Source organism: Gilliamella sp. Pra-s60, from assembly GCF_009795755.1.
Classification (GTDB): Bacteria; Pseudomonadota; Gammaproteobacteria; order Enterobacterales; family Orbaceae; genus Gilliamella.
On the sequence record NZ_WTFA01000001.1, the window covers coordinates 228564 to 286234 of the forward strand.

General features: G+C 32.2%; 43 protein-coding genes, 2 tRNA genes, 1 other RNA gene and 1 pseudogene (2 of these 47 cut by a window edge). 26 read left to right on the top strand and 21 right to left on the bottom strand.

Going from position 1 to position 57671, the window contains the following annotated elements; all coding sequences use genetic code 11:
* Positions 1–1411, bottom strand: partial view of a Na+/H+ antiporter gene (locus tag GQ596_RS01245; RefSeq protein WP_160399873.1) — the 5' portion only. 218 nt of this gene lie to the left of the window's left edge; only the first 1411 of its 1629 coding nucleotides appear in the window; it begins with the start codon at positions 1409–1411; its stop codon lies off the left edge, out of view.
* A 154-nt stretch (positions 1412–1565) separates the two neighbouring features.
* Here GQ596_RS01245 and recO point away from each other — a divergent pair, with 154 nt between their 5' ends.
* Positions 1566–2258: a DNA repair protein RecO gene (gene recO, locus GQ596_RS01250; RefSeq protein WP_160399874.1), complete on the top strand. Its 693-nt coding sequence runs from the start codon at positions 1566–1568 to the stop codon at positions 2256–2258.
* Positions 2259–2294: 36 nt separating this feature from the next.
* Here recO and GQ596_RS01255 read toward each other — a convergent pair whose 3' ends face one another.
* The gene (locus GQ596_RS01255; RefSeq protein ID WP_160399875.1) at positions 2295–2750 is read right to left on the bottom strand and encodes a YaiI/YqxD family protein; all 456 of its coding nucleotides are present in this window, start codon (positions 2748–2750) and stop codon (positions 2295–2297) included.
* Between the two features lie 580 nt (positions 2751–3330).
* Here GQ596_RS01255 and thrS point away from each other — a divergent pair.
* The 12 genes from thrS (at position 3331) to GQ596_RS01315 (ending at position 15919) form a co-directional block, all read left to right on the top strand.
* On the top strand, positions 3331–5256 hold the full coding sequence (gene thrS / locus GQ596_RS01260; protein ID WP_160399876.1) for a threonine--tRNA ligase: 1926 nt from the start codon (positions 3331–3333) through the stop codon (positions 5254–5256).
* 27 nt (positions 5257–5283) lie between these two features.
* Entirely contained in the window at positions 5284–5823 is a 540-nt protein-coding gene (gene infC / locus GQ596_RS01265; protein WP_065587350.1) for a translation initiation factor IF-3, read from the top strand.
* A gap of 84 nt (positions 5824–5907) precedes the next feature.
* A complete protein-coding gene (gene rpmI / locus GQ596_RS01270; RefSeq protein WP_025315575.1) occupies positions 5908–6105 on the top strand; it encodes a 50S ribosomal protein L35 in 198 nt (65 codons plus the stop codon).
* Between the two features lie 33 nt (positions 6106–6138).
* On the top strand, positions 6139–6492 hold the full coding sequence (rplT, locus tag GQ596_RS01275; RefSeq protein WP_024496189.1) for a 50S ribosomal protein L20: 354 nt from the start codon (positions 6139–6141) through the stop codon (positions 6490–6492).
* Positions 6493–6709: 217 nt separating this feature from the next.
* The gene (gene pheS / locus GQ596_RS01280; protein ID WP_160399877.1) at positions 6710–7693 is read left to right on the top strand and encodes a phenylalanine--tRNA ligase subunit alpha; all 984 of its coding nucleotides are present in this window, start codon (positions 6710–6712) and stop codon (positions 7691–7693) included.
* A gap of 16 nt (positions 7694–7709) precedes the next feature.
* Positions 7710–10097 carry a phenylalanine--tRNA ligase subunit beta gene (gene pheT, locus GQ596_RS01285; protein ID WP_160399878.1) on the top strand — a complete coding sequence of 796 codons (2388 nt, stop codon included), beginning with the start codon at positions 7710–7712 and terminating at the stop codon, positions 10095–10097.
* A gap of 4 nt (positions 10098–10101) precedes the next feature.
* Entirely contained in the window at positions 10102–10395 is a 294-nt protein-coding gene (locus GQ596_RS01290) for an integration host factor subunit alpha (protein ID WP_065637551.1), read from the top strand.
* A gap of 138 nt (positions 10396–10533) precedes the next feature.
* Positions 10534–10629: signal recognition particle sRNA small type (gene ffs, locus GQ596_RS01295), an RNA gene on the top strand.
* 198 nt (positions 10630–10827) lie between these two features.
* Positions 10828–11697 (top strand): protease HtpX, encoded by an 870-nt coding sequence (gene htpX / locus GQ596_RS01300; protein ID WP_160399879.1) that lies wholly within the window; start codon positions 10828–10830, stop codon positions 11695–11697.
* Positions 11698–11785: 88 nt separating this feature from the next.
* Positions 11786–13723: a U32 family peptidase gene (locus tag GQ596_RS01305; protein ID WP_160399880.1), complete on the top strand. Its 1938-nt coding sequence runs from the start codon at positions 11786–11788 to the stop codon at positions 13721–13723.
* A gap of 391 nt (positions 13724–14114) precedes the next feature.
* Positions 14115–14828, top strand: coding sequence for a helix-turn-helix domain-containing protein (locus tag GQ596_RS01310; protein WP_160399881.1), 714 nt, complete (start codon positions 14115–14117; stop codon positions 14826–14828).
* A 50-nt stretch (positions 14829–14878) separates the two neighbouring features.
* Positions 14879–15919: a YdgH/BhsA/McbA-like domain containing protein gene (locus GQ596_RS01315; protein WP_160399882.1), complete on the top strand. Its 1041-nt coding sequence runs from the start codon at positions 14879–14881 to the stop codon at positions 15917–15919.
* Positions 15920–15981: 62 nt separating this feature from the next.
* Here GQ596_RS01315 and hrpA read toward each other — a convergent pair whose 3' ends face one another.
* A complete protein-coding gene (gene hrpA / locus GQ596_RS01320; protein ID WP_160399883.1) occupies positions 15982–19860 on the bottom strand; it encodes an ATP-dependent RNA helicase HrpA in 3879 nt (1292 codons plus the stop codon).
* 81 nt (positions 19861–19941) lie between these two features.
* Here hrpA and GQ596_RS01325 point away from each other — a divergent pair, with 81 nt between their 5' ends.
* The 4 genes from GQ596_RS01325 to GQ596_RS01340 all read left to right on the top strand — a co-directional run bounded on the left by GQ596_RS01325 (position 19942) and on the right by GQ596_RS01340 (position 25819).
* Positions 19942–20361 carry an META domain-containing protein gene (locus tag GQ596_RS01325; protein WP_160399884.1) on the top strand — a complete coding sequence of 140 codons (420 nt, stop codon included), beginning with the start codon at positions 19942–19944 and terminating at the stop codon, positions 20359–20361.
* A gap of 344 nt (positions 20362–20705) precedes the next feature.
* Positions 20706–22118, top strand: a complete 1413-nt coding sequence (pykF, locus tag GQ596_RS01330; protein ID WP_160399885.1) for a pyruvate kinase PykF — start codon at positions 20706–20708, stop codon at positions 22116–22118.
* A 108-nt stretch (positions 22119–22226) separates the two neighbouring features.
* Entirely contained in the window at positions 22227–24284 is a 2058-nt protein-coding gene (gene ppk1, locus GQ596_RS01335) for a polyphosphate kinase 1 (RefSeq protein WP_160399886.1), read from the top strand.
* An 11-nt stretch (positions 24285–24295) separates the two neighbouring features.
* Positions 24296–25819 (top strand): exopolyphosphatase, encoded by a 1524-nt coding sequence (locus GQ596_RS01340; RefSeq protein ID WP_160399887.1) that lies wholly within the window; start codon positions 24296–24298, stop codon positions 25817–25819.
* Positions 25820–25905: 86 nt separating this feature from the next.
* On the opposite strand, the gene GQ596_RS01345 is transcribed toward GQ596_RS01340, so the two are convergent.
* The 3 genes from GQ596_RS01345 to GQ596_RS01355 all read right to left on the bottom strand — a co-directional run bounded on the left by GQ596_RS01345 (position 25906) and on the right by GQ596_RS01355 (position 31370).
* Complete coding sequence (locus GQ596_RS01345; protein ID WP_160399888.1) at positions 25906–27366, bottom strand: DASS family sodium-coupled anion symporter; 1461 nt, start codon at positions 27364–27366, stop codon at positions 25906–25908.
* 240 nt (positions 27367–27606) lie between these two features.
* Positions 27607–28569 carry an FAD:protein FMN transferase gene (locus GQ596_RS01350; protein ID WP_202113709.1) on the bottom strand — a complete coding sequence of 321 codons (963 nt, stop codon included), beginning with the start codon at positions 28567–28569 and terminating at the stop codon, positions 27607–27609.
* A 29-nt stretch (positions 28570–28598) separates the two neighbouring features.
* Entirely contained in the window at positions 28599–31370 is a 2772-nt protein-coding gene (locus GQ596_RS01355; protein ID WP_160399889.1) for a flavocytochrome c, read from the bottom strand.
* A 550-nt stretch (positions 31371–31920) separates the two neighbouring features.
* Between GQ596_RS01355 and GQ596_RS01360 the strand changes: the two genes are divergently transcribed.
* On the top strand, positions 31921–32970 hold the full coding sequence (locus GQ596_RS01360; RefSeq protein WP_160399890.1) for a dihydroorotate oxidase: 1050 nt from the start codon (positions 31921–31923) through the stop codon (positions 32968–32970).
* Between the two features lie 73 nt (positions 32971–33043).
* On the opposite strand, the gene GQ596_RS01365 is transcribed toward GQ596_RS01360, so the two are convergent.
* From GQ596_RS01365 to dnaQ, 4 genes are all read right to left on the bottom strand, one after another.
* The gene (locus GQ596_RS01365) at positions 33044–33439 is read right to left on the bottom strand and encodes a YbaN family protein (protein WP_160399891.1); all 396 of its coding nucleotides are present in this window, start codon (positions 33437–33439) and stop codon (positions 33044–33046) included.
* 22 nt (positions 33440–33461) lie between these two features.
* Positions 33462–33764: a DUF2645 family protein gene (locus GQ596_RS11220; RefSeq protein ID WP_160399892.1), complete on the bottom strand. Its 303-nt coding sequence runs from the start codon at positions 33762–33764 to the stop codon at positions 33462–33464.
* Positions 33765–33881: 117 nt separating this feature from the next.
* Positions 33882–33958: transfer RNA gene (locus GQ596_RS01375), tRNA-Asp, on the bottom strand.
* A 116-nt stretch (positions 33959–34074) separates the two neighbouring features.
* Complete coding sequence (gene dnaQ, locus GQ596_RS01380; RefSeq protein WP_160399893.1) at positions 34075–34809, bottom strand: DNA polymerase III subunit epsilon; 735 nt, start codon at positions 34807–34809, stop codon at positions 34075–34077.
* A 210-nt stretch (positions 34810–35019) separates the two neighbouring features.
* Between dnaQ and rnhA the strand changes: the two genes are divergently transcribed.
* The 3 genes from rnhA to GQ596_RS01395 all read left to right on the top strand — a co-directional run bounded on the left by rnhA (position 35020) and on the right by GQ596_RS01395 (position 37633).
* Entirely contained in the window at positions 35020–35496 is a 477-nt protein-coding gene (gene rnhA / locus GQ596_RS01385) for a ribonuclease HI (protein ID WP_160399894.1), read from the top strand.
* A gap of 95 nt (positions 35497–35591) precedes the next feature.
* Positions 35592–36320, top strand: a complete 729-nt coding sequence (gene gloB / locus GQ596_RS01390; RefSeq protein WP_160399895.1) for a hydroxyacylglutathione hydrolase — start codon at positions 35592–35594, stop codon at positions 36318–36320.
* Between the two features lie 41 nt (positions 36321–36361).
* Positions 36362–37633 carry a transglycosylase SLT domain-containing protein gene (locus tag GQ596_RS01395; RefSeq protein WP_160399896.1) on the top strand — a complete coding sequence of 424 codons (1272 nt, stop codon included), beginning with the start codon at positions 36362–36364 and terminating at the stop codon, positions 37631–37633.
* Here the strand turns inward: GQ596_RS01395 and GQ596_RS01400 are convergent.
* The 3 genes from GQ596_RS01400 to rlmC form a co-directional block, all read right to left on the bottom strand.
* Positions 37605–38399 (bottom strand): endonuclease/exonuclease/phosphatase family protein, encoded by a 795-nt coding sequence (locus GQ596_RS01400; RefSeq protein WP_160399897.1) that lies wholly within the window; start codon positions 38397–38399, stop codon positions 37605–37607. The two genes, GQ596_RS01395 and GQ596_RS01400, sit on opposite strands and share 29 nt — an antisense overlap.
* Positions 38392–39963, bottom strand: coding sequence for a glutamate--cysteine ligase (gshA, locus tag GQ596_RS01405; RefSeq protein ID WP_160399898.1), 1572 nt, complete (start codon positions 39961–39963; stop codon positions 38392–38394). The genes GQ596_RS01400 and gshA overlap by 8 nt, the downstream gene beginning before the upstream one ends.
* A 233-nt stretch (positions 39964–40196) precedes the next feature.
* Complete coding sequence (rlmC, locus tag GQ596_RS01410) at positions 40197–41345, bottom strand: 23S rRNA (uracil(747)-C(5))-methyltransferase RlmC (RefSeq protein ID WP_160399899.1); 1149 nt, start codon at positions 41343–41345, stop codon at positions 40197–40199.
* Positions 41346–41564: 219 nt separating this feature from the next.
* Between rlmC and map the strand changes: the two genes are divergently transcribed.
* A complete protein-coding gene (map, locus tag GQ596_RS01415) occupies positions 41565–42353 on the top strand; it encodes a type I methionyl aminopeptidase (RefSeq protein ID WP_160399900.1) in 789 nt (262 codons plus the stop codon).
* A gap of 53 nt (positions 42354–42406) precedes the next feature.
* Here map and GQ596_RS01420 read toward each other — a convergent pair whose 3' ends face one another.
* Positions 42407–43276, bottom strand: a complete 870-nt coding sequence (locus GQ596_RS01420) for a co-chaperone YbbN (RefSeq protein ID WP_160399901.1) — start codon at positions 43274–43276, stop codon at positions 42407–42409.
* Between the two features lie 20 nt (positions 43277–43296).
* Positions 43297–44067: an SDR family oxidoreductase gene (locus tag GQ596_RS01425; protein ID WP_160399902.1), complete on the bottom strand. Its 771-nt coding sequence runs from the start codon at positions 44065–44067 to the stop codon at positions 43297–43299.
* A gap of 98 nt (positions 44068–44165) precedes the next feature.
* On the opposite strand from GQ596_RS01425, the gene GQ596_RS01430 reads away from it, so the two are divergent.
* The gene (locus tag GQ596_RS01430; protein ID WP_160399903.1) at positions 44166–44858 is read left to right on the top strand and encodes a 5'-methylthioadenosine/adenosylhomocysteine nucleosidase; all 693 of its coding nucleotides are present in this window, start codon (positions 44166–44168) and stop codon (positions 44856–44858) included.
* 76 nt (positions 44859–44934) lie between these two features.
* Here the strand turns inward: GQ596_RS01430 and rnd are convergent, their stop codons facing one another.
* Complete coding sequence (gene rnd / locus GQ596_RS01435; protein ID WP_160399904.1) at positions 44935–46032, bottom strand: ribonuclease D; 1098 nt, start codon at positions 46030–46032, stop codon at positions 44935–44937.
* A 39-nt stretch (positions 46033–46071) separates the two neighbouring features.
* On the bottom strand, positions 46072–47217 hold the full coding sequence (locus GQ596_RS01440; protein ID WP_160399905.1) for a metallophosphoesterase: 1146 nt from the start codon (positions 47215–47217) through the stop codon (positions 46072–46074).
* An 80-nt stretch (positions 47218–47297) separates the two neighbouring features.
* On the opposite strand from GQ596_RS01440, the pseudogene cmoA reads away from it, so the two are divergent.
* From cmoA to GQ596_RS01455, 3 genes and pseudogenes are all read left to right on the top strand, one after another.
* Positions 47298–48020, top strand: a pseudogene (cmoA, locus tag GQ596_RS01445) (carboxy-S-adenosyl-L-methionine synthase CmoA); the annotation flags it as partial.
* A 36-nt stretch (positions 48021–48056) separates the two neighbouring features.
* Positions 48057–49025 (top strand): tRNA 5-methoxyuridine(34)/uridine 5-oxyacetic acid(34) synthase CmoB, encoded by a 969-nt coding sequence (gene cmoB, locus GQ596_RS01450; RefSeq protein ID WP_160399906.1) that lies wholly within the window; start codon positions 48057–48059, stop codon positions 49023–49025.
* 180 nt (positions 49026–49205) lie between these two features.
* Positions 49206–55220 (top strand): alpha-2-macroglobulin, encoded by a 6015-nt coding sequence (locus tag GQ596_RS01455; protein WP_160399907.1) that lies wholly within the window; start codon positions 49206–49208, stop codon positions 55218–55220.
* A gap of 482 nt (positions 55221–55702) precedes the next feature.
* Here the strand turns inward: GQ596_RS01455 and GQ596_RS01460 are convergent, their stop codons facing one another.
* The 4 genes from GQ596_RS01460 to GQ596_RS01475 form a co-directional block, all read right to left on the bottom strand.
* Positions 55703–56638 (bottom strand): hypothetical protein, encoded by a 936-nt coding sequence (locus tag GQ596_RS01460; RefSeq protein WP_160399908.1) that lies wholly within the window; start codon positions 56636–56638, stop codon positions 55703–55705.
* A 406-nt stretch (positions 56639–57044) separates the two neighbouring features.
* Positions 57045–57131: transfer RNA gene (locus GQ596_RS01465), tRNA-Leu, on the bottom strand.
* Positions 57132–57230: 99 nt separating this feature from the next.
* Positions 57231–57473 (bottom strand): zinc ribbon domain-containing protein, encoded by a 243-nt coding sequence (locus tag GQ596_RS01470; RefSeq protein ID WP_160399909.1) that lies wholly within the window; start codon positions 57471–57473, stop codon positions 57231–57233.
* 120 nt (positions 57474–57593) lie between these two features.
* Positions 57594–57671 carry the final stretch of a DUF1289 domain-containing protein gene (locus tag GQ596_RS01475; RefSeq protein WP_160399910.1) on the bottom strand. It continues 174 nt past the right edge of the window, so only the last 78 of its 252 coding nucleotides appear in the window; its start codon lies off the right edge, out of view; it ends in the stop codon at positions 57594–57596.

A 57671-nucleotide genomic window follows, 5' to 3' on the forward strand; every position in this document is an offset into this window, starting at 1 on the left:
CACGTGATCCAACTTCATGAATAATTTCTTGATCCATTCTGTCTTCAGCTGTTTCTTGGAGTAAATTATTTTGCATTTTTTCTAGGCTAATAATTGCCTCTTCGGCCATATGACCTTTCACTGTCAAAATTTCATTATCTTGTTCTGAGTTATCTAAAATAACACTACCTCGTAATAAAATAGGTAAGACGATTACTGCTACAATTAACGAAATTAGAATGATTCCTGTTGCAATAAAAACAAGTTGATATCGACCGGCAATTGTCATTGGAATAGATAATACACCAGCTAAAGTAATAGCACCTCGAACCCCAGCAAATGTTGAAATAAGTAGATCTCGATTGGAATATGATCTAAATGCAAGAGGTCGTTTTGTTCCAAATGGCATTGTTGGCATATGTTTCATCGCCCATAACCAAGCAAAGCGTGTTCCCATTAATACTGCAAAAACAAATATAACAATTAAACATAATTGCCATACTTCAATTGATGTATCGGTTTGGTTTTCGGTAAAGGTATTACTCAAAATTTTTGGTAACTGAATACCTAATAAGACAAAGACAAATCCATTAAACACAAAAGTTAACATTGACCAAGTGCTATCTGATTGTAAACGTGTAGTTAATGGTGCATTTCGCATCATACCAGAATGATTTACGGTCATACCTGCACTTACTGCAGCTAAAATACCTGAGCAATGACATTCTTCTGCAATAATATAAGCTGCGAAAGGAAGTAGGAATAATAGTACAATTTGAATTGCAGGATCATTGTGGGTCAATTGATTTATTTTACGTAAGATACGAGCATATAACCAAGTAAATATAACACCAATCGCTAAACCACCAATCGCAACAACAAAAAATGTAACACTAATTTGTAATAGATCAAACTGCAATAATCCGGCTGCGATTGCAATGGCAAAATTTAATGAAACAAGGCCAGAAGCATCGTTCATTAAAGCCTCTCCTTCAATGATTTCCATCTTTTCTTTTTCAATACGGCCTTTACCGACAATACCACTTAATGCTACGGCATCAGTTGGAGATAGTACAGCCGCTAGAGCTAATCCTGCTGCTAATTCAACTTTTGGCAATATCCAATGAAGAATATAACCTAATGCAATAATGGAGATAACAACTAATACTAGAGCTAGTCCAACAATTTCTCTACCATTATAGATGAAGTCCTTTACCGATGTTTTGCGTCCATCAGCAAAAAGTAAAGGAGGAATAAATAAAACAAGAAATAATTTAGGATCAAATTCCACATAAACGTTAAATGCAGCCAATATGCAACCTAATAATATTTGCATCAGAGGCAGTGGAATTTGAATTGGTAACATTTTAACAACGACACCAGAAAGTGATACAATTAATACTAGAAGTAAAATTATTGAAAAAAGTTCCATAGCTTGTCTTTTATTTATCCTATAATCCTATTGTTTGCATTGATTATATCGGATCTTTCGGTAAATTTCAGGTGAAAATTTCATAGAATGATTTAAATTTTGGTCAAATACAATTATTAATAAAAAAACGTGATGTAATTAAAAGGCATTATGAATGGAAAATTGGCAAAGAGCATTTATACTACATACTCGTTCTTATACAGAAAGTAGTTTATTAGCCGATCTGTTTGTTGAAAATATAGGTAAAGTCACTGTTTTGGCAAAAGGTGCTAGACGTAAGAGTTCTTCATTGAAAGGGATACTGCAACCTTTTACGCCATTAATTGTTCAATATTCAGGGCAAGGAAACATCAAAACGTTGAGGAAAGTTGAAGCTATATCTCTTGCATTGCCGTTGGTTTCTGTTTTCTTATATAGTGCATTTTATTTAAATGAGTTATTACATCGAGTTTTAGTTGCGGAAACTGAAATTCCTACTCTTTTTGATGACTATTTAAAAAGTTTACAGCAATTAGCTCAACAAATACCTGCAGAAAATGTATTGCGAGCATTTGAATTATCATTGTTAGAAAACTTAGGTTATCATGTTGATTTTTTTCATTGTTATGTTACTGGTGATGATGTTTTTGAATCTATGCATTATCAATATCAATTTGAAAAAGGTTTTATGAGTAGTTTATTACAAAATAGTACTAGTTTTACTGGTGAACAGGTTCTGGCTTTAGGAAAACGTCAATTTAATAATGAAGATACACTAAAAGCCGCTAAGCGTTTTACCCGAATGGCGTTGAAACCTTATGTTGGCACAAAACCTTTTAAAAGCAGAGAACTATTTTTAAAACTTTAGTTTTGTCAATTTTTAAAAAATTGTGTAATAAAATAGTTAAATTTTTTTGGATATTTGATTAAGTAATATATCAAGCTGATTTGCAAATTTTTGTCGGTCTCTGCTGGCAAACGTAGTTGGCCCTTTAGACTGTATTCCACTGGCACGCATGGTTTCCATAAAATCGCGTATGGTTAATCGTTCTTTTATTGTATCAAGCGTATATTTTTCCCCTCGAGGCGTAAGCACAAAAGCACCTTTATTTAAAACATCTGCAGCAAGTGGAATGTCAGATGTAATAACTAAATCGTTTATTTTAACTAATTCAATAATTTTATTATCAGCAATATCGAATCCTTTTTCTACTTGTAAAGCTCTAATGTAAGGTGAAAAAGGGATAGTTAACCGCTGGTTAGCAACTAATGTTGTATTAACCGCTTTGCGATTAGCTACTCGATATAAAATTTCTTTAATTGGGGCAGGGCATGCATCTGCATCAATCCAAATATTCATAGTAATTATGTATCATTAATATGTATAAAAAACACTCTACTCATATTCCATTCATGGTTAAAATAATCCACTAAAAACGCATAAAATATTATTCCAAAAACGGATTTATATGGTTTACCAGTATTATAAAAGTGAATAAATTTTTTGTGTTTTTGCTTTCTATTTTTTGAGTTACTAAATATCTTTTGATTATGCCATATCTCAATTAAAAGTACATATCACTCTTTTCTGTTTCTTAATTGCCAAACGGTATGGATTTCTGAATATTTTTTACAAGAAAAACAATCATAAAAAATGAACGGTTGCGTAAATATTTCATTAGGAGCATAAAAATCAAGTATAGAATTACGTTACCAACTTAGCCATTTCTTAAATAAATATAAGCAACGTGAGTAATTTCTATATTTGTAAAATGTTTCAAGTAACTATATATTTTACTTTACGTTTCTAAATTTATTTAGAACGGTATTGAAATGATTTTTTTATTTAAAATCTTGATGATAAGTGATAATATACTCGATCTATTTTTTATGTATGCAAGTGCGCTTTCGTGTGGCGCACCACTGTTTAAGGATTTATTATGCCAATAATTACTCTTCCTGACGGAAGTCAACGTCAATTTGATAAACCTGTTACCATTTTAGAAGTCGCACAAAGTATAGGTGCGGGGCTAGCAAAAGCTTGTATAGCTGGACGTGTAAATGGTGAACGTAAAGATGCTTGTGATGTCATTACTGAAGATGCATCTTTAGCTATTATTACAGCTAAAGATGATGATGGGCTTGAAATTATTCGTCATTCTTGTGCGCATTTACTAGGGCATGCTATTAAACAATTATGGCCTGATGTACAAATGGCAATTGGTCCAACTATTGACAATGGTTTTTATTATGATGTCGATTTAGAACATTCATTAACGCAGGAAGATATTGATGCATTAGAAAGGCGTATGCTTGAGCTTGCAAAGAAAAACTACGATGTAAAAAAAGAAATTGTTAGTTGGGAACAAGCAAGAGAAATTTTTTGGAATCGTCATGAACCTTATAAAATTGCAATTTTAGATGAAAATATCCCTAAGGATGCAACGCCAGCACTTTATCATCATGAAGAGTATATTGATATGTGTCGTGGACCGCATGTACCAAATATGCGTTTTTGCCATCATTTTAAATTACAAAAAGTCGCTGGTGCTTATTGGCGTGGTGACAGTGATAATAAAATGTTACAACGCATTTATGGAACTGCATGGGCAGACAAAAAACAACTGGATAGTTATTTACAATTTCTTGAAGAAGCCGCTAAACGAGATCATCGTAAAATAGGTAAACAGCTTGATCTTTATCATATGCAAGAAGAAGCACCTGGCATGGTGTTTTGGCATAATGATGGTTGGATAATTTTCCGTGAACTAGAGGTTTTTGTTCGTACAAAGTTAAAGGAATATGATTATCAAGAAGTGAAAGGTCCATTTATGATGGATCGTATTTTGTGGGAAAAAACAGGACATTGGGGTAACTACAAAGAATTAATGTTTGTAACATCTTCAGAAAACCGCGAATATTGCATTAAACCAATGAACTGCCCAGGACATGTACAGATTTTTAATCAAGGGTTAAAATCTTATCGTGATTTACCATTACGTATGGCAGAATTTGGTAGTTGTCATCGAAATGAGCCTTCAGGATCTTTACATGGCCTAATGCGGGTTCGTGGTTTTACTCAAGATGATGCCCATATTTTTTGTACTGAAAGTCAAATTCGCAGTGAAGTGAATAGTTGTATCAAAATGGTTTATGATACTTATAGTACTTTTGGTTTTACCGATATTACGGTCAAACTGTCGACTCGCCCTGAAAAGAGAATTGGTAAAGATGAAACATGGGATTTAGCAGAAAAAGATTTAGCTGAATGTTTAACTGAAAATGGTATCAAATTTGAATATCTACCAGGTGAAGGGGCTTTTTATGGGCCAAAAATTGAGTTTACATTACACGACTGTTTAGGTCGTGCATGGCAGTGTGGTACAGTTCAGCTTGATTTTATGTTACCTGAACGTTTGGATGCGACTTATGTTGGTGAGGATAATGAACGTCATACCCCTGTTATGATTCATAGAGCTATTTTAGGATCAATGGAACGTTTTATGGGTATATTGACTGAAAACTGTGCTGGTTTTTTCCCTACATGGCTTTCTCCACTACAAGTTGTTGTGATCAATATTACTGATAATCAAGCCGAATATGCCAAACAATTATCCGAACAATTACAAAAAGTTGGTATTAGAGCAAAAGCGGACTTGAGAAATGAGAAAATTGGGTTTAAAATTCGCGAGCATACATTGAAACGAGTTCCATATATGTTTGTCTGTGGAGATAAAGAAATGGAATCGGGTACTATTTCAGTTCGAACGCGCCAAGGTAAAGATCTTGGTAGCTTTGAAGTGAAACATGTTATAGAATTGTTGCTTAACGAAATTCATAGTCGTTCATTAGAACAAATGAATTAATGATAAATTAATTTGGAGGAATGAGATATTAAAGTCAGTAAACGAATTCAGTCAACACGCGCGCATAAAATTAACGATGAAATTACTGCTCGCGAGGTGAGGTTAACCGGCGTCGATGGTGAGCAGCTCGGTATTGTAAGCTTAGACGAAGCTTTAAAACAAGCGGAAGAAGCAACTCTTGATTTAGTTGAAATAAGCCCTAATGCAGAGCCACCTGTTTGTCGAATTATGGATTATGGCAAATTCCTCTATGAAAAGAGTAAAGCAACAAAAGAGCAAAAGAAAAAGCAAAAGGTTGTTCAGGTTAAGGAAATTAAATTCCGACCTGGTACAGATGAAGGCGATTATCAGGTAAAACTCCGCAGCCTGATTCGCTTTCTTGAAGATGGCGATAAAGCTAAAGTCACGTTACGTTTTCGTGGTCGTGAAATGGCTCACCAACAGTTGGGTTCTGAAATGCTAGATCGCATTAAAGAGGACCTAGCTGATTTGGCTATCATTGAATCTTATCCAACTAAGATCGAAGGTCGTCAAATGATAATGGTACTTGCGCCAAAGAAAAAATAATGGTTTTACAAGCTAACTTTTAATTTATTAAAACTTACACCATTATTTTATTTTTATTAACAATGCGAAGTGGAAATTAATAAAATGCCTAAAATTAAAACTGTAAGAGGCGCAGCAAAGCGCTTTAAAAAAACAGCTTCTGGTGGCTTTAAGCATAAGCAAGCTAATAAAAGTCATATCTTAACTAAGAAATCAACCAAACGTAAACGTCATTTACGTGGTTTGACAACTGTGTCAAAAGGCGATTTAGGTTTAGTTACTGCGTGTGTTCCATACGCTTAATTCATTGGTTAATTTATTTAGAGGATATAGTTTATGGCTCGTGTTAAACGTGGTGTTATTGCTCGTGCACGTCACAAGAAAATTTTAAAACAAGCAAAAGGTTATTATGGTGCTCGTTCACGTGTATATCGTGTTGCTTTCCAAGCTGTAATCAAAGCAGGACAATATGCTTACCGTGACCGTCGTCAACGTAAACGTCAATTCCGTCAATTATGGATTGTTCGTATCAATGCTGCAGCACGCCAATGTGGTCTTTCATATAGCCGTTTTATTAATGGTTTAAAGAAAGCTTCTATTGAGATTGATCGTAAGATCCTTGCTGATATTGCGGTATTTGATAAAAATGCGTTTGCTGCATTAGTTGAAAAAGCAAAAGCAGCACTGTAATAGCGTCATAAGAGCCGAGTTATCTCGGCTTTTATAATTTTAAAATTTTGATTTTTATTATAAAGAGTTATTCAATTATGAACTTAGTTATTTTTTATTTCTTTTTTGGCTTTTTTAGTAATGCTAATTAACGAGGCAAAAAAAAAGTAAAAGATGATTATAAAAGCCTCAAAAAGAGGCTTTTTTTATATAATGAACAAATAAGCAGGAGAACTGTATGTCTCAATTAGTTGAACTGGTAAATAAAGCCAAATCCGCTATTGAAAGTGCTAATGACATTAATACGATCGAACAAATTCGGGTAGAGTTTTTTGGTAAAAAAGGCCATTTTACAATACAAATGGCTTCATTGCGTGATGTTCCTGCCGATGAACGTCCAGCTGTAGGACAAAAAATAAATGATGCAAAACAAAAAGTTGTTGAAATATTAAATCAAAAACGCAATCTTTTAGAGCGTCAAGCTCTCGATGCAAAGTTGGCAAATGAAACGATAGATATTACTTTACCAGGAAAAACGCTTGAATTAGGTGGATTACATCCCGTTACCAAAACAATTAATCGCTTAGTCGATTTTTTTGGTGAATTAGGTTTTATTGTTGAAACTGGGCCAGAAATTGAAGATGACTACCATAATTTTGATGCACTAAATATTCCTGCTCATCATCCTGCTCGTGCTGATCACGATACATTTTGGTTTGATGCAAAACGATTATTAAGAACACAAACTTCAACCGTACAAATTCGTACAATGGAAAATCAAAAACCACCAATTCGAATCATTGCTCCAGGGCGAACTTATCGTAATGATTATGATCAAACTCACACGCCAATGTTCCATCAAATGGAAGGTTTGCTTGTTGATAAAGATATCAGTTTTACTCATTTAAAAGGACTATTGCACGATTTTCTGCATTGTTTTTTTGAAGATGACATGGAAATACGTTTTAGACCTGGTTATTTCCCATTTACCGAACCTTCCGCCGAAGTTGACATAAAGGCTAAAAATGGTAAATGGCTAGAAGTATTAGGTTGTGGAATGGTTCACCCCAATGTATTACGTAATGTTGGTATTGATCCGGAAGTATATAGCGGTTTTGCGTTTGGTATGGGAATAGAGCGGTTAACCATGTTACGTTACGGTGTCACTGATTTACGTTCTTTCTTTGAAAATGATTTACGCTTTTTAAAACAATTTAATTAATTCTGGAGATCAAAACATGAAATTTAGTGAAAGTTGGCTACGTGAATGGATCAATCCAGAAATTAGTAGCGAAACGCTAGCCGAACAATTAACAATGGCTGGTTTAGAAGTTGATGATATTGAAAAGGTTGCTGGTGATTTTTCAGGAGTGGTTGTTGGCAAAGTCGTTGAATGTATGCAGCATCCTAATGCAGATAAATTACGTGTTACGAAAGTTGATATAGGTAAATCAGAATTACTTGATATTGTCTGTGGAGCGCCAAATTGCCGTCAAGGATTAACTGTTGCTTGTGCCACAGTCGGAGCTATATTACCTGGTGATTTTAAAATTAAAGCAGCCAAACTGCGAGGAGAACCTTCAGAAGGGATGCTTTGTTCTTATTCCGAGTTGGGTATTTCTGATGATCATAATGGAATTATTGAATTACCTGATGATGCGCCTTTAGGTATGGATATTCGCGAATATTTAAATCTTAATGATGTAATAATTGATATTAGTGTAACTCCAAACCGTTCAGATTGTTTTGGTATTATTGGTATTGCTAGAGATATTTCTGCAGTTAACAATATAGTTATGAAAGAACTAAAAGTAGACAATGTACCTGCAACGATTACCAATATTTTACCAATTGAGGTCAATGCCCCCAAAGCCGCACCACGTTATTTAGGTAGAGTTATAAAAAATATTAATGTTAATGCAACAACACCTCTTTGGATGAAAGAAAAATTGCGTAGAGGCGGAATTCGTTCAATTGATGCCGTTGTTGATATTACTAACTATGTGTTATTAGAACTAGGTCATCCAATGCATGCTTTCGATTTGGATCAAATAGAAAAAGGTATCATTGTTCGTTATGCTAAAGAAAATGAAAAACTAGTTTTACTCAATGGTAATGAAGTTAAACTTAATGATAAAACCTTAGTTATTGCTGATCACCAAAAAATCTTAGCATTAGCAGGAATTATGGGAGGAGAAAAATCAGGTGTAACTCAATCTACTAAAGATGTATTTCTTGAATCAGCATTTTTTAATCCATTAGCAATAATAGGAAAAGCTCGTGAGTATGGTTTACATACGGATGCTTCACACCGTTATGAACGAGGTGTTGATCCTGCTTTACAATTTGCTGCAATGGAAAGAGCTAGCCAATTATTAATTGAGATTTGTGGTGGTGAAGTAGGTCCAATTATTGATGTCACAAATCAAAATGAGCTTCCTACACAAGCAACTATTGAGTTACACCGCAATAAAATTGATCGTATCATTGGTTATCAAATCGAAACGCAAAAAATTAGTGATATTTTAAACAGACTTGGTTGTCAAGTTGAATATAATAATAATGTTTGGATTGTTAAATCACCAAGTTGGCGGTTTGATTTACAAATTGAAGAGGATTTAGTTGAGGAGATTGCACGTATTTATGGATATAACAATATTCCAAATGCCAATCTAAAGATTGAATCAGTGATGAAACCTAAACCAGAAAACAAAATATCACTACGAAGAATAAAAGATCTATTGGTTGATAGGGGATATCAAGAAGCAGTAACATACAGCTTTGTTGATCCCAAAATTCAACAAATTCTTCACCCAGAACAAGCTGAAATAACATTACCGAATCCTATTTCAAGTGAAATGTCGGTTATGCGGTTGTCGCTATGGTCTGGATTATTGGATGCAGTTTTATATAATCAAAACCGTCAGCAAACACGTATCCGATTATTTGAGACTGGCTTACGTTTTATACCTGATGAAAAATGTGAATTTGGTGTACGTCAAGAATTAATGTTATCTGGCATTGTTTCAGGAAATTTATACGAAGAACATTGGGGACTTCCAAAAAAGAACGTGGATTTTTACGATCTCAAAGGTGATATTGAGTTAATTTTGTCTCTTTTGGGATGTGCTGATAATGTATTGTTTAAAAAATCTCAATTATCAACCTTACACCCAGGACAAAGTGCTGTAATTTATTTAAATGGGGAGTTAATAGGTTATTTTGGTGTCTTACATCCAGAAATTGAAAAAAAATTATCTTTAAATAGTAAAACGCTTGTTTTTGAAATAAATTTAGCTAAAATTAGTGAAAAAAAGATACCTGTTGCTCAGGACTTATCCAAATATCCGTCGAATAAACGAGATATTGCAATTATTGTTTCGAATACGGTACCAGCAGCAGACATTATTTCAGAATGTAAAAAGGCTGGTGGTGAGCAACTTGTTAAAGTTAATCTTTTTGATGTGTATCAAGGTGAAAATATCAAACAAGATCAAAAAAGCCTTGCTATTAGTTTGATTTTGCAAGATAAATCTCGTACACTTGAAGAAGAAGATATAACAAACATTGTAAGCAAGTGCGTTATTGCTTTACAAAATCGTTTTAAAGCCCTATTAAGAGAATAATAATATGACATTAACTAAAGCAGATATAGCAGATCGTCTTGCCGAAAAATTTAACATTGATCGCCAAGAAGCTAAAGTCCTTGTTGAACTCTTTTTTGAAGAGATTCGTGTGGCTTTAGAAAAAGGAGAGCCAGTAAAATTATCTGGATTTGGTAATTTTGCTGTGCGCGATAAAAATTCACGTCCTGGACGTAATCCTAAAACAGGTGAAAGTGTAGATATTTCAGCTCGTCGCGTTGTCACATTTAGACCTGGAATCAAGTTTAGAGAACGTGTAGAAAAAAATCTAGTTATCTAGGTTTATAAATTTTTTTATACTCTCAATGTAATTGCCTTTCTTTTGTTAAAACAACAATAGAAAGGCTAGTTTTTTTATAAAAAATGTTGTATTAATTTTTAAATTAAAGCATAATATCGACTCTCTCTATGGAGACTCTATGGGTCCTCTTGCAACATTTTTTTGCTCATCAGGTCAGGTCCGGAAGGAAGCAGCCAAAGTAAAAAATATGTGTGTGGGATGTGGCTGATAGAGTTTCCTCCATATCATTATTTAATTTTTATCTAACTATTTATATTGTATTTAGTACGTAAATATTAATTCATCATAAAATATACCTACATTGATAGTTGTATCTGGAATTTATTTTTGAGATCATATATAAAATATATTTTATATCGTAGTATTACGATTTAATTATTTTAAATTACTATACCAAAAGAGAGAAAAATTATGATGCGAGTTGGATTATTTATTCTAACTAACTTAGCAGTTATGTTTGTATTTGGAATCATTCTAAGTATCTTAGGCGTTGATTCACATAGTACTCTAGGTTTACTTATTTTTGCAGCAATATTTGGTTTTGGAGGTTCTTTCATATCTCTTCTGTTATCTAAGCGAATGGCTTTACGGTCAGTAGGGGGAGAGATCATTACTCAACCGAGTAATAGTCAAGAACAGTGGTTGCTTGACATTGTCCGTCGCTTATCAACAGAACTTAATATAAAAATACCAGATGTAGCTATCTATCACGCCCACGATGTTAATGCTTTTGCTACAGGTGCAACTAAAAATAGCTCACTTGTTGCCGTTAGTTCTGGCTTATTAAATACTATGACCCAAGATGAGGCTGAAGCAGTAATTGGTCATGAAATGAGTCATATAGCTAATGGTGATATGGTCACAATGACTTTATTACAAGGTGTACTTAATACTTTTGTTATTTTTATTTCACGAATTTTAGCCTCTGTTGTAGCTCAAGCATTAGATGACCGTAATCGTGGTTTATCACAACTAGCGTATTTCGTGATAGTCATGGTGTTTGAAACAGTATTTGGTATTTTAGCTAGTTTAATAGCCATGTGGTTTTCTCGTTATCGAGAATTTCACGCCGATGCTGGTTCGGCTAAATTAGTAGGCAGCACAAAGATGATTGCTGCGTTAGAAAAACTAAAAACTAGCCATGAACCAATTGAAGATACTTCAATTTTAGCATTCTGTATTAATGGTGCGAAAAAAGCAAAATTTTCTGAATTGTTTATGTCTCATCCACCATTAGAAAAACGTATAGAAGCTTTACGAAACCAAACTTACCAAAGTTAATGATTAGAAAATACAAGCATTATTGAATAAATAATGCTTGTAAAATAAAGAACAAGCTACCAATTAGTTATATTTCAAAGAGTTCATAATGTCATATCGTATCACCAATAATAAATTAGAATTACTTAGCCCTGCCAAAAATATCGAAATAGCAAAGCAAGCTATATTACATGGTGCTGATGCTGTATACATTGGTGGACCAAACTTTGGTGCTAGACATAATGCTAGTAATTCAGTATGTGATATTGCCCAGTTAGTTGAGTTTGCTCATCGTTATTATGCAAAAGTTTTTGTAACCTTAAATACCATACTTCACGATAATGAACTTGAACTGGCAAGACAATTGATATGGCAATTTTATGATGCGGGTGTGGATGCATTAATTGTACAAGATATGGGAATTTTAAGTATGGATATTCCCCCTATTGATTTACATGCTAGCACTCAAATGGATATCAGAACCCTCGAAAAAGCCAAGTTTTTATCTGATGTGGGATTTTCACAAATTGTATTAGCGCGTGAACTAAATTTAAATGAAATAGCCCAAATTAATAAACAAATTGATGCAAAAATAGAGTTTTTTATTCATGGAGCACTTTGTGTTGCTTTTTCAGGACAATGCTATATTTCTCATGCACAAACAGGACGTAGTGCAAATCGAGGAGATTGTTCCCAAGCTTGTCGTCTTCCTTTTACTTTAAAAGATGATCAAGGGCGAATTGTTGCTTATGAAAAACATTTGTTATCAATGAAAGATAATAATCAATCTGACAATCTGCAAAAATTAATTCAAGTAGGTGTAAGATCGTTCAAAATAGAAGGGCGTTATAAAGATATAACTTATGTTAAAAATATAACTGCATTTTATCGTCAAAAGTTAGACAAGATTTTATCTGAATCACCAGAGCTATTTCCATCTTCAAGCGGTAAAACGGAACATTTTTTTACGCCAGATCCTAATCGAACATTTCATCGAGGCAGTACAGATTATTTTATTAATGGTAGAAAGCCTAATATTGGTGCATTTGATTCGCCTAAATTTATTGGTTTGCAAGTTGGTGAAATTACCAAGGTTACACCTAAATCTATTGAAATCAAATCAGGAAATACATTATCTAATGGTGATGGTTTGAATGTACTTATAAAACGGGAAATTTTTGGTTTTAGAGCTGATAAAGTTGAAAAACTTTCAGTCAATCAATATCGAATTTATCCAAATGAACTTCCTGAACCACTTTTATCTGTTAAATTACCTTATTTGGTAAATCGAAACCTTGATCATATCTGGCAACAAAATTTATTAAAAGAATCAAGTATTCGTCGTATTGGTGTATCATTTATATTAAATAATACTGAAAGCGGTATTGAATTAATAGCCAAAAGTGAAGAGGGTATTTGCGTTAATGTAGAACTAAATGGTTTGTTTGAACTTGCAGAACAACCAGATAAATCACTAAAAAACATTAAAGATAGTTTATCAAAATTAGGAAAAACCATCTATTATTTAGTTGATTTTGAAGTGAATTTAACCAAAATCCATTTTATTCCAAGTAGTCAGTTAAATCAACTTAGAAGAGATACTATAGCTAAATTAACTATAGCAAGATTAGAAAATTACCAACCTCAAAAGCGTAAACCAAAACAAGAACCAGCCCCAATTTATCCTGAAAATCATCTGAGCTTTTTGGCCAACGTTTATAATCATAAGGCAAGAGAATTTTATATGCAGCATGGTGTAGAATTAATTGAAAGTGCTTATGAAGCGCATGAGGTTAAAGAAGATGCACCATTAATGACAACCAAACATTGCTTACGTTTTGCATTTAATTTATGCCCAAAGCAAGCTAAAGGTATTCAAGGGGTGAAAAGTAAAGTAACACCAATGAAATTGGTTCAAAATAATGAGGAATTATTATTAAAATTCAACTGTAAAGCTTGTGAAATGCAAGTTTGGGGAAAAATCAAAAAACATATTTTAAAAATGCCACTTCTTGGAAGTGATTTTATTTTAATAACTAAAAGTTAAAAATATTTAATAACCAATGATAGCAATGAAATAAATAACAAATTAATTCGCAATATTATACGTTATTTAACATAATATACATTATGCGAACCACGATAAACGTACGTGAATTCTGTAGATACAACCAACAAAATCTGCCGTCAATTTAAATTTAGACTGCCAAATCCACCAACTCTATAATCAACCTATAAATAAACAAAAAACCAATAAAACAAATAAAATCAACATGTTAAAATAATGTATATTATGTTAAATAACGTATAATATTGCGAATTAATTTGTTATTTATTTCACTGTTATTAAATAATAATATAGTTAGTAATTTTTGTTTTATTTATAAAGTATGATAACCTAATCATCTAATAAATTATGATTATATTTTTCTATTAATATGCAAAATATTTTTAAGACCTTACGTTCGAAAAGTTATTCAGTTCCATGTGAATTATGCAGTATCGGCTCTCTTTGTATTCCCATGTTACTCAATAATAAGTTAGATAACATATTAGATCGAAAAGTGTCTTATGCCAAAAATGAAATTATAGTTAAAGCAAATACACCATTTACAAAATTCTATATTATTCATTCTGGTGCATTAAAAACTTTCGTGACAACGCCTGACAATTATCAACAAATTAATGGTTTCTTTTTACCTGGTGATATTGTTGGTTTAGATTCAATTTCCACTAAAATATATAATAATAATATTCAATCTCTTACTAATACGCATGTTTGCGAACTTCATTATGAAGAATTAATGTCATTAGTTGATACTCAAAAAAATGTTAGAGACATGGTTCTTAATTTACTCAGTTCTGATATTTATGATTATCAAAAATTGGTATTATGTTATTCACAGAAAAAAGCTGATGAAAGACTAGCAACTTTTATATATTCGCTTTATCGACGTTATGAACAACGAGGGCACACTTCATTAAATATAAAGCTCATGATGAGTCGGGCTGATATTGCTAACTATTTAGGTCTAACCATCGAAACAGTTAGCAGGAGTTTATCAAAACTTCAAGAACAAAATATTTTATCTGCTAAAGGAAAATGCATATTTATTAAAGATTTAAATGCTTTAATGAGTTTAGGTAATTAAATTTAGTTATGCTAAAATAATCACAATAATTTATTGTAGGGTCTTAATATATGACAAGCTTAAAGAAAACATTTATTGCAGGAACTATGGCTTTAGTCCCCCTTTTTTCGTTTGCAGCTCAACAACTAACAGAACAACAAGCTAAAGATTTACAATCATTTAAAAGCATAACTATTCGTGGTGCATTTTATACTGATAGTGATTATGTTTTGGCTATGTCAAAAGCCGCTGATAAAGAAGGTGCATCTTCTTTTTTTATAACTACAACTAATATTAGTCCTTCTAATGATACTTTGCGCATTGTTTACGCTAAATTATATAAAGCTGATGCCCCAAAAGCAGAAGAACAAACTGAAAACTTGCGCAAATTTGAAGGTGTATATGAATATCCAAAGTCTAAAGCAATCCGTTTAGAACCTTTTAATATTGTTCGTATTCGTGGATATTTCCCTAGTGAATATGATATAAACCGAGCTGTTGCTAAAGAAGCATCATTAAAAGGAGCCTATGCCTATTATATCGATTCACGTTCTGAATTGGGGAGTAATATACAAGTTGCAGCTTATTTATTTAAGAAAGATGCACCTGAACGTAAACTTCAACCAGAAGATGCTATTCCATATGATTCAGAAGCTGGGCAACAAGCTCTTGCTCAAGGTGGTGATGCAGCAATGCAAGTTGAAAAACCAGGCTATTATTCCCCTTCTGCTTTTAATGAAAAGTTTTATGCAGATAAATTTAATAATAAAGTCAAAGTTATTGATGAACCTAATAATAAAACGACATCAACTGTAACGACAAATGCATCTTCATCTGAAACAACTTCTGTTGTAGAACCTCAACGCGTTACTCGTTACACTGTCACACTACCTGATGGACGAAAAATCCAAGAATTAAATGATGCAACCGCCGCTAAAATGGTTGCATTTGATACAATAAAATTTAAAGGATACTACGTTACTGATCAAGAAATCTCTTATCAGGCAGGTAAACGAGCTATCGATGGTGGTGCTAAATATTATCACATAGCTAGAATTGCCCATGATTCAAATGGTCCGAATATAACTGTTTTTGTTGATCTTTATCGATAACTTGCATAGATAATGGGCGTTATGCGCCCTATTTTTTAGTCAATAAAGTGTTCTTTATTCGATCATTGTAATTCAGATTTTACTGTATCGATTTGTTGCTTAATACGTTTTGCTGAAATAGGATATGGTGTACCAAGCTGTTGAGCAAATAAATTAACCCTTAGTTCTTCAATCATCCAACGAATATTGGTTACTTTTTCTTGTGATTTTAAATATTCTGGCAAGTTATTTACCCATTTTGCATATTGATTTTCAGTATCTTCGATAATCGTCATCGACTGCCTGTCTTTAGTCAAATTTACCATTAACTTTTCAATTCTTTTTTCAATTGCAGTTAAATAGCGGAAAATATCAGGTAGTCTATTGTAACCTGATTGTGCAACAAATCCTTTATAAACAAGATGATCGAGTTGTTTTTTTATGTCAGATAACGCGAAAGCTAATGATAAATCAATTCGTCCTTTTAACTTTTTATTAATGTTATAATGTAAAGTCAAAATAGCTTCCACTTGTTTTGCAATATCAACTACAATTTCATTAATATGGCCTTTGATATAATCCAATAATGTCTGATAGGCATCTTCACTTTGAATAAATTGACCATTTTTTTCAATTAAATAATCAATACCACAAGCAATGCAGTCATCAATCAAACTTAGTACCGTCCCAAAACTATTAAAATACAAACCTAATTTAGATTTATTTGGTAGTTTTTCGTGTAAGTATTTGATTGGTGATGGTATATTGAGCATAAATAAACGTCTTAAACCTAATTTAGTTAATCTTTTTTGTTCATCTTGATTATCCACTAATTTTATGCTCACAGAATGTTGATTATCAATGATTGCTGGATAAGCTTTTATCGTATAATTATTGTTAGCTTCTTCATAGACACTAGGCAAATGACCAAAATTCCAGTTAACTAAATTATTTCGCTCAATTTGAGATGCTTTTTTGGTTGTTAAAGAGGATAACGCTTGCTGAACTTCATTTTTAAGTTGTTCTTTTAGTAAAGTTAGGTCCTTATTAGCAGCAATTTCTTTATTATTTTGGTCAACAATACTAAAAGTTATTTTTAAATAATTAGGAATTTGCTCAAGCTGCCAATCCTCATTTGTAATTTTCACACCGGTTATTTTGTAAAATTCAGTTTCTAAACTTTCAAGCAAAGGAATGTCTGTTGAAACAGCTCTACTCAAAAATGCATCAGCATAGTTTGGTGCAGGAACAAAATTTCGTCGCAATGCTTTTGGTAATGATTTTATTAATGATATAACTAAATCTTTTCTAAAACCAGGTACTTGCCAATCAAATCCCTTATTCTTAATTTGATTTAGTAAATCAAGTGGTATTTTTATTGTGACGCCGTCACGTTTGTGTCCAATATCAAATTGATAACTCAATGCTAATTTAAAATTATCTTGATACCAAAAATCAGGAAAATCATTTAAATTAACTAGTTCAGCAGATTGTTTGATCAACATTTCTTTTTCGACATTAAGAAAGTTAGGAGCCAATTTTTGCTTTTGCTTCCACCATGAGTCAAAATGTTTTGATGAAATGACAGACTTATCAATTCGTTTATCATAAAAATCAAAAAGTTCATTATCATCAATTAAAATATTTTGCCGACGAGACTTATGTTCAAGATCTTCAACCTCATTGATCAATTTTTGATTTTGCTTATAAAATCTATGATTTGTTAACCAATCACCTTCAACTAACGCATGCCTAATAAATAAGCTGCGACTTAAGATAGGATCGATTTTACTATAATTGACTATTCTACTTGCGACGATGGGTAAACCAAATAAAGTTACTTTTTCGTTCGCTATTGTGGTGCCCTGCCTTTTTGACCATCTAGGTTCACTGTAGCTATACTTAACTAGATGCTTTGCTATCGGTTCAATCCATTCTGCATCTATCTTAGCGACAGTTCGCCCCCATAATCGACTTGTTTCAACTAATTCACTGGCAATACACCACTTAGGTTGATTTTTGAAAAGTGCTGAATTAGGAAAAATTGCAAATTTAATATTACGAGTACCAATATACTCGTGTTTTTCAAGATCTTTCATGCCAATATGAGATAGTAGCCCACTCAATAAAGCTACATGAAGTGAACGATAATCAGCTAATTGACTGTTGATGGGAAAAGCCAATTGTTTTATCGTTTGTCTGATTTGTGTATAGACATCTTGCCATTCTCTAATACGAAGATAGTTTAGAAAATCTTTTTTACATAATCGTCTAAATTGGTTTCCTGATAATATATTTTGCTGTTCTTTAATATAATTCCATAAATTAATTAAAGAAATAAAATCTGATTCATTATCAATAAAGCGACGATGTTTTTCATCTGAAGCTTGTTGTTTATCAAAAGGCCTTTCTCTTGGATCTTGAATTGATAAAGCAGCAGTAATTATCATGATTTCTTTGGTGCAACCTAATTTTCTTGCTTCAACAAGCATTCTGGCCAATCTTGGATCAATTGGTAATTGTGCTAAAATTTTTCCTATTTCAGTTAAATGATATCGATGATGTTTTGTAAATATTGCACCAAGTTCTTCTAATAATCGGATACCATCTCGAATATATTTTGCGTCAGGTGATTCAACAAAAGGAAAGGCTGCAATATCACCTAAACCTAAAGAAGTCATTTGTAATATCACTGATGCTAAATTGGTTCGCAAAATTTCAGGTTCAGTAAATTCAGGACGAGACAAGAAATCTTGTTCATCATATAAACGTATACAAATACCATCAGAAGTTCGTCCACAACGCCCTTTTCGTTGGTTAGCTGATGCTTGAGATATGGGTTCAATGGGCAAACGCTGAACTTTAGTACGATAACTATAGCGACTGATTCTAGCTAAACCAGGATCAATAACATATTTGATTCCAGGTACAGTTAAAGATGTTTCAGCTACATTAGTTGCAAGAACTATTCGCCTTTTAGTATGTGATTGAAAAATTCGATTTTGTTCAGATGCTGATAATCGTGCATATAAAGGTAAAATATCCGTATGACGAAGATCTAATTTATTTAATGTATCAGCAAGATCTCGAATTTCTCTTTCACCTGTTAAAAAAATCAGTATATCACCAGAGCTTTCAGCTGATAGCTCATCAATTGCATCAATAATAGGTTGAAAATCACTATTTTTATCGTCTGAATTATCACCGTTATCCAATATCGGTGGGCGATATCTAACTTCAACGGGATAGGTTCGTCCCGATACTTCAATAATTGGCGCCTGATTGAAATGCTTTGAAAACCGTTCTACATCAATCGTTGCTGACGTTATTATAACTTTTAAATCAGGACGCTTAGGTAATAATTGTTTAAGGTAACCTAGAATAAAATCAATATTTAAACTACGTTCATGAGCTTCGTCAATAATAATAGTATCGTATTGTAATAAAAGTTTATCTTTTTGAATTTCTGCAAGTAATATACCATCAGTCATTAATTTAATCAGTGTTGTATCACTAACATGATCTGAAAATCTAACTTTGAAACCTACTAACTGCCCTATTTCTGTTTTTAACTCTTCAGCTATACGATTGGCTACTGAGCGTGCAGCGAGTCGCCTTGGTTGGGTATGGCCAATATAACCTTTAACGCCCAAACCTAATTCTAAACAGATTTTTGGTATTTGTGTTGTTTTCCCTGAACCTGTTTCACCCGCAATTATGACAACTTGATGCTCTCTAATTGCATCATAAATCGACTGTTTTTTTTCAACAACAGGTAAATTATCTGGGAAATTAATTTTCTTTGGTAACGATGCTATTCTAGCCTGATAATGTAAATTAGCATTTTGTATAGCAGAATCTATATCAGCTATAGTTTGACTTTTCTTAGCTAACTTTATTATTTTATGTTTATCTAAGAAAGTTATTGAATCAAGGTTTTTTAATTGGTTTTGAGATAACATAAAAACTCAGATAATTTTAATTGACATCATATTTGAATTAGAATTAATTATAGCAAATCTAACCTATTATTAGGAGTTTAAATGAAAAAAACATTATTACTAATTTCACTATTTACATTGTCTTTAGTTATGTCTGGATGTAACAAATCAAATAAAATACAAGATACTGATCTTATGCATCACCGTTTTGTGCTAATTAAATCAAATGGCCAACCAGTTTCTTTAGATGAACAAGCTGAACTTATATTTGGTGAAAAGATGACTATCACAGGGAAAATGTGCAACCAGTTTTCAGGTCAGGTTACTTTAAATAAAGATAGCATTAATGGTTCTGGGCTTGCGATGACGAAAATGCTTTGTAGTGATGAACAATTAAACCAATTAGATTATATTATTACGCAATTAATTACTAATGGAGCTAAAATTAATTTAAACAACAACCAGCTAACTTTAAAAAACAACGAAAACGAACTAATTTATCAACTTAACGACCTAATGTAATTTAAAATATTTAGTTTTTTGTGACATTGGGCATAAATCGTTTTATTAAGTTGTCATAATTTAATTGCTTTTTAAGCAATAAAATTAAGATAAAAAACTTTATTTAAAATACTGTTAAGAATATAATAAGGACAATTTTTAAGGAATTTAGCTTATTGATGAAATTATCATATTCTTCGAGTACGTTATGCATTTTTGTAGCTGTTTTTAGCCACAAAGAATACTTTTACTAATAACACCAATGCTTTGTCATTGGTTTTTTTTTGCGAAGTACGGGTGTATCGGATTTTTGAATTGATTAAAACTTTAACATTAACATTAAATATTACTAAGTAGATATTATTATGAAAAAGACAAAAATTGTTTGTACTATTGGGCCAAAATCTGAATCAAAAGAAATGTTAGCAAAATTATTAAACGCAGGCATGAATGTTATGCGTTTAAATTTTTCTCATGGTGATTATGAAGAACATGGCAATCGTATTAAAAACTTACGTGAAGTGATGCAAGAAACAGGTTTAAAAGCTGCTATTATGCTAGATACTAAAGGACCTGAAATTCGTACCATAAAGTTAGAAGGTGGTAATGATGTATCACTTGTAGCAGGTCAAACATTTACCTTTACCACAGATAAAACTGTTGTTGGAAATGCCGAACGAGTAGCGGTTACTTATGATGGCTTTGCTCATGATCTTAAACCAGGCAATCGTGTACTTGTCGATGATGGTTTAATTGCAATGGACGTTAAAGAAGTCAAAGGTAACGAAGTTATCTGTACAGTTTTAAATAATGGTGATCTTGGTGAAAACAAAGGTATCAATCTACCTGGTGTTTCAATTAAGTTACCTGCACTTGCAGAAAAAGACAAAAACGACCTTATTTTTGGTTGTGAACAAGGTGTTGATTTTATTGCAGCATCATTTATTCGTAAACGTTCTGATGTTGAAGATATCCGTGCTCATTTAAAAGCACATGGTGGAGAAGACATTAAAATTATATCTAAAATCGAAAATCAAGAAGGTTTAGATAATTTTGATGAAATTCTTGAAGCTTCTGACGGTATTATGGTTGCTCGTGGCGATTTAGGTGTTGAAATTGCGGTCGAAGAAGTTATTTTTGCTCAAAAAATGATGATCAAAAAATGTAATAAAGCTTCAAAACCAGTTATTACCGCAACACAAATGCTTGATTCAATGATTAAAAATCCACGCCCTACTCGTGCTGAAGCCGGCGATGTGGCTAATGCTATTATTGACGGAACCGATGCTGTAATGCTTTCTGGTGAAAGTGCTAAAGGTAAATATCCACTTGAAACAGTCAATGTCATGGCAACTATCTGTAAACGCACAGACAAAACAATTCCTGCTTCATTAGAATTAACAACAAAAGATGAAAAATTAAGTATAACCTCAGCTGTTTGTTGTGGTGCGGTGGAAATTGCTGAACGCTTAAATGCACCGTTAATTGTGGTTGCAACTCGCAGTGGTAAATCTGCTCGTGAAGTTCGTCATTACTTCCCAAGAGCGCGTATTTTAGCGCTTTCATCAAGTCAAAAAACGGTTAATCAATTAGCTGTTACTAAAGGTGTAGAACCAATTTTAATTGATTCAATTAACTCAACTGACGATTTTTACCGTTTAGGTAAAGAGATGGCTGTAAAAGTATGTGGTTTACAGCAAGGTGAAATTATTGTGATGGTATCTGGTGCATTAGTACCAAGTGGAACAACTAACACAACATCGGTTCATCGTATTTAAACGTTAAATTTTTTCTATATAAAATAAAAAAAGCTAGCAGCCTGCTAGCTTTTTTATTTACATAAGTTATTCTGTATACAATATTATTAATAGAGTTAAAACACAACCATGATTGAAGAAAAAGTATATTTACCTAAAGAGCTTAGCTGGTTATCTTTCAATCAGCGAGTTTTACAAGAAGCTGCCGATAAAAGTAATCCGCTTATCGAGCGAATACATTTTTTGGGGATATACTCAAGTAACCTTGATGAATTTTATAAAGTCCAGTTTGCCAACTTAAAAAAATATGTACTTATAGAACAAGAACAAGTTCATTCTTCATCTAATGCTAAAAATTTATTACGACAAGTAAATCAAAAAGTTATCCAATTAGAACTGCAATTTGATCAGCTTTATAATGAATTATTATTAGAAATGGCTAGGAATCAAATATTCCTGATTAATGAAAGACAACTTTCATCGTATCAAGAGAATTGGATAAAAAATTATTATAAACAAAATCTTAGACAATATATCACGCCTATTTTGCTTGATAGTCATACCGAGCTTATTCAATTTTTAAAAGATGATCATGCCTATTTAGCTGTAGAAATTATTTGTCAGGATAACATCAATTATGCACTTCTTGAACTACCAACCGATAATATCCCTCGTTTTGTATTATTACCGTCAGAAGTATCAACTAAAAATAAGTCTATTATTTTCCTAGATAACATATTACGCTACTGTTTATCAGACATTTTTAAAGAGTTTTTTGATGCTAAAGAATTAAATGCTTATTCAATTAATATCAATAGAGATGCGGAATACGAATTAAATACTGAGTTAGATAGCTTACTTGAACTCATGTCTCAAGGTTTAAAACAACGCTTAACAGCACAGCCCGTACGTTTTACTTATCAAAAAGATATGCCCAAAGCTTTATTTGAATTATTGATCAATAAATTACGATTAACCGAACAAGATGCAATGCCTGGAGGGCGTTATCCTAATTTTAAAGATCTTGTCAGATTTCCTGATTTTGGACAAAAAAGTCTATTAAATAAAAAAATCCCGAGTCTAAGTTATAATCGATTTAAGCAATTTCGTAACGCATTTGATGCAATTAAAGATAGAGATGTATTGCTCTATTATCCTTACTACTCCTTTGGCCATGTTCTAGAAATTATGCGGCAAGCCTCGTTTGATCCCTCTGTTACTCATATTCGAATGAACATTTATCGAGTAGCCAAAGACTCGCGCTTTATTCATGCTGCAATTAATGCCGCTAATAATGGTAAAAAAGTTACCGTAGTAGTTGAGTTACAAGCACGATTTGACGAAGAAGCAAATATAAAATGGGCAAAACGATTAATCAGTAGTGGAATTAAAGTTATCTATTCACAACCAAAGCTCAAAATTCACGCCAAATTGTTTTTGATTGATCGTAAAGAAAACGACGAAATTGTTCGTTATGCGCATATTGGTTCAGGTAACTTTAACGAAAAAACAGCACGAATTTATACTGATTTTTCACTATTAACTGCAGATCCAGCTATCACTGAAGAAGTTAGAAAAGTCTTTAATTTTATCGAAAATCCATTTAAACCGGTAACTTTCAATCATCTACTTGTTTCACCACAAAATACACGATTACGCTTTAATGAGTTTATTGAGCGAGAAATAAATAACGCTAAAGTCGGTAAAAAGTCAGGCATTTATCTAAAACTAAACGCTATTACCGATAAAGAAATGATTGATGAGCTTTACCGTGCATCGTGTGCTGGTGTAAAAATTAGAATGGTTGTACGAGGGACTTGTGTTTTAGTGCCACAAATACCTAATTTGAGTGAAAATATTTATGTGACTAGTATTGTGGATCAATTTCTAGAACATGCTCGTGTGTATATTTTTGAAAATGATGGGAAAAAAGATACCTATATATCTTCCGCTGATTGGATGCCTCGTAATATAGATAATCGTATTGAAGTAGGTGTAAAAATCTTTGATCCAATAATAAAATCAACAATTCATAATATTTTTGATATACAGTGCAATGATAACGTAAAAGCCCGTATCATTGATAAAGATGCAACAAATAATTATGTACAAAGAGGTAATAAGAAAAAAACCAGAGCTCAATATGCTATTTATGATTATTTAAAGCAATTAGAATCATTTGAATAAGGATTTTTAAAATGAAAAAATTCAATGAATATGCGGTAGTTGATCTTGGTTCAAATAGTTTTCATATGGTAATTGCCCGTATTATTAATGGTGCGATACAGATTATTTATAAAAATAAAAAAAATATACATCTAGCAACAGGGCTTAATACTAATAATGAACTAAGTGAATCAAGCATAATGCGAGGAGCGGAGTGTCTTGCGCTATTTGCTGAACGATTAAATGGATTTCCACCAGAACATGTTCGAGTTGTTGCAACTCATACATTACGAGTAGCAAAAAATAAGCATAAATTTTTAATGGCTGCTGCTAAAGTTTTTCCTTTTCCTATTGAGGTTATTTCGGGTCAAGAAGAAGCACGTCTTGTCTATTTAGGCACAATGACAGCAGAATCGACATCCTCAACTGATACAAAATTTGTAATAGATATTGGCGGAGGATCGACTGAAATTGCGATAGGAAAAGGAAATGATTTAACCCCCTTGATCGTTGCTAGCCGCCCCATGGGTTGTGTCACTTATACAAAACAGTTTTTCCATGACAAAAAAATTAATGCGGTTTCTTTTCAACAAGCTAAACTTGCAGCAGAACAACAAATTGAAAGCATGGTTAATACTATAAAAAACTTAAATATCACTGTTGCATTTGGTACATCGGGAACCATAAAATCAATTTATCAAATATTATTAGATCTTGGTGTCAGCGATGGCATTATTACATCTAAAAGGCTCGATGATTTAATTAGTTATGTTTTAGAATTCAAATCTTTTCACGATATCGACTACCCTTCGTTGTCCAAAGAAAGGAAAAACGTATTTGTTAGCGGGCTAGCTATATTTAGTGGTATTTTTGATGCATTAGGTCTAGAAGCTTTACAATTTAGTCCATGTGCATTACGAGAGGGTATATTTTACGAATTGATTGACGGTCCTAATTACCAAGATATTAGGCAAAATACTGCACAATCGCTTTCAGAGCATTATAATATAGATCAACGCCATGCAAAGCAGGTTGTTAAAACTGCAAAATATTTTTTTTCACAATGGCAACAACAAACACCAATTACAATTTCACCCAATATTGAATCTATTTTATATTGGGCAGCTCAGTTACATGAGGTAGGTTTAAAGATTAACTTTTCTTCAATTCATAAACATTCAAGTTATATTTTAAAAAATAGTAATCTACCAGGATTCAATGAAGAACAACAATTACTACTATCTACGCTTGTTCGTTATCATCGGAAGTCGATTAATATTGATGCTATACCTTATTTTAGCTTGTTTGAATACAAACATATCATATCATTAATACAAATTTTAAGATTATCTATACTAATAAATAACCAAAGAAATCCCGAAATTGATTTGCAGGCATTTCAATTAAAATTATTAAAAAATAAACTCACTAAAATCACCCTAGAAATTAATCAAGAATTTGTTGAAAATAATAAATTGATATTGCTTGATTTAGAACAAGAAAAAAAATATTGGAAAGAAATTAATGATTGGAAACTATCAATTGTCATTAGTTAACTAGCCATACAATTTATTTTATATATAAAAATACCGCCAAGTAGGCGGTATATACAATAATTAGAAATATCATTATTGGCTTGTGATTAACCAAGACCAATAATCTTCCACCATAAAATACCAACAGTAAATACAATAATTAGATTAACAACACTACAAATAAATCCAACTTTCCACCATGTTTTTACTGGAACAAAACCTTCGGCAAATAATAATGGATTTCTTGCATTAGCAAATTGAGTAATAGAACCAAAATAATTGGTACATATAACTAATGCAAAAACAGCAATTAATTGTGGTACGCCTAGTGCAATCGCAACAGATAAAAATACTGGAAATAGAGCAGCAATATGAGCATTACCGCTAGCAAAAAAGTAATGTAAATAGACATAAGCAATACACAAAACAATTATTACAAATACCCAACTACTTTCACCTAAGTATCCTTGTACAGCACCACCTATGGTGTCACCTAACCATTTTGTTACACCAAGATCATTCACTTTATCAGCCATCATTAATAATGCTGCAAACCAAATTAATGTGTCCCAAGCGGCTTTTTCACCTTTTATATCATCCCAACTCAATACACCCGTTAAGATCAAAATAGTCAAACCAATGAATGCTGTGGTTGTTGAGTCTATACCAACATTTTTGCCAAAAATCCAAAGCACTAATAATAGGATAACGGTACCAGCCATAATGATTTCTTTAGCGGTAATTGCCCCCATTTTTTTTAATTCTTCTGCTGCTAGTTTAGGAGCTTCTGGCGTTTTTTTAAGTTCTGGATTAGTTAAAAAATAAATAACTAAAGGAATCACAATAAATGAAACTAAACATGGCACAATAGCGGCAACAAACCATTGCCCCCAACCTAATGTAATACCTAATGAAGTTGTAACTAGTTCAGCGGCTAATAAATTACCTGTAAATGCCGTTAAAAACATTGCCGAGGTGATGTCATTCATATGGCTAATTGTTAGCATTAAAAATGTACCAATGCGGTTTCTTGATTCATCTTTTGGGCTTGAATTAAAGTTAATCGCTAACGCTTCCGCTATTGGATAAATAACCCCACCAGCACGCGCTGTAGTACTGGGAATTGCTGGAGCTAACGCAATGTCGGTGACCGATAAACCATAAGCAAGCCCTAATGTATTTTTTCCTAAAATTTTAACAAGATAATAGGCAATACGTTTACTTAGTCCTGTTTTGATAAAGCCACGAGCGATCATAAAAGCAATAACAATCAACCAAATAAGACTACTATTTAATTCACTTAAGGCAATTTTAATAGCAGCCGCATTTGTATCAGCACCAGAGGGTCTTAATACGGCAAAAACGGTAATTGCTAATAATCCAATAGCTCCAATTGGCATTATTTCAGCTACGATGCAGGCAATAGTGGCCACAAAAATAATGCTGGTTTGCCAACCTTGTTGGCTGATACCTTCAGGTGGCGTTACATATAACCAGAGTATCGCAGAAATTGCCGCAATAATAATGAGTGGCAACCATTTCACTGGTGGTTTTTTTACTACGTTCATAGTATTTTCCTTTTGAATTTAAATATTTTTAATAAGTTAAGATTTAATTCTATTTTTTATTTGATTATTTATTAAGTTTATTCTTTTGAAAAAATAAAAACCTAATAGAATCAATAGCTTTTCTAACCATTTTTATTTAGAATTGCTTGTCTTTTAATTAAAATACATCAAAATAAAGCTCAAAAAAACTTCAATAAAATCAATATGTTTCCTGACGACTTTTTGTTACTATATTTATGTTTAATCTAGTTTTATTGTGTATTGTTTATCACTTTTTTGAAAAATAAAATTATTAGGATTTACCAATGTTATTGTTTTATTTTTTAACAAAAATATGGCTGATAAATTTGGACGTTTTTGCAAAAATTCTCTACTCTTATCAAGTCCCCATCCATAAAAAACCGTAGAATAAATATCACCTTCTAAAGAAGAATCTGAAATTACAGTCACGCTTTCTAATTCATTATCTAATGGATAGCCTGTTTGGGGATCGAATATGTGATGATAAAGATGATCGTTTTGTATAAAAAAGCGCTCATAAATTCCTGAAGTAACAACCGACTTATCTATAACTTTAATTACTCCTGATAACTTATTATCCGTTGAAAATGGTTTTCGAAGTCCAATATGCCAATAGCCGTTATCATCTGTTAAGGATGCGCCTAACGCAAATACATTACCGCCTAAATTAATGATCCCTTTGTAAACTTGATATTGAAGCAAAATTGATTTGACAACATCAGCAATATAGCCTTTAGCAATGGCACCTAAGTCAATTTCCATTCCTGCTTTTTTTAAAAAAACAGTATGTTTATTTGTATCAAGTTCAATATTTTTAGGATCTGTTAATAAAAGTTGTTGTTTTATTAATCTAGCAGCAGGAATTTGGTCACCTTGAAAGCCAATTTTCCAAAGTTTGACCAAAGGACCAATAGCTAAATTAAAACAACTATTAAAGTGTAAGCTTATTTTCTGGGCTTGCTCAATCAAAGAAAAAACAGGTCGACTTACTGTAACAGGATGTTGCCCAGCCGCTAAATTAATTGACATAACTTCGGATAACGGTTTGTTAACAGTTAGTTTGTCCTCAAGTATTTTTATGGTCTCAAAAACAGTTTGCACTGCGGTTTCATTAGGCTCTAAAAGCATTAATGAAACCGTTGTTCCCATTAAATGTTGAGTATATTCATTTGCATTTACCATGCTAAACAAGCTCAAATAGTTGTAACAAATTAATGTTTAATATAATCAGCCGCTTTTTTACCTGCTTGTGTACCAAATATAATAATATCAGCAACAGCATTACCACCAATACGATTAGCGCCATGTACTCCACCTACAACTTCACCAGCAGCAAATACACCTTGGATTACCTGTTTATCAGCATCTAATACTTGTGTTTGAGTGTTAATCGTTACGCCTCCCATTGTATGATGGACACCCGGTGCGATTTTTATTGCATAAAAAGGCCCTTTTTTAATTGGGTGACGCATACCAGTGGTTCGACCAAAGTCTTCATCGTGTTTAGTCGTCACAAATTGATTGTAACGCTCAACCGTTTTCGCTAATGTGTTACCATCAATCGATAGTTTTTGAGCTAACTCTTCAAGCGTATTTGCTTGCCTTACAAGTTCATTTGAAACATATTCTTCAACAGATTTATTTTCATCTCGAACTTGTTGATCAAATAGAATATAAGCATAATGTTCAGGTAATTTGATAATTTCAGCAGAAACATTGTCTCTTGTATCAAGTTCATTAACAAATCGTTGACCTTTTTGTGATACCAATATTGCACCACCACCACGAATAGATTCAGAAATTAAATACGACGTTGTTTGTTCAACGGTTGGATGAATTTGTATTTCACCCATATCAACAGTCCCTGCACCGAGTTTTTCTAATAGCATAATACCAGAACCCGTTGCCCCTTTATGATTAGTAGTGACAAATCCTTTAAGATCAGGACGATATTTTTCAACCATTGTAGTATTGGCACTAAACCCACCTGTTGCAATAATGACAGCTTTGGCTTTTATTAAATGAGTTGAACCATCTTCTTCTGAAACTTTAACGCCAATAACTTTATGGTTTTCGGTTACAATTTCAGTAACTGCAGTATCAAGCATAACTTCAATATTACGCTTATTGATATTTTTAACTAAACCACTAATTAAAAAGCCACCAACAGCAGCACCACTTTCAGGGCGATGAGTTCGATCAATGCTCATTCCCCCCGTTGTGGTGATGCCACTTAATTCAATACCGTTATCATCTAACCAATTTATCGCATTTGGCGCATTTTCAACAAAATAATGCAATAACTCAGGATTATTTTTATTTTTCCCACCAGTCATTGTTTCTTTATAAAAGAGTTCTTTATTGTCTACAATACCTTTTAGCTGTTGGAATTTGGTTTCCGCAGCATTCATACCTGCCGAAGCTTTATTAGTATTACCACCAATCACTGACATTTGCTCGACAATAATAACATTTGCACCAAGATCATGTGCTTGAATCGCCGCAGAAAGTCCTGCTCCACCACTACCAACAACTACAACATCAAAAGCGCGATCATTAGGATCACCACCTTCGGCAATAATAGCCTCTTTATTAGATTTGGCCATCGCTTTAGTTACGGCTTTTTTAAAAGCTTCACATTGTGTAGTAGCGCCTGAAATAGCATCAACATGTGGGCTGTTGGAGTCAATAATTCGGTGTTTGATTTCAGTAAAATTATTTAATATTTCTCGATCAAAATTTTGAGCATTAACTAGTTGTATATCTTTAATAAAATCTTTTCCTAATTCAACATTAATCAAAAATTCGTAAGACTCATCATTAACTTTCTCTTGGTAATTCCCTGGTTTGAACTTTTTGACATTAAGATTAACATCTCGAATCAAGCTTTCAACAAGCGAAAAATGCCATAAAGGTTCAGGAATATTTAGCTCTTCACGTTTATCACTATTGATAAAAAGTTCAAGCTTTTCACCTTTTTCAATACGGTCAATCCAATCGGGATAAGCAATACAAGCACGACCAACCGCAACTAAATCATAACCACTATTAATGGCATCTTCCACATCACTTTGATTAATAACATTTCCGACACCAACAACTGGTATTTTTGCTAATGTTTCAGATCGCATTGTCACATATTTTTTAATTAATGGCGTTGGATCTTGTGTATCAACAATGGAGGGCCTAAGTATTGTTCCCATTGAAAAATGGATATAATCAAGCCCCTTTTCAGCCAATTTTTCAAGCAAATACATGGAATCATCAAAACGAATTCCAGGGACTTCTAATTCTTCAGGCGAAAAACGATATCCAACAATAAATTCAGGGGTTGCATATTGCTTAACCATAGCGTGGGTAATTTCTAAAACGGCTAAAGGGAATTGGGTTCGATTATCACGGCTTCCTCCCCATTTATCTTTTCGTTGATTTGAATTAGGTGAATAGAATTGTTGAATTAAATAAGTATTTGCCCCATGAATTTCTATCCCATCAAATCCTGCTTGAATTGCACGACGTACTGCTTGACTAAATTTGTCAATCATTTCATCTACTTCTTCAGCCGTTAATGCAATGGGTGTAGGCGCATTGGGACGTGGAGCTGCAATAGCACTAGGACCTACTGGTGATTGTCCTCCAATTAATTTAGGTTCAACCATTCTTCCGCCATGATAAACTTGAATAATTGCTTTAGAACCTTTTTCTTTGATCACTTTAGCAATTTTAGCTAAGCCTTCAATCTTATCATCACTATCTAAACCAATAGCGCCGGGAAAAGCTAACCCTTTATCGTCAACAAATCCACATTCAACAATAATAGTACCAATTGTTCCTGATCTTGCTTGATAATATTCAATTAAATCATGCGTAACTGAACCATCATAAAAACCGGAACAAGTTGTCATTGGAGCCATCATGATACGGTTTTTTAGTTCAACGCCATTAGGCAGTGTTAGCGACTTAAAAATATTTCCATTTTTCATTTTTATACACCTAATCATTATTATCTAATCTTCATAACTACCAATAATGATAACATTAACAATAATTATCCTCCAATTACATTAATTTCATTAATACCTGTTTTACTAATAGTAAATAGCGATGAGTATCATTTTTTCGACAAAACTTTTTTAGTTTTATTAGTCAATTAGAAAATTATTGATATAACTAAAATAAAATTCTGCCAATTTTTGATGTTTTATCGTACTTTATTTGTCAAACTCACAATTAAAAATCTAAAAAAAAACACTATAACCTTTTCATTTAGTTATATATTTTTTTAATTTTTATGTTGAACTTTAAATTGTCTGAGATAAAATACTCTGAAATATAACGCAAAGAGAGTATCGGAATGTTTGTAATACCAATTAAGAAGTTAAAATCAACTTTCGATTTTCTAGTTATTCTATTTTTTAATCCTCCTTTATGGAGGATTTTTTTTGGGTTTAAAAAAACATATTTATCTATTTTTCTTTTATTACATATTAATAATCAATTTTATATTGAGAACACGCACAATCAGGAGACAGTATGAAATCTTTAACCCCTTTTTATGATCCAACTATAAGTTACGAAGATAATTATGCTCAAGGTCCATTTGGACTCTTTAAACAATTAGATAAAGCACAACAAATATCAACAAAACCTTCAAAATTCTTAAATGTTGAAGTCAATTTGCCATTTGGCCAACCAGCAGGCCCGTTATTAAACGCAAATTATATCAAAGCTGCTTTTGCTTATGGATTTGATTTATGTGTATATAAAACAGTAAGAACTAAAGGACATAAATGCCATCCATTACCGAATGTTTTGGCGGTCCATCCTAACGGTAAATTATCATCTAATTTAGATACTGTGCTAGCCGATACCAATTACAATCAACCATTGTCAATAACCAATTCGTTTGGAGTTCCCTCTTTTTCGCCTGATGTTTGGCAACCAGACATGGCTAATGCAGTCAAATATGCAGGGCATGGGCAGTGTGTTATTGGTAGTTTTCAAGGTACACAAGGTAACGGTGAAATTGAAAAAGATTATGCTTTAGCCGCGAAATTAGTCCGCGAAACAAATGCTCCTATTCTTGAAGCAAATTTAAGTTGCCCAAATGAAGGGGCTAGCAAATTACTTTGCTTTGATGTTGATAAAGTTGAGCGAATTGTTAATGAAATTAAAACTGAAGTACCTGATCGTCCACTTATCTTAAAGTTAGCTTATTTTCCTGATGATGAAAGAATTATTTCTTTATTAACCCGTGTAGGCTCTATTATCGATGGTTTAAGTGCAATCAACACACTATCAGCTAAACCTGTTGATGCTAAAGGAACCCCTGCTTTAGGTGAAAATAGAAAAGAAGGCGGTATTTGTGGTGACGCAATCCGTTGGGCTGGTTTAGATATGGTAAGTCGTTTAGCTAAATATCGTGAACAAATGGATTTAAACTTTGCTATTGTGGGCGTTGGTGGAGTTAGTTCTAGCGAACATTATCATCAATTTATAAAAAATGGTGCTGATGCTGTTATGAGTGCAACTGGTGCTATGTGGAATCCACTCCTTGCGATAGAAATAAAAAAGAGTCTTTAACTTTGACTAATAAATATTAAAAGTACGGGGCATTTTGCCCTGTATTTATGATCGAATAAATACAAAATGGCAATCACTTTTTTTTAAAATAAGAATAACCAAAAATAAGATGTGCTAAAAATACTATCGCTAACATAATTCTGACATGTAAAGAATCAAAAAGAATAAAAGGAATAAGTAAAACAACAAATACCATGATTATCATTTTTAATAAATTTAATTTTGTTATTTCCTTTTCTATTAGTATTTTTTGAATATAATCTTGATAATAACGACTTTTAGTAAAATAACGGTAAAGACGAACTGAGCTATTCAACCAAAGATAAGCCGTTAATAAATAAAATGGTACAGTTGGTAAAAGTGGTACAAAAATGCCTACTGTTCCCAATATAAATGAAAGACTACCGATAATAATAAAAAACCATTTTTTTAATATTGATAAATTCAACTCAATAGAATAATTTTCCATATTTTCTAGACAGGATGTTATTTTAACAACTAAACCTAATAATAAATGAATAAACCCAAAATGCGAATAACAGCAAAATAATAACTGAGATAAATAACTTTTCTTTCTTTTTAGATAGAAAAAGTGGAATTAATAATGGTAATAAAAAAACTAACACTATATACATATCACTTTGCGGATCATTATCATTGTCTGTTGGTAGCATGCATAAATTCAAAAATTCTTCCGGATATAGTTCTAACCAATATTCATGTTTGTTAGTTGAAAAAACGAATATAATAAAAAAACAAAATATTGCGTATATTGTTGCAAAAAAAGATTTCATTATTTATGATGTCGTTATTTAATTTATACCACTTTTATATTTTATTACATTTAATAAAAGAAATTAAACTACTTCGAGATAAAAAATAGCAAGTCATGTTGAACATTCTTTAAGAATTGGCGGAACGGACGGGGCTCGAACCCGCGACCCCCTGCGTGACAGGCAGGTATTCTAACCAACTGAACTACCGCTCCGCTTTGTTTGAGAGTTTTAATGCTACAGCATTAAAGTAGGCGTGATATTAAAGATTATTTTTATTCACGTCAATAATTTTTTTTAAATAAATGATTAACTGAATGCAAAATAATCATTAATTCAAATTCCACAATGCTCCACCACTTTTTTTATCAATTTTTTTTAAAACAGATTCATGTTCAGAAAGTTCATATTCCGTTGCTTTTATTACTTTTAAAGGCACGCCACTACGCTCTACTCTTTTTATTGCATTTGGTTCAGATGAAGATAAATTATTTTCTTCGGAATTAAAAGATAAAGTTGTTTGTCCCCCAGTCATAGCCAAATAAACTTCAGCTAAAATTTCAGCATCTAATAAAGCACCATGCAATGTTCGGTGAGAATTATCTATCTGATAGCGTTCGCATAATGCATCTAAATTATTACGTTTACCAGGGAACAACCGTCTTGCCATCGACAAGGTATCAGTAACAAGACAATGATCGGCTGTTTTAAAATCTAGCCCACAAAGACGAAATTCATAATCCATAAACCCCACATCAAACGAGGCGTTGTGAATTATTAATTCAGCACCATCAATAAATTTAATAAAATCATGTGCGATTTTTTTAAAAATTGGCTTATCTTTAACAAAATCATCACTGATACCATGCACACTAAATGCTCCCTCATCAATTAAGCGTTCTGGATTAATGTAAACATGAAAATGGTTGCCTGTTAAACGGCGATTAACCATTTCAACCGCGCCAATTTCAATAATCTTATGCCCTTCATAATGGTTATTGCCATCTTGATTCATACCGGTTGTTTCAGTATCTAAAACGATTTGTCGTGTATAATTATGTGTCACTTTCTTCTCTTTTTATATCAACAATTGGGGAAACGCATTTTTAATGATATAGTCTAGCACTAAAACCTTTTAATGTTGATACCTACCTAAATCTAGGTAGTAGACAATTGGCTAAATTTATAGAGTATATAGTAAATAAATTAAAGTCCGTTAACTTGCCGTTTAATTGAGATAATTAATAAATTTAAATAGTTACAAAGAATCAACAATATGTTAAAAAAAATCGAAATATATACAGACGGTTCATGTCTTGGTAATCCTGGTCCTGGTGGCTATGCTGCTATATTAAAATATAAACAAATTGAAAAAATATTATCAGAAGGTTTTTTTAAAACAACAAATAATCGAATGGAATTATTAGCTGCGATTGCCGCTTTAGAACAATTAAAGCAACCTTGCCAAATTGAGTTATATTCTGATAGCCAATATTTGCGTAATGGTATTATCAATTGGATTCATGGTTGGAAAAAAAATGGTTGGAAGACCGCTAATAAACAATCTGTAAAAAATGTTGATTTATGGAAAAGACTTGATCAATTAGTACAAACTCACAAAATTGAGTGGATTTGGGTCAAAGGCCATGCTGGCCATATTGAAAACGAACGTTGCGACATTATAGCCAAAACACAAGCTCAATCGCCTACTTTGCAAGATACTGTATTTGAACAATCTATGCAGGATAATTGAATTGATAAAATAAAAAGTAGCTTTTTAGGCAACTTATATTTATATAAAAAGTTTTGGTTTAAATCAATTACTCATAAATAATGGTAAAAAATAATATGTATCAACTTCATTGCATTCCAGTTTTAAAAGATAATTATATTTGGATTTTAACCAATTCAGCCAATCAAGCCATAATTATTGATCCTGGTGAAGCCAAACCTGTCATTAATTATATAAACAAACATAGAATATCCCCTCTTGGAATTTTACTTACTCATCACCATATTGATCACACAGGTGGGGTGTGTGAATTAAAAGCACAATATCAAAACATTGATGTTTACGGCCCCAATGAGATCGATTTACCAATTAATTATCTTATTAACCAAAATAAAGTTGATATTGGTGATTTTAGTTTTGATGTAATCGCTGTACCAGGGCATACTCTTGGTCATTTGGCTTATTATTGTAGCCCCTATTTATTTTCTGGCGATACTTTATTTTCGGCTGGTTGTGGAAGAGTTTTTGAAGGTACTTATCAACAAATGTTAGATTCGCTAAAGCAATTAAAACAGTTACCTGAAAATACTTTAATCTGTGCAAGTCATGAATATACTTTATCAAATTTAGCATTTGCACTTCAAATGTTGCCCGATGATAAAAATATCAAAGATTATTTAAATTTGATTTCGAAAAAACAAATAACATTACCGTCTATTTTGTCTAAAGAAAAACAAATTAACTTATTTTTAAGATGTCATGAACAAAAATTGCAAAATAAATTTAAATTTAACAAAGAATTAGACTTGTTTGTTTTTTTTAGAAGCCAAAAAGACATTTTTTAGGTATAATATCGTACTTAATTTGAGTGAAAATTTACGAACTAATGAAAAAGTTATTAATATTTACAGTGTTATGTTTATCTTTGGGCGCATGTCAAAATCATGGCCCTCAATATAATAATAATGTCTATAAAAAATCTAACTCAAAATCAGTAGTTACTAATAGCATTAAAAGTGGTGGTATTAGTCACACTTTGGTCACGCAAAATCCTTGGCAATTCATGCTTACGCAGATCAATGTGAAAATTCCAGAAAATAACCGTATTAAAGCTGAAAGAGAACGTTTGTTACGTAATCCACAAGGATTTGAAACAGTTGCATTACGTTCTGAACCTTATGTTTATTATATTATTAATCAACTAAGAAAAAATGATTTACCAGTTGAATTAGCTTTAATTCCGTTAATTGAAAGTGCTTATGACCCATTGGCAACTTCTCCAGCTCAAGCTGCTGGTTTGTGGCAATTTGTACCAATTACAGCAAAAGAATACGGTATTAAACAAAATAGCTATTTTGATGGACGTCGAGATCTTATCGCATCTACAACTTCAGCTATTTCATTATTACAAAATCTAAATAATCGCTTTAATGGTGACTGGCTATTAACATTAGCCGCTTACAACGCTGGTGAAGGGCGAGTCAGAAAAGCTATCGAAAAAAATCAGGCAAGTGGTTTACCTACCAATTATTGGTCTCTAGATTTGCCAAATGAAACAATGCACTACGTACCTAAAATTTTAGCAATTATTGATATTGTTAAAAATAGTAAACAATACGGTATTAAATTACCTGATTGTAATTATGAAAATTCACTTGTTCGAATTGATATGTCAAAAAATATCTCATTAGATAAGGTTGCCAAATATACAGGTTTATCTTTAAATGATTTAACAACATATAATGCGGGATATGTTCAACAAAAAGTCAATGGTCCGTTTCATTTATTAGTACCATATGCCCATGCTCAAGACTTATTCAAAAAATTAAAAGCAGAAAATCTAGTGGTAAACCAAGTTACTGAGCTTTTACAAGATGTACCACATACAAATATGCCGTTTGAAGTTAAATCAACTACAACAATAAAATATAGTTCAACAAATAACAAAAAAACAAACTCTATTTTAGCCTCGAATACTAAATCTACAGGTAAAAAGCAAATAACTTATCAGGTTAAAGTTGGTGATAATTTATATTCTATTGCACAAAATTATCGAGTTAAAATTACAGATATACTTCAGTGGAATAATTTAAAAAATGCCCGTATACAAGAAGGTGATATTTTGACGATTAATATTGTGGATACAAATCCAATCTAAATTTTACTAATAAAGGATTATGATCAGATGCTGTTGTTTTAATAATGTCTGCCGTATCTAATCGTAATCCTCTATAAAAAACAAAATCAAGTGGCCTACCCATAAATTTTTTTCGAATATCAATATCAACTGAAAAATTAACTGGTTTAAGTTCAATTGAACTTACAAGTTGGTATAATAAATTCAGTCTCTGCTTGCTCCAAGCATTAAAGTCTCCAGCTAAAATAACTGGACCATCGTGTTCCTTTATTCTATTTAATAGCATATGTATTTGTTGTCTATAAACTTTTACACCAATGCTAAAATTTACAGAATGAATATTTGCAACTAATAATTTTTGTTTGGAATGACTAATAGGATAAATAGTAATCAAAGCAGATTTAGGTACTCGAATTAATGGTTCTTTTTCTTTAAAAGAAAAAATTGAGGTCGGTAATGAATCAGAGATTGTCATTACGCCAGCATAGATGCCATTCAAACAATAAGCAGGAACATGATCTGCAATTTTATTATGATGTGAAATAAAATTAAGTAATTGAGCCGTTGTCTGGGCTTCTTGCAATAAAATTAGTTTAGCTTTATCCGCATATTGTTTAAGTACATCAATACAATCAACTCTTTTTTGTTTAAAAATATTCCAAACTAAAATCGAAAATGATGATTGTTCGATTAACGGTTTATTTATTGTTATTGGGTGATTAGGCAAAATCAACTCAACCTCGTTGCTTGCCTGATATCGTAATGTATAACACCGTTTTTTAAACATTTTTATTGTTCAATTTTTGTTTTAAGTATTCATCAAAAGATAAAGTATCGCCCTGCTCTTTCTTTTTTTGTTTTTCAATAGATGAATTACGTTGCTGAATAAAATCACCATCTGTTAATAATGATAAAGGTTCAGACAGAAGCTGTTTTTTATATTGGTTTGCTAAAGCTAAACCAAATTTTGCAGTACCTAAATCACTTATTGCTTGCAGTGTTCTTGCTGATAAAGTTAATTCAGGTTGATCAAACATTAAATCTAGTCGTTCACAAACTTTCCGATATTGTTGTTTATCATCCTTATGATCTAAAACATCAGCTACTCGTAATAAATCTTTAAATAACTCATGCCCAACTTTGGCCAAAGGTTCTCGATGGCTGTCACAGCCTATACCAATTTCAAGTCCAGGCTTTCGCCCTTCCATGATAACTCTATTCCAATTTAATTTAGCACACTCTAGTTCTTGGCTGCTCATTTCAGGGGCTGGTGCTAATGCACACCAAATTAAAAATAGGTCGATAAAGCGAACTTGCTCTTCAGTGATTCCCACTGGTGAAAACGGATTAACATCTAATGCCCGAACTTCAATATATTCAATCCCACCTCGTAAAAGAGCATCAGAAGGTAATTCCTGTGCCATTGGCACTCGTTTAGGGCGAATAGGTGCATAAAACTCATTTTCTATTTGTAAAATATTATCATTTAATTGTCGATAATGGCCATTAACTTTTATGCCTAATTGTGTAAATTCAGCTGATTTTGTTCGTGTTGCACGTTTTAATCCTTCAGCATATGTATCTAAATGGTTAAATGTAATGCCTAGCTGTTTTTGTGCGTTATTTGTATACCCAATATCACTTAATCTTAAGGATGTCGCATAAGGCAAATAACAATTGCCATTTGTTTGTTCAATAAAGGCTTTGGCTTTTTGTGGATCTTGAATAAATGAAGAACACATTGATGGCGATGCACCAAACAAATAAGGAATAACCCAACCAAATCGGTAATAGTTACGAATCAAAGTAAAGTAACCTTCAGAAATAACAACCTTACCCTCTTCTGAATTTTTTACACCATCTCTTGCTTGCCAAAATGCCATCGGCAATGAAAAATTATAATGAACACCTGATATCGTTTGCATCATTGCACCATAGCGGTTTTTTAAACCTTCCCGATAAACCGTTTTGAAAAGTCCTTCATTTGATGAACCATATTGCGCTAAAATAATATCATCTTCGTTAGCTACAAAACATGGCATGCTCAATGGCCACATCATCTCATCACCAATATTTACGCTAGCATAACGATGTAAATCTCGTAAAAATGTTAACATATAATCAATATTAGTATTAACAGGTGTTATAAACTCTAACATCGACTCAGCAAAGTCGGTGGTAATCCATGGGTGTGTTAATGCGGCGCCAATTTTAGAAGGAAAAGAAGTTTTCGATAATGATCCATCAGGTAAAATGCGTAAAGTTTCACGTTCTACACCACGTTGAATACCTTGTAAAATGGTATAGTGTTTTTCTAACCAATTAAGTGCTTTTGATACATCTGGAATCATATTTATACTTCCTTAAAATGAAGTTATTTGATTTTTTATATTAACATAATTTATGTATTAACTATGGGCTAATTTAATAACGTTTAAAATAAAAATTAGTAGTATTTTGTGAAAGAGGCAATTCAACAAATTGTAATTATTTATGTTTACCCCAAAATATCTAATTTTAATTATACTTTTAAATAATATCTATTTCATAGATAGGAAATAGTATTTTTGTTTTTATTATTAGCTTACTTAGACTTTTTTTGTAATAAAACTAACACTTCCATATGTGAAGTCTGTGGAAACATATCAAATAACTGTACTTTTTGGATTTGATAAATTGACAATAATGATAAATCATCAATTAATGAAAATAAGTTACAACTTGAATATAAAATATAATTAGGAGCCATTTGCTCTAAATACTGTATAAGTATCTTTCCCGCCCCTCGTCTTGGAGGATTCAATAAAACTAAATCGGGTACATTTTGTTGAGCTATCGCATATTGTGTTGCATCAAAAGACTTAAAAACTAGCTGTTTAAAACCGAGCCTTTCTGCTGATAAGGTTGCACATTCAATTGCATCAGAGTTAATTTCAATACCAGTTAGTTGAATATTTTTTTTAGTAGAATGGCTAACACAGCTTAAACCAAATCCGCCTACTCCACAAAATAGATCCCAAATAGATTTCACATTTAAATTTGTGACCCAGTCACTTGCTGTCTTGTAAAGATTGTTAGCAACATAGGTATTTGTTTGAAAGAAACTTTTAGATTTTATAAACAATGGAATCCCATTCAAAGTTATCGATAAAAAGGAATTCTCAGTTAGCTCGATCTCTTCATCTCCTTCTAAAATAGCTGAATGATTAGGCTGAATATTAATTGAAACGACTTGTAGACTTTGAATTTTTTCTTGCAATTGATGAAAAGAACGCTTAATTTTCTCGACAAATTTGTGTGATCTTAAAACAAAGCGCAACATAAAACTACTCATCTCATTGCAACTGCTTTCTGTAATAATAACAAACTTCAGCTCGCCTTTTCGCTTATTAATATTATAAGGTACTAAGCCTTGTTTTCTGATATAAGTTCTCACTATTTTCAGAATGTTTTGCATATTATTTGAATAGAGCGGACAATCACAAAGATCAACTACCTCATTACCATTCTGAACACCTAATATCGGTTTTTCAACCGTACCTAATACCGCCATTTTGGCTTTATTACGAAAAGCAGATTCTTTGCTGGCAAAAGGCTTTTTCACTTCTATAGGATTAAATTTACTTAGTTTTTGAATCAGAGTTGTTTGTTTCTGTTCTAATTGTGTTTGATAAGGGTGATTTATCCATTGACATGACGAACATTTTTTTTGTTGATAAAAGTGACATTGCATTATGATTAAGGCCTTTTTTATAATAAATATATTATATATAAAATTGAACTAATATAATAAATAGTTTCGAATTTTATACTAAAACACATGTTTTTCAGAAAACTTTTTACAAAAAAATTATAAGAATATAGATAAAATGTGTAGTTAATCATCTGTTATGATTTGACGAAACACAGCTGTATGATAGGATATTGCCATCAACATTATAGGAAAAATTTAATGTCTATTAAGTTAAAAAACCTCGAAGAAATCGAAAAAATGCGCATAGCAGGAAAGCTTGCTGCTGAAGTATTAGAAATGATTGAACCCTATGTTAAGCCAGGTATTAGTACTGGAGAACTGGATAAAATCTGCTATGAATATATCGTTAATGTTCAAAAAGCGATTCCTGCAAATATTGGTTATAGCGGTTATCAACATACAAGCTGTATTTCAATTAATGATGTGGTTTGTCATGGCATTCCAAGTTTTGATAAAAAAATAAAAGATGGTGACATCCTTAATATTGATGTAACCGTGATTAAAGATGGTTATCATGGTGATACATCAAGAATGTACATAGCAGGTAAACCGACAATTGTTGGTGAAAAGCTGTGTCAAGTAGCGCAAGAAAGCTTATATGAATCGATCAGAATTATAAAACCAGGTATTCGTCTAAAAGAAATTGGTAAAACAATCCAAAAATATGTCGATAAATTTGGATTTTCATCTGTTCGTGAATATTGTGGACACGGTATTGGCAAGGTATATCATGATGAGCCTCAAGTTTTACATTATGATGCTGATGATGGCGGTGTCATTTTAAAACCAGGGATGACATTTACGATTGAACCAATGATAAATACAGGTGATTGGCGTACTCGCACTATGAAAGATGGTTGGACAGTCAAAACTAAAGACCATGGGCTTTCCGCTCAATATGAGCATACTATTTTAGTTACTGACAATGGAGTTGAAGTCTTAACATTGCGTAGTAATGAAAACTTCCCTCGTATTATTGAACACTAAATAAAAAAAGATTCAACAATAGCTTATTGTTGAATCTCTTCATTTAATAAACTTTAATACAATAAAGTATAAAGTTTACGGCGATATGAGCTTGCTAATGGATTACTTGTGCCGAGAGCAGCTAGCAAATCAAGTAATGTTTTTTTCACCTGCCCTTCGCCTACATTAAGATCTTGGGTAAGTGGTTTAAATAATAACTCTAATGCCTCTTCATGACGTCCAACTTGCATTAATTGAGATGATAACTGAATCATAAGTTCAACATTATCAGGTTGCTTAGCTAGTTCAGCTTGTAATAATTGCAATTCAGGTGAATTTGCTGCTTGTTCAAGTAACTCGATTTCAGCTTGTAAACCATGAAAAGTGGAATCTTGATCTTGTAGAGGAATTGTTGCAAGCACATCTTTAGCTTCACTTAATTGTTTTTGTTCTATTTGTGATTTTGCTAGCATTAAAGCAATATCTGTTCTTGGTTTCCCAAGATGATCAGTAAGCGCTTTCCAAGCTTGTCTTAATAAAGGTAATGCTTGTTCATATTTTGCTTCATTAAATAAGTTTTTTGCCTCAATAAGTTTTAGTTCATTTTCGTTAGGTAAAAACTTTATTAAAAATTCTTTGATCGTTTCTTCTGACTGTGGGCCTTGAAAACCATCAACAGGTTGACCATTTTGAAAAAGATAAACAGTTGGAATTGCTCTTAAACCAAATTGAGCTGCTAGCATTTGTTCTTCATCACAATTAAGGCTAGCTAAAATAAATTGACCATGGTGTTCATTAGCTAATTTTGTCAATACGTTTGTCATTGCTTCATAATTTGGACTTCTTGCAGACCAAAAATAAAACAATACAGGGGATTGAGAGGATCTTTCTATAATCTCTTGAATATTTTGTTCATTAACATCAAAAATAAATTGGTTTTGCATATTATGTCCTAGGTATATGGTTATTTATTCTTTAAAATTTTATCCATTAATCTATCTGGAAGCAAACGTTTAGCAATGGCAGCAATTTTAGTTATTTTTGTTACCCTGTAACGTATTTTAGGGGTTTTATTTTCAAGCGCATGAAATAAATAAGGTAACACAGCTTCTGGTGGTAACGTAAATCGTTTGGCAATAGGTGGGTTTTTTACAATATTTTCTTTTTCTGTTTGATTAACATTATTTGAAAAATACGTTTTTAATGGTCCTGGTTCAATCAGACTAACTTTGATATTGGTATTAGCTAATTCTAATCTTAGTACATCGGACCACGCTTCTAATGCATACTTACTTGCAGAATAAGCACCACGACCAGGAGTAGCGATAATACCAACAATTGAACTTGTTTGAATAATTCGTCCTTCATTTTGTTCAATCATCGCAGGAAGTAACAGTTGAGTTAATTGATGAATCCCAAAGAAATTAGTTGAAAATTGTGATTCCAACTGCTCACGACTAATAGTATTTAATCGCCCATACACACCAAAACCTGCATTATTAAATAATGCATCTAATTTACCATTTGTTAAGGTTAAAACTTCCTGAGCTGCTTGGTCAACTGAGTCGGGATTATCTAAATCAAGCAAAACTGTTTCAAAACCTTGCTCAATAAGTTTTTTTTGATCAGATAGTCTGCGACATGACGCAATAACGCGATACCCTCGTTTTTTTAAGGCAATGGCCGACACTAAACCTATCCCACTCGAACAGCCCGTAATAAAAATAGTTCGCAATTTTATAGCTCCGTTAATTCATATATTGTCAAGTTTATCTCCAGCAATTATGATAGCACATCTAAATTTAAGTTATGCAAATAAGCCAAGAGGATCCTATGAAAATCGCCATTATTGCAGCAATGGAAGAAGAAGTAGCCATATTAAAAAGTAAAATTACTCATTACCACGTTGAACATCATTTAGGTTATGTTTTTCATCTTGGAAAAATTTCAGGATGTGACATAGTTTTGCTTCAATCGGGTATTGGTAAAGTTGCTGCAGCATCAGGCACTACTGTACTATTAAATAACTATAAAGTCGATGCAGTTATCAACACGGGATCAGCCGGAGGGTTATCTGCTACTCTTAATATTGGTGATATTATTGTTTCAAAAGATGTTTTTTATCATGATGTTGATTTAACAGCTTTTGGTTACAAACCAGGACAAATGTCGGGTTGCCCTGTTACATTTAAGGCAGATCAAAAATATCAATCACTCGCCCAAAGTTGTATAAAAAAACATGGTGTTAATGCGATTGAAGGATCAATTGGTAGCGGCGATGCATTTATCAATGGTAAAGCTACATTGGAAAAAATAAAACAAACCTTTCCTGAAGCAATCGCTGTTGAAATGGAAGCAGCAGCTATTGGTCATGTTTGTTGGTTATCTAAAGTCCCTTTTGTTGTCGTTCGAGCTATTTCAGATAATGGTGATAATGAGTCCGCCGTTGATTTTGAATCATTTTTAAAATTAGCAGCTGCACAATCATCACTTATTGTTGAATCAATGCTAAGTGAGCTTGCATAAACTACATTTTAAAATGATGTGTATTCCCAAAAAAGCCAATCATATTTAAGATTGGCAATTGCTATCAATAAAAATACTAAGCATCATCAATGTCAAAACAATATTTTTCAAATAAAGCTTTTCGCCAGCCTATTAATATTTCAGGCTTATCATCGTTTTTATTAGTTTGCCATTTTACGTATTGATTAATTAACCGACGAGAAATTAATAAATCAGGATTAAGTCCAGTCTGCTTAGCTAGTTCTCTAGCCGCTTCCTTTAATTTATCAGAAATATACTTATAATTAGGGTAACTACTCACCTTAAATACAGGTGGAATGTCGGGTATTGATTCAGATAAAATAGCTAAAATTGTTTGTCCATACAAACGAATTTCCTTCCCTTTCATGCCTAACTTATTAAGTTCAGCTAATGATGTAGGTGAATAACGTGCAACTTTAAATAATACTTCTTCATGTATAACAAAATTCAAAGCAATATCTTGTTCTTTAGCTAGCTTGTATCGCCAATTAGCTAATTTATATAATCGACCTAAACTTTTACCTTTTAGTTGCCAATTATTTTTAATATTTAAATAAGCATCTTTGGGATCCATAACTTCACATTTACGCATAACTGCCATTTGGCACTCTTGATAAGCTGCTTGTAAATAATTGTTTGCGCTTAATTGTGATTTTAAAATGTTTATTAGGGGAAAAAGATATAACACATCATTTATGGCATACTCGCATTGTCTTTCAGTTAATGGGCGTTTTAACCAATCTGTTCGAGTTTCGCTTTTATCAAGCTCTATCTCTAAATATTTTTTTACTAAATTAGCATAACCACAACTAAGTGGATTATCTAAAAACGAAGCCAATATTTGGCTATCTATAATAGGAGTGGGTACTATTCCGAAATAATGGAGAAAAACCTCGATGTCTTCGCTACACGAGTGAAAATATTTTTCAATTTTAGGATTGCTTAAAATGATTAGAAAATCCTTCCAATCATTGATTGCTATGGGGTCAATTAATGCCGCATGTTCTCCATCAAATATTTGTAACAGCCCTAAATGAGGATAAAAGGTTTGAGTTCGAATAAATTCAGTATCTAACGCAATCGCCGAACTATTTTCGATTTTAGAACAATAATCAGCTAATTGATCATCATTAATAATAAGTTGATAAGACAAAGTCAAATTCCTATTCCTATTCAGATAAGGTAAGTTAATTTATTGTATGTGCTTTTCAAATGCAACATCAATTACCACAATTTCAGAACGGGTCATTAAGCGAATGGGCGGTCCCCAAAATCCATATCCACTACTGACTATACTGGTGAAATGATGCTCTTCATTTTGATACAAACCATAAGCATTTTTATACATTAATTTTTCTATAAGATTAATAGGAAATATTTGCCCTGCATGGGTATGCCCAGAAATCATTAAATCAACACCTAGCTTTTCTGGTTCAGTAAGATCTTTGGGTTGGTGATCTAATAAAATAACAGGTGTATTTGTATTTGCAAACATCATCAGCTCGTCCAATGTTGCTCTTTTTACATCATAAAGAGCTGAAGAAAAATCATCTCGCCCAATTAGTGTAATACCCACATCATCAAGATAGACAATATCATCCTTCAAAACTTTCATATTTGCTTGTTTAAAAGCATGAATAATATCTTCTTCACGATTATTTTGTTTTCTAGTATTTAAATATTCATGGTTACCAAAAATAACATAAGTGCCATATTTTGACTTTAGTTGTTGCAATTGCTTATCAAAACCATGTTCAATAAAAGGTGCTAAACGTTTATCTAATGTATCACCAGTAATGACAATAAAATCAGCATTTAATTGGTTTACTTTATCAATCATTTGCTGAATAAATTCAGTCGACGTTAATTCATTAATATGAATATCGCTAAGCTGCACAATACGTAAATGTTCAACATGGGCTGGTTTGTCAATTTTTACTTGATAATAAACGGGGTTGGGACTGATTGCCATTTTATGGCCCCAATAAAATAGTGACAAAACAGCGCTTATATAAACAATTTTAAGCCATAAATTAGGTTTTAATTTTCTTTTACTAAACAGATAGATTGCATCAAAAATCAATAGTGTAAAAATACTACACAGCACTACTGCAAAAATAGAATTAAAAACCAGAGATAGTTTATTAAAAGTACCGTCAAATACCCTAGAAAGTACGAGAGATAATCCTGCGGTCACAACAACCACCCAATAGATGATTTTATAATAACCTGCTAAATGAAAATTAAACCAAAATAACCATCTTTTCCCTAAATACACAGCTATTAAAATACAGATAATAATGGCTATAAAAGGAACAGCAAAATTAATAAAGCCCATAATTATTAGAACAATTGAATACAAAAAATGATATAATAACAGAATTATTTTTTATCGTACCACTAACTTTTATGGATCTCAAAAAAGACCAATTATTCAGCGTACCCATCGAAAAATTAGGGGATTGGACTTTTGACGAAAAAGTCGCCGAGGTTTTTCCGGATATGGTTCAACGTTCTGTTCCTGGTTATTCCAATATTATTTCAATGATCGGAATGTTGGCAAAACGGTTTGTCCAACCAAACTCGATGATCTATGATTTAGGTTGCTCTTTAGGTGCGGCAACCCTTTCTATTCGTCGTAATGTCAATCAAGAAAATTGTCGAATAATTGCCATTGATAATTCTTTACCAATGGTTGAGCGTTGTAAACGACACATCGAATCTTACAAAGCAAACACCCCTGTAGATGTAATTTGTGATGATATTTGTCATATTAACATGCAAAATGCATCAATGGTTGTACTCAATTTCACCTTACAATTTTTAACCCCGGAAAATCGTCAACGTGTTTTAAATAATATCTATAATGCGTTAAAACCAAATGGCATTTTGGTACTATCTGAAAAATTTAGCTTTAATGATTCCACTATCGATGAGCTGCTATTTAATATGCATCATGATTTTAAACGAGCTAATGGCTACAGTGAACTGGAAATCAGCCAAAAGCGTAATATGCTAGAAAATGTGATGCTTACAGATACAATTGAAACTCATAAAAAACGGCTTGCTGATGCAGGTTTCTCCCACATTAATACTTGGTTTCAATGTTTTAATTTTGGCTCGATTATTGCCATAAAATAACAGTTTGATATAAGCGTAATTGACAAGGAACATACAATGATTGATTTTGGTGATTTTTACCAGATTATTGCAAAAAATAAACTTAGTAGCTGGCTTGAAGTATTGCCCGCACAACTCGCAAACTGGCAAAAACAGAATATTGATAACCGCTTTAATCAATGGCTCAATAGCATTAAGCATTTACCATCTATTACGCCTTATCAAATTGATTTATTGCATAGCGTAACAGTAAAAGCGCAAGAACCACTTTCTGCCGGCGAACAACAAAGAATTACCCAATTACTAAAAAATATGATGCCTTGGCGTAAAGGCCCTTTTCACTTGTATGGTATTGATATTAATACTGAATGGCGCTCAGATTGGAAATGGGAACGGTTAATTAATTATATAGATAATTTGGAAGGGAAAACCGTCTTAGATGTTGGTTGCAACAGTGGTTACCATTTATGGCGGATGATTGGCGCAGGAGCCAAACTCGCTGTTGGAATCGATCCTATGGCGCTTTATTTATGCCAATTTGAAGCAATTCGCAAACTGTTAGGTAATGATCAGCGAGCTCATTTATTACCTCTTGGAATTGAACAACTACCAAAACTTAATGCCTTTGATACTGTATTTTCAATGGGGGTATTATACCATCGAAGATCGCCACTCGATCACCTTTATCAATTAAAAGATCAACTTGTTGACGGTGGACAATTAGTTCTCGAAACGTTAGTCATTGATGGTGAATTACATCAAGCATTAATGCCTGGGGAGCGTTATGCACAAATGCGTAATGTTTACTTTATTCCATCCGTTCCAACAATGATTAACTGGTTATGCAAATGTGGATTTTCGGACGTAAAAATGGTCGATATATCACCAACAAGTTTAAAGGAACAAAGAAAAACAGAATGGATGACTTCTGATTCACTAGCTGATTTTTTAGATTCAAATGATTTAAGCAAAACCATTGAAGGCTACCCTGCCCCAGTGCGAGCAGTTTTTATCGCTAAAAAATAAACTGAATTGATAACTATAAATACCTATAATTTAAAATAGTTATCCGATATGTTTGAATATCTACATTTTGTTTTTTGTAATTGGTATTTTTGCGTAGTGTGTTATATTATTAATAATTAGTATAAAAAAATAAAATACAATTAATTTTAAAATTAATATCTTAGGAATAGGAAATAAATAATGGGATTACTAAAATTAATCTTGCAATTGCCTTTTTATATTTTGCAAAAAGCTTGGGAAATAGTCAGCTATTTTCTTCTTTTTCTATTAGTTTTAGCAAAAGGAATTTTTTGGTTATTTAGCCCAATTATTGGTGATATAAAATGGTCAACACCAAGTTGGTTACCTAATGTAAAAAATTTTTACTATGCAATAGGTTTTACATTAAACAAAATAAAAACATTCATTGGTGCAAGTATTATTTTTAGTTTTATTGCTTATTTTTCTGGTAATTATGCCTACCACTGGTATTTAAACCGTCCAAAACCAATTGAACCGGCGCCTATAGTAATTAATAAATACTCAGCTAATTTATACTCACCTAGCACAGATGACTACACACTATTGATCACATTTACTGGCGATAACCGTCCGCCATCATCGATAAAATCGGTCAAGAAAAAAGAAATAACCGAAGGTGTTAATATTTTACCTAACATTGAAGGTAAATGGACATGGTCGGATGATTCAACAATAAGTTTCACACCAAAAGATAAAAAGTGGCCAATTGGAGCTATTTATACAGTGGTATTAGATCCATCAAAATTATTAGATAAAAATTGTGAACTAATAAGAAAAAATAAAACGTTTACCTTTACCACCCCTAAATTTGAATATAATTTTAAAAATTATGGAGAACTTTACTCAGACCCTACAGAGCTTAAAATAAGAAACGTTATTAATACAATCCAATTCAGCCATCCTGTTGATAGAAATAGTTTTGAAAAAAATATTACTTTATCACTTTATGAAGATAATACATTTTTAAAAAATGTTGATTTTAAAGTTACTTATGAAAATAATGACAAGATTGCATATGTAAAAAGTGCAGATGTTCCTTTGCTTGATAAAGCTGGTTATTTGAGAATGACAATTAATAAAGGAGTTACTTCAACGTTAGGAGGAAATCCACTAGATTTTAATATATCTAACGCAGTAAATATACCTGATAAATATCATCTAAACATTACTAAATCAGAGCTTACATTGGTTGAAAAAAGTAATGAAAAGATACAACAAGTATTAGTTTTATCATTAACTCATGCGGTAAAATCTGAGGATTTATCGAAATTAGTTAAAGTCTGGAAATTGCCTAAAAATCCAGATAGTCCATATAAAGAACGATATTACAACAGTTATTCTAGTAGTTATGAAACAAAATTCAATGTAACACCAGAAATACTTAAAAAAGCAACACCTTTATCAATAAAACCAATTGATACTGAACTCGCTTATCAAAACCAAATTAGTTTTGAATTAAAAACAGAACAAAATTCTGAATTATATATTGAAGTTAACCAACCTTTATCATCTCAAGAAGGTTACTTTCTAAAAGGACAGTATCAAGAAATATTAACTGTACCTAATTATCCAACTTATCTTGATTTTGCTGCTTCTGGTTCACTATTATCTTTATCAGGCGATAAAAAACTACCTATAGTATCGCGCAATATAGAGCAGATGAAGTTAGAAATAGATCGCGTTATCCCTTCACAGCTTCAACATTTAGTAGCATTTAATGAAAGCTATGAATTTAATGATATGAATTTTGGTGAATTAGATAATGATCATTTTGTTGAAAAATATAGCATAACTAAAGATTTTACTGGGGCTCCTGAAGAAGTTAAATATACAAATGTCGATTTAACTCGTTACTTAACAGCTAACACAAATGGGAATAAAAATCGAGGTGTCTTCTTATTAAGACTTTATGGAAAAGATAAAAAAGATACTAAATATGAGTTTATGGCTTCTCGCTTTATTGTTGTAACTGATTTGGGAATTATAGCTAAAAAATCACTCGATCAATCCAATGATCTATTTATTCAATCAATAAACTCAGGAGCGCCAATTAGTGGAGCAAAAGTCTCTGTTTTAGGAATGAATGGCATCACTATTACTTCCCAAAAAACAGATAGTAATGGTCACGTTCATTTTGCTCCATTGTCTGAATACTATAAAGGTATTAAACCTCTCTTATATGTTGTTGAAAAAGAACGTGATTTATCATTTTTACCAATCAAAAGTTATGAAAGAAATCTAAATTTATCACGTTTTGATATTGGTGGTATTCGTGAAACGCTTGAAGGTGGGGAGTTACGATCTCACATCTTTTCAGATCGTGGTATTTATCGCCCTGGCGACACCTTCCATATAGGTACAATAGTTAGAGCCCAAAAATGGACTAATTCTTTAGAAGGAATCACAATAGAAGCTGAAATTTACGATCCTAAGTCTAATTTGGTACTTAAAAAATCAATTGTATTAGATAAATCAGGCTTTAATGAACTTAGCTATAAAACTAACTATGAATCCCCTACTGGTGATTGGTATATTAATTTATATTTGAAAAATGATGATGAAGAATCACGAATCCTATTAGGTTCAAGTTCTGTTTCCGTTCGTGAATTTGAACCCGATAAAACCGCCGTATCGCTCAAGTTATTACCGGAAATAAAAGAAGGATGGTTAAAACCAGAAGAAATTCAGGCTGAAATTAAAGCCAAAAATTTATTTGGTACTGATGCTGCTAATCGCAGGGTAACAAATACGTTGATTCTTGAACCTTCAACTCCTTATTTTAAAAAATATGAAGACTACTATTTTTATCAAAATACTTCTGGGGTAAGAAATAGTTTTAAAGTTGAATTAGATGAACAAACGACAGATGAAAACGGCATAGTAAAAATTAATCTTAATGACAACATGCAAAGCTTTGAAGGCAACTACACGCTAAGAATGTTAACCGATGTTTTCGAACCTGATAGCGGTCGAAGTGTTGCTGCGACAGCAAGCACCTTTGTATCACCAAACGATTATTTGGTTGGTGCAAAAACGGATGGTAATTTAAGATACATTAATAAAGATTCAGTCCGCCATATTGATTTTATAGCTATTAATCCAGCTTTAGAAAAAATAGAATTATCTGATCTAAAACTTGTTTTAATCGAAGAAAAATATCTATCGGTATTAGTTAAACAATCTTCGGGGGTTTATAAATATGAATCACGCCGTAAGGAGTCGTTACTATCAGAACAACCGTTCAAGATTAATCAAGATAAGACTAGATATCAATTAGATAGTAAAAATCCTGGTAACTATATTATCCAAATCAAAAATAAAAAGGACGAATTACTTTACCAAAGCAAATACTCAATTGTGGGAACCGCTAATGTTACTCGTGATTTAGACCGTAATGCTGAGCTTTCACTAAAGATTAAAGATGCACAATATAACCCGGGTGATGAAATAGAAGTCTCAATTACAGCGCCTTATGTTGGTAGTGGTATTATTACCATTGAGCGAGACAAAGTTTATGCTTGGAAGTGGTTCCACACAGATACAACAAGCTCAATACAAAAAATAACCCTACCAAAAGACATTGGCGGTAATGGTTATATTAATGTCCAATTTATTCGTGACCCAAATTCAGATGAAATTTTTATGAGTCCACTTAGTTACGGTGTTATACCTTTCAAAATTTCAAATGAACAATTTAATGATAAAATCGTATTGCAAGTACCATCATTAATAAAACCAGGAGATACACTACCAATTACATTACATACAAATACACCACAAAAAGCAGTTGTATTTGCGGTAGACGAAGGGATTTTACAGGTCTCAAATTATAAACTTAAAGATCCATTAAATAGCTTCTTACGCAAAAAAGCACTATCGGTAAGAACATCGCAAATTTTAGATCTTATATTGCCAGAATTTCGTCATTTAATAACAGCCTCGGCTCCAGGTGGTGATGGTGATAATGATGATGTGTTATCAAATCATTTAAATCCATTTAAACGAAAAATAGACGAACCTGTAGCTTATTGGTCAGGTATTATTGACGTCGATGGTGATAAAACCGTTGAATACAAAGTGCCTGATTATTTCAATGGCAAGATTCGTATCATGGCAGTATCAGTTGGTGACAAAACAATGGGACATACACAAATGTCAACAACAGTACATAATGATATTGTTTTACAACCTAACGCCCCATATTTTGCTGCACCAAATGATGAGTTTGAAGTTTCACTCAATGTAACTAACCTGATTGAAAACATTGGCGATAAAGTTATTCCAATTGATGTTAAAGTTTCAACCACGCCTAATCTATCTATTATTGATGACAATAAAAAAACTATTGAATTAGCTAATGCTAAAACGGGAGTTTTAAAATTTAGATTTAAGGCAACTGATAAACTTGGCAATGGCGATCTTCACTTTTCCGCCAACTATAATGATATAACAATTACTCGTGATATAAGCCTTTCAATAAGACCATTAACTGAATACAGATTAATCACTAGAATGGGAAGAATGGCAGACCATAAACAAACATTTACTGATTTTAGAGACATGTATAGTAACTTAAGTAAACGTGAAGCAGCTGCGTCTTATTCACCATTTATATTAAGTAAAGGACTAAGTACCTATTTACAAGATTACCCTCACTACTGCTCTGAACAGATTGTTAGTCGCGCAATTCCTATTTTGATCGCTAGTAAATATAAGGAATTTGATCTGGCCTCAAAAGAAGGAATAGCTCCGTTATCAGAATTATTCCAAGTTTTGCAATCTCGTCAAAATAGTGAAGGTGCAATTGGCTTATGGTATTCAACTTACAATGTTAATCCATTTATTACATTATATGCAGTAAACTTTATGCTTGAAGCAAAAGAAATGGGCTATAAAGTCCCTAAAAAAATGCTTGATAATGCTAATAAATATTTACAAACAATTGCTGAATCTAGTAGTACTAGTACTTATGGTTTAAGAGTTCGCTCTTATGCTATCTATTTATTAACAAGGCAAAACCAAGTAACAACAAGCTATTTAGCCTCTATCATGCGTGATCTTAATCAAAAAGAAGACTCATGGAAAAAAGATATAACTGCAATGTATTTAGCTTCATCTTATAAAATGCTAAAAATGGATAAAGAAGCAAATAAATTAATCAAACCAGTTTGGCAACAGTTAGAAACTGCATACAACCATGCTTGGTGGACCAACAACTATTATGATCCACTAGTTGTTAACGCGGGAAAAATCCATTTAATCAGTAAACATTTTCCTGAAAAAGCAAAAGATATTCCTGCGCAAGCATTAGAAAATATGGTTATCATGCTTAATAAACAAAAATATACTACTCAATCAGCAGCAATGACAATATTGGCTTTAAGTAGTTATTCATTAAGTATCGATAAATTAAATTTATCTAATGATACTCTTCAAATTAATGCAGTATCCAAAGATACAGAAAAACAAAAAATCATTGCAAATTTAAATGGAATTTTAGCTAAAGGAAAATTTAGTGTTCAAGATGAACAATTAAATATCATTAATAAATCAAACTTACCTGCTTGGTATATGCTTTCTGAGCAAGGATATGACAAAACGCCACCTAACGAACCAATTAAACGAGGCCTTGAAGTATATCGTGAGTACACAGATCTTGATGGTAAACCTGTTGAGCAAGTCAAACTCGGCGATAAAATCAATGTTACAGTCCAAATTCGTGCTCTAGCTAATGAAGGCATGACTAACATTGCTATTGTCGATTTACTACCTGCTGGATTTGAAGTTGTGCAACAAGCAATTACCCCTAAAGAAGATAACAATGACGAATATATGCAAGAATATGATGATGAGTGTGAAGAATGTGAAGACTATGAAGACTATGAAGACGATGAAGACGATGAAGACGATGGTTATCATGACTGGGTTTCGCCAATTGCTATAAAAACAGATGAAAACACTTGGTACCCAGAATATGCGGATGTCCGTGAAGATCGTGTTATCATCTATGGTTCGACACATAATGATAAAATACAGAAGTTCACCTATCAGATTAAAGCAACTAATGTAGGAACTTACAGCATCCCACCTGCATTTGGTGAAGCAATGTATGATCGTGATGTGCAAGCTGTATCAAAAGGAGGACAAAAAATAAGTATTATTTCACAACAATAGTTGTTTTACAGCTAATCACTCACTAAAACGGGCTTATAGCCCGTTTTTTATAAGAGAAACAATAATATATTTTGGTCTTATATGCTTTTACTAAAGATGAAAAAAGACACGGCTAATTTACTTCCTTATAATTATAAATCGAGTTTTGAAAATTCTGATATTAGTCTTATAAAAAATTTTTATATTCAAGCTTTTAATTTTACAAATAAAATTTTACCTTGACAGCACAAATAGGCTATATACAAGCAACGGTATTTGCGGATAATAGTAACTTAGAAAGAGGGTTTTCAATAAAAGGAAAATAAAAAAGCATAAAAATGCAAGGACTACTCGCTTTCTTTATAGTGATTAAAAAAAACACTATAAAGAATATACATAAAAAAACTAACACCATATCACTGACAAGAAATATGGTGCTTATATTATAAAGAAAAGATAACTATTATCGATTTTGCTAAACGTTTTCCTTCACTTAAATTAGTTTATTGAGTAATAAAAAAATTAAGTTGTTTGGTTTCATAGAATGCCCCATCAAGTTCTCTTGTAGCGAATTGATAGCTTTGATTTGGATCTACTTCTCTCTTACATTCTGTCATGATGTCATATTCCGTGTGAGAAGTTTCAGACGATGTTAACTGTTTGTATAACAAGGCTAAATCTTTACCTGTCAGAGTAAAAAGCTTATTCCAATCATTTAACTGCGTTTCAACAAATTCGCGACCTTTCTTACAAGCAATAGCATCTAGCTGAATATTTGGTATAGTATATTTTTTAAGCTCAGAAAATTTAGGATGTTCATTTATAAAATCAACTTTTTCATTAAGCCCTTCTGCTTTTAAAGCTTCAATAAAACTATCTTCTCGAAATAATTTAATTTTTTGAGATTGAAATTGCCCTTTTCCCCGCAATGTCACTTGAGCTGGATAAGGTTCGTCTACTGAATAATCCCAAAAATCTTTTTGGCGCTCAATAAAAACATCATTAATAACTTTTACAGGTAGTTCAAGCGCTTGTTCTTCACCGTTAATTATTACAGGAACTAGCTTTAAATATTTGGCTATCAACTTATCATAAGTTTCATCACTCACATTCAAAGTTGTATAGAAAGTTGTGAACAAATAATAGTTACTTTGAGTAGGATTAATTAATCCAGAATTATAAGTTATTGAAGGTTTAGCTATAAAATTTAACGACTGATTACCGTAAGACAGTGTATGCTTACCGTATTCAAATGTATAGTTCACACTTGATTTTGCAGGAATAGTTAATTCATTTCCATCAATAATTACTTTTATTTCATTTGGTGTTGGATTATCAATCATACGCTCAACAGAGCTAGACGAAGTGGTACCTGAACCAAAACAACCGACCAATGTTATGCTACAAACTAGCAACAAAGAATGTTTTATTTTTTTCATCGCAGTAATTTTTTATAAAGTTTTTAAAAGAAAAAAATTTTATCATAAACCCGATAAAACAACTATTTTAGCTATCACTTTTTATATTATTTGTAGTAAGACCATAAATCTAAAATACTACAGAGAGAAGCCTATCTGTTTTCATTTCATGATTAAAATAGTCTTTTAAAAATTATTAGGCATTTTCTCTCTAAATCACTCAGAATTTTGTTTTCTATTTTTAAATTACTAACTATTTACTGATTATGTTATATCTAAATAAAAATTACATTTTCTGCTTACCTACTAATTTGATAGTTAGCAAATTTTTCCAATGTTACTTAAGTCTAGAGATAGATTGATAGATTAAATTTTTATAAGGATTTAGATATAAAAAATAACTTTAAACTGGAGTTTTTTGTGAGCTTGGTGCCAGTGGTCGGACTCGAACCGACACGCTTTTAAGGGCGGCGGATTTTGAATCCGCTGCGTCTACCAATTTCGCCACACTGGCATTTGAAGTGTAAATAAGTAAACGTTGGCATTATACTAAGCTTTGTAATATCTGCAACAGATATTATCTACAAAGCAACTTATCTGCCTAAAAAAACGTCTAAATCTTCCTTTTCCAAGCAGGTAATTTTTTTAAAATAACATAAGCAGTCTGTTTCGCCACAGAGCTATCAATATAGTGGTCTTTAGCATAGTGTAATGCAACCTCATGCCATTTTTCCTCAAATGTTTTCATTGTTCCATCTTTATTGGAACAATGCTTACAGTAGTTTTTTGACATATCCAGCAATGGATAATCACCAATGCTGGTCATTGGCATGCCACAAGCAATGCACATTTTCATATTTTATCAATTCCAGTTAAATTAAAAAGTTAGCAAACTTATGCCATACTTATTTAAGTGAAATCCTACTCTGAGTTAGATAATATTACAATACACAGTTTAAAAATAGATAATTAGATTTTAAAAATTAAGCTCAATTTGTAATGGGATAGAATTTAATTTTTGGCGTTGCTGCTGTAATAATAGATAATGACGCTT

Coding starts and splice junctions, on each gene's coding strand:
- recO (WP_160399874.1), top strand. CDS start 1,566: ATGGAAAATTGGCAAAGAGCATTTATACTACATACTCGTTCTTATACA.
- GQ596_RS01255 (WP_160399875.1), bottom strand. CDS start 2,750: ATGAATATTTGGATTGATGCAGATGCATGCCCTGCCCCAATTAAAGAA.
- thrS (WP_160399876.1), top strand. CDS start 3,331: ATGCCAATAATTACTCTTCCTGACGGAAGTCAACGTCAATTTGATAAA.
- rpmI (WP_025315575.1), top strand. CDS start 5,908: ATGCCTAAAATTAAAACTGTAAGAGGCGCAGCAAAGCGCTTTAAAAAA.
- rplT (WP_024496189.1), top strand. CDS start 6,139: ATGGCTCGTGTTAAACGTGGTGTTATTGCTCGTGCACGTCACAAGAAA.
- pheS (WP_160399877.1), top strand. CDS start 6,710: ATGTCTCAATTAGTTGAACTGGTAAATAAAGCCAAATCCGCTATTGAA.
- pheT (WP_160399878.1), top strand. CDS start 7,710: ATGAAATTTAGTGAAAGTTGGCTACGTGAATGGATCAATCCAGAAATT.
- GQ596_RS01290 (WP_065637551.1), top strand. CDS start 10,102: ATGACATTAACTAAAGCAGATATAGCAGATCGTCTTGCCGAAAAATTT.
- htpX (WP_160399879.1), top strand. CDS start 10,828: ATGATGCGAGTTGGATTATTTATTCTAACTAACTTAGCAGTTATGTTT.
- GQ596_RS01305 (WP_160399880.1), top strand. CDS start 11,786: ATGTCATATCGTATCACCAATAATAAATTAGAATTACTTAGCCCTGCC.
- GQ596_RS01310 (WP_160399881.1), top strand. CDS start 14,115: ATGCAAAATATTTTTAAGACCTTACGTTCGAAAAGTTATTCAGTTCCA.
- GQ596_RS01315 (WP_160399882.1), top strand. CDS start 14,879: ATGACAAGCTTAAAGAAAACATTTATTGCAGGAACTATGGCTTTAGTC.
- hrpA (WP_160399883.1), bottom strand. CDS start 19,860: ATGTTATCTCAAAACCAATTAAAAAACCTTGATTCAATAACTTTCTTA.
- GQ596_RS01325 (WP_160399884.1), top strand. CDS start 19,942: ATGAAAAAAACATTATTACTAATTTCACTATTTACATTGTCTTTAGTT.
- pykF (WP_160399885.1), top strand. CDS start 20,706: ATGAAAAAGACAAAAATTGTTTGTACTATTGGGCCAAAATCTGAATCA.
- ppk1 (WP_160399886.1), top strand. CDS start 22,227: ATGATTGAAGAAAAAGTATATTTACCTAAAGAGCTTAGCTGGTTATCT.
- GQ596_RS01340 (WP_160399887.1), top strand. CDS start 24,296: ATGAAAAAATTCAATGAATATGCGGTAGTTGATCTTGGTTCAAATAGT.
- GQ596_RS01345 (WP_160399888.1), bottom strand. CDS start 27,366: ATGAACGTAGTAAAAAAACCACCAGTGAAATGGTTGCCACTCATTATT.
- GQ596_RS01350 (WP_202113709.1), bottom strand. CDS start 28,569: ATGGTAAATGCAAATGAATATACTCAACATTTAATGGGAACAACGGTT.
- GQ596_RS01355 (WP_160399889.1), bottom strand. CDS start 31,370: ATGAAAAATGGAAATATTTTTAAGTCGCTAACACTGCCTAATGGCGTT.
- GQ596_RS01360 (WP_160399890.1), top strand. CDS start 31,921: ATGAAATCTTTAACCCCTTTTTATGATCCAACTATAAGTTACGAAGAT.
- GQ596_RS01365 (WP_160399891.1), bottom strand. CDS start 33,439: ATGGAAAATTATTCTATTGAGTTGAATTTATCAATATTAAAAAAATGG.
- GQ596_RS11220 (WP_160399892.1), bottom strand. CDS start 33,764: ATGAAATCTTTTTTTGCAACAATATACGCAATATTTTGTTTTTTTATT.
- rnhA (WP_160399894.1), top strand. CDS start 35,020: ATGTTAAAAAAAATCGAAATATATACAGACGGTTCATGTCTTGGTAAT.
- gloB (WP_160399895.1), top strand. CDS start 35,592: ATGTATCAACTTCATTGCATTCCAGTTTTAAAAGATAATTATATTTGG.
- GQ596_RS01395 (WP_160399896.1), top strand. CDS start 36,362: ATGAAAAAGTTATTAATATTTACAGTGTTATGTTTATCTTTGGGCGCA.
- GQ596_RS01400 (WP_160399897.1), bottom strand. CDS start 38,399: ATGTTTAAAAAACGGTGTTATACATTACGATATCAGGCAAGCAACGAG.
- gshA (WP_160399898.1), bottom strand. CDS start 39,963: ATGATTCCAGATGTATCAAAAGCACTTAATTGGTTAGAAAAACACTAT.
- rlmC (WP_160399899.1), bottom strand. CDS start 41,345: ATGCAATGTCACTTTTATCAACAAAAAAAATGTTCGTCATGTCAATGG.
- map (WP_160399900.1), top strand. CDS start 41,565: ATGTCTATTAAGTTAAAAAACCTCGAAGAAATCGAAAAAATGCGCATA.
- GQ596_RS01420 (WP_160399901.1), bottom strand. CDS start 43,276: ATGCAAAACCAATTTATTTTTGATGTTAATGAACAAAATATTCAAGAG.
- GQ596_RS01430 (WP_160399903.1), top strand. CDS start 44,166: ATGAAAATCGCCATTATTGCAGCAATGGAAGAAGAAGTAGCCATATTA.
- GQ596_RS01440 (WP_160399905.1), bottom strand. CDS start 47,217: ATGGGCTTTATTAATTTTGCTGTTCCTTTTATAGCCATTATTATCTGT.
- cmoB (WP_160399906.1), top strand. CDS start 48,057: ATGATTGATTTTGGTGATTTTTACCAGATTATTGCAAAAAATAAACTT.
- GQ596_RS01455 (WP_160399907.1), top strand. CDS start 49,206: ATGGGATTACTAAAATTAATCTTGCAATTGCCTTTTTATATTTTGCAA.
- GQ596_RS01460 (WP_160399908.1), bottom strand. CDS start 56,638: ATGAAAAAAATAAAACATTCTTTGTTGCTAGTTTGTAGCATAACATTG.
- GQ596_RS01470 (WP_160399909.1), bottom strand. CDS start 57,473: ATGAAAATGTGCATTGCTTGTGGCATGCCAATGACCAGCATTGGTGAT.